Here is a 43,116-nt window from a genome sequence, read left to right on the forward strand (position 1 = left end):
CAGAGAGTTTTTCAGAGCCACTTCGTAACTCTCGGTATCCTACCCTACTTCTCGCTGGGTCACAATGCAACGCTGATGCTCATGCACAAACTCAATCGGATCTTCCACCGTTAAAATATGCCCAGTTCGGTGCGAGTTACGATAACCCGTCATGGCCGCCATGGTGGTCGATTTGCCCGACCCCGTCGCGCCGACCACCAGCACCAGCCCACGCTTTGCAATCGAGAGATCTTGCAACACGCCCGGTAACTTTAATTCTTCAAAAGTGGGGATATGAGTTTCAATACGGCGGATCACCGCACCGGGCAGCTCACGCTGAAAAAAAGCACTGACACGAAAACGGCCAATCTCTCTCACCACTGCAAAATTGGCTTCACGTGTGCGTTGAAATTCACGGCGGCGATCCTCATCCATCATGGCATCTAACAACGCCATCACCTGCGTTTGGGATAACTTTTCGCCATGAGCTCTTAACTCTCCATCGACGCGAAATAACACTGGCGCTCCTACGGTGAGGTACAAGTCGGAAGCTTTTTGAGTCAACATACCCTCAAGACATTGGTTCAGTTCCATGAGCTCTCTCTTAAAATGGTGATGAATTGACTTCCAGTTTTTTCTGCACTTCTTCTTGATCGACAATACCTTGCGCAATCAACTGTTTAGAATTCTGTTCCATGGTTTGCATGCCATGCGCCGCACCCGTTTGGATGATGGAGTACATCTGCGCAACCTTATCCTCGCGGATCAAGTTACGAATCGCAGGAGTGGCAAGCATAATTTCATGACATGCGACGCGGCCCCCACCTAAACGTTTTAGCAACTTTTGCGCAATCACGGCTCGCAATGATTCAGAGAGCATTGAACGAACCATCTCTTTATCACTACCGGGAAACACATCAATGATCCGGTCGATGGTTTTCGCCGCAGAGCTGGTATGTAACGTGCCAAACACTAAATGCCCGGTTTCAGCCGCGGTTAACGCTAAGCTGATGGTTTCTTGATCGCGCAGCTCACCGACCAAGATTACATCCGGATCTTCGCGCAGCGCCGAGCGTAGCGCCGCTTTAAAACTGTGGGTATCTCGGTGTACTTCACGTTGGTTAACCAAACATTTATTGTTGCTATGCACAAACTCAATGGGGTCTTCAATGGTTAAAATGTGTTTGTTGTGATGAGAATTAATGTAATCAACCATTGCTGCCAGTGTGGTCGACTTACCCGACCCTGTTGGCCCAGTCACCAGCACCAATCCTTTCTCATAATTGGCGATTTTATTAAAAATGTCAGGCGCTTGTAGTTCTTCCAAGGTTGGGATCACCGTTGGAATCGTCCGGAAAACCGCAGAGCAGCCACGAGATTGATGGAAAGCATTGACACGAAAACGCCCTACATTAGGCAGCTCAAATGAGAAATCCACTTCCAGTTTCTCTTCAAATTCACTACGCTGAGCATCGTTCATGATCTCAAAAATCAAACGATGCACGTCAGCATGAGTAAAAGCAGGCACTCCGAGCTTTCTTACTTCACCATCTATCCGTACCATAGGTGGAACACCTGCAGATAGATGTAGATCCGAAGCGTTGTGCTTTACACTAAAATCCAGTAGCTCAGCGATATCCATTTAATTTCCTTAGTAAAGTCAGGCTATGAGTAGTATTCAACAAAACATCGAACAGATCACTTCACAAATTGAAAGTGCACAACAAAAGTGTGGACGCGCTCGAGAGAGAGTGCAACTTTTAGCGGTCAGTAAAACCAAACCTGTCGAGGCGATTCTAGAAGCGGCGCACGCTGGGCAACGTTTATTTGGTGAAAACTATGTGCAAGAAGGCGCGGATAAAGTTCAATACTTCAATACCTTGCACCCCGAACTGGATTTAGAATGGCACTTTATCGGCCCAATTCAGTCCAATAAATCGCGTATTGTGGCCGAGAACTTTGCTTGGGTGCATACGGTCGATCGAAGTAAAATTGCCCAGCGTTTAAATGATCAACGCCCGGTGGGCATGCCACCGCTACAAGTCCTGATTCAAGTCAACACAAGCGGCGAAAGCTCGAAATCGGGCATTGATGAACACGAAATAGTTGAGTTGGCAGAGTTGATATCCGCGTTGCCCAACCTCACGTTAAGAGGACTGATGTCTATTCCTGAGAATGTCCCCGATTACGCTGCGCAACTTGCCGCATTTCAAAAACTGGCGAGTTTACAAGCGCAATTGTCTGAACGTTTTTTAGGGTTAGATACGCTCTCAATGGGCATGAGTGGCGACATGCAAGCGGCGATTGAAGCTGGTAGCACTATGGTGAGGATCGGCACCGCTATTTTTGGTGCGCGTGATTACGCTTAGCACTGGCTTAACTATCAACCACACAATAATTAATCAGCGACAAGCAATTAGGGGTCAGCAGATGCAGCAGAGAAACATCACTTTTATCGGTGCAGGCAATATGGCCAAAGCAATTATTGCAGGCTTAGTCGCCAGCGGTTATCCGGCTGATAGAATTACCGCGACCGCACCGTCTGAAACAAGACGTAAGCCGCTGGAAAGTGCTTATGGCATTCACACCACCAGCGATAATCTTGCCGCAGCGCAGCAAGCCGATGTGGTGGTACTAGCGGTCAAACCGCAGTTGATGGCCAGTGTCTGTCAACCTTTGCAAGACATTGATTTTAGAAATAAGTTGGTGATCTCCATTGCAGCAGGTGTTTCTGCGGCGCGCCTTAATGAGATGCTGGCGACCGAACTACAACTAGTACGCGCCATGCCCAATACACCTTCGCTGATCAATCGAGGCATGAGCGGTCTATTTGCCGCTCCAAGCGTATCAGAGCAAGACAAACGCTTTACCGCACAATTGCTACAAGCCGTTGGTGAAGTGTGCTGGGTTGAAAACGAGTCCGCCATTAATGGCATCATCGCCGCCGCAGGCAGTGCGCCTGCCTACTTCTTTTTGTTTATGGAAGCGATGCAAAATGAAGCCATCGCTCAAGGCTTTGATAAAGAAACGGCCCGTTTGTTAGTACAACAAGCGGCGTTAGGCGCAGCCGAAATGGTGGTGGCAAACCCTGAGATTGAACTCTCGACATTGCGTGAACAAGTGACCTCCAAAGGCGGCACCACCGCCGAGGCGATTCGCACCTTTAACGAGCATCAACTTGCCAATATCGTTGCACAAGCGATGCAAGCGGCCATAACTCGTGCACAAGAAATGGAAAAACTGTTTTAATCCTAGTGGCGTTTCACTAAGCTATAGCGCAAACGACACTCTACTCATATTAAGGGCTAGCTATGAATTCAATGAGTTTTTTGATCTCCACCCTGTTTGATCTGTACATCATGGTCGTAATTTTACGCATCTGGTTACAAGCAGCGCGTGCCGATTTCTATAACCCATTCTCCCAGTTTATCGTCAAAGCAACGCAACCTGTGGTTGGCCCACTGCGCCGAGCGATTCCATCCATTGGTAGCCTAGATTTGGCTACGGTTCTCTTTGCGTACGTGCTGTGCGTATTGAAATTTATTGCCTTAATGCTGGTGGCATCAGGTGGTGCAGTTAGTTTTAGCGTCTACTTTTTATTCTTAGGCTTACTCTCGTTAGTCAAAGCCGCTGGCGGTTTGCTGTTCTGGGTGCTGTTGATCCGCGCTATTCTTAGTTGGGTTAGCCAAGGCCGCAGCCCGATTGAATACGTATTTCATCAATTAACCGAGCCGATGCTTGCGCCGATCCGCCGTATTCTACCGGCGATGGGTGGTTTTGATTTAAGTGTATTGGTGCTGTTTATTGTGCTGCAGTTTGCTAACTTCCTAATGGGCGATTTTATTGGCCCAGTATGGTATCAGTTGTAATGTCATCTGCTGTTTGGCAAGAGGGAGAGGATCTAATCCTCAAACTCTACATCCAACCCAAAGCAAGCCGCGATAGTATCGTCGGCTTGCATGGTGAGGAGCTCAAAATTGCCATCACAGCCCCGCCTGTTGATGGCAAAGCCAACGCGCATTTAACCAAATTCTTGGCCAAACAATTTAAAGTCGCCAAAGGTTTAATCGAGATAGAAAAAGGGGAATTGGGACGTCATAAACAAGTCCGAATTCATTCACCTCAAGTGATACCAGAGCCGATTGAAGCCATCTTGTGATGGCTTTTTATTTAGCCCACTCTGTTTTGTAAGGAGCACCACATGCGTAAATGGATGATAGCGTTTGTTATAGCCTTTATTTCGCTACCCACACTCGCCGAGCAGTTTCAAACCATCAAGAATGTTGAAGTTCACTACTCAGCTTTCAACTCAACATTTTTAACGCCACAAGTGGCGCGCAGTTATCAGTTAAAACGTAATGGTTACTCAGCTATTTTAAACATCAGCGTATTAGATAACTCGGCCTTAGGTAAACCAGCTATGGAAGCGACACTCAAAGGCAATGCAAAAAACCTAATCGGTCAGGTACGTGAACTTGAATTTAAACAATTCAAAGAGGGCAACGCGATTTATTACCTCGCTGAATTCCCCATTACCAATGAAGAGAATTTGAGTTTTGACATTGAGGTTGATGCGGGCTTAAAAGGCACCGGTAAGCTTAAATTCACCCAAAAATTCTACGTCGAAGAATAGAGAAACAGTGCAATGAAAAAAATAGTATTAGCCACAGGAAACCAAGGCAAAGTGCGCGAAATGGCTGATCTGCTGGTTGATTTCGGTTTTGATGTGGTGGCGCAAACAGAATTAAACGTCCCAGAAGCCGAAGAGACTGGCACCACCTTTATTGAAAATGCGATCATCAAAGCACGACATGCTGCCAAAATCACTGGCTTACCTGCGATTGCCGATGACTCCGGCTTAGAAGTGGATTATCTGCAAGGTGCTCCGGGAATTTACTCGGCGCGCTACGCTGGTGAAAATGCCAGTGACCAACAAAACCTAGAAAAATTATTAGCGGCAATGGAAGGCGTACCAGACGAACAACGCACCGCTCGTTTTCATTGCGTGCTGGTTTTCATGCGTCACGAAAATGACCCAACACCATTGGTCTGCCATGGTACGTGGCAAGGTCGCATCTTGCACCAAGCTCACGGCAGTAACGGTTTTGGTTATGATCCGATCTTCTTTGTCCCTGAAGATAACTGCGCTTCAGCAGAACTGCTACCTGCACGTAAAAAGCAGCTTTCACATCGTGGCAAAGCGCTAAAAATGCTATTTAAAACCTTAAGCGAGCAAAATTCATAATGTTGCAACCACCCGCGCTGAGTTTGTACGTGCACATCCCGTGGTGTGTACAAAAATGCCCCTATTGTGATTTTAACTCTCACGCGCTAAAGCACGATATTCCTGAACGTGAATACATTGATGCGCTATTGGAGGATCTCGATACCGATATCGCCAAATACCGCCTTGCAGACCATCCTCGCCCATTGCATTCCATTTTTATTGGCGGTGGTACACCGAGTCTTTTTTCTGCTGAAGGTATTGCTCGCCTGCTGCAAGGCATTGAAGCGCGTATTACGTTTAAGCCTGGGATTGAAATCACCATGGAGGCCAACCCGGGCACGGTAGAAGCTGACCGTTTTGTTGGATATCGACAAGCAGGGGTGACGCGCATCTCGATTGGTGTACAAAGTTTTGAGCCACAAAAACTGGCACGTTTAGGGCGAATTCATGGTCAGCAAGAAGCGGTTAATGCCGCTCAATTAGCTCATCAAATCGGCTTAAACAGCTTCAACTTAGATTTGATGCATGGCTTACCCGATCAAAACTGTGAACAAGCGCTGGCCGATTTAGACAAAGCGATTGCACTAAACCCACCTCATCTTTCTTGGTATCAACTGACCATTGAACCTAATACGGTTTTCTACTTTAAACCGCCTACTTTGCCAGATGATGACGCACTGTGGGATATTTTCGAGTTGGGTCACCAAAAATTGGCCGCCGCTGGGTACGTGCAGTATGAAATTTCTGGCTATAGCAAACCCGGCTATCAATGCCAACACAACTTAAATTACTGGCGCTTTGGTGATTATCTGGGGATTGGTTGTGGCGCGCATGGCAAGCTCAGCTTTAACGATGGGCGTATTGTACGCACCACTAAGGTGAAGCATCCGCGTGGCTATCTCAATTTACTCAAACCTTACTTGGATGACGAATTTGAAGTCGCCGCTGCGGATCGCCCTTTTGAATTCTTCATGAACCGCTTTCGCTTGATGGAACCTTGTCCGAAACAAGACTTTGTTGAAACAACTGGATTAAGTTTAAGCGTTATTCAACCAACGATAGATTGGGCACTAGCCGAACACTATTTAACGCAAACCGAAAGTCACTGGCAAATCACAGAAAAAGGAAAACTGTTTCTTAATGACTTGCTCGAAGCCTTTATGGCTGACGACTAAAAAGATAAACCCAACAGAGATTGGCTAACCTAATCGGTAGCCAATCTTTTGCCAAAAACACGGGCTGTCAGAAAATATTGAACTTAAAAGATAGAGCGACCAATACGCTCAGCCAAGAGTTCTAACATCTTAGTGCCCGCTAAAGAATTACCTGACGCATCAAGCTCTGGCGACCAAACCGCAATCGTCATCTCCCCAGGAACAACAGCAATAATACCGCCACCTACGCCCGATTTACCCGGCATGCCAACACGATAAGCGAACTCTCCTGCGCCATCATACAAACCGCAAGTCGCCAATAACGCATTGATCTGCTTACTTTGTGTCGGCGTTACTATCGCTTCCTTGGTATGCACGGACACCCCTTTATTCGCCAGATAACTGAAGGTTTTCGCTAATTGAACACAGCTCATTTTAAGTGAACAAGCGTGAAAATAGTTGTGCAGCACCGGGATAACGTCATTATCGAAATTACCAAACGATCGCATCAAATAGGCGATGGCAGCATTGCGATCGCTGTGCATCATTTCTGAAGCCGCTACCACTTTGTCGTATACGATGCCCTCTTCACCCGACAACTGACGTACAAACTCCAGTAAGCGCTGCCGAGGGGCTGATAAACGGCTATGCAGCATATCCGCCACCACAATAGCTCCAGCATTGATAAAAGGGTTACGCGGAATGCCCTGCTCCATTTCAAGCTGGATCATCGAATTAAACGCTTGGCCTGAAGGCTCTTTTCCGACACGAAGCCATAGCTCTTCTGGTTTATAAAGCATCATAGCAAGCGTTAAGCTCAAAGCTTTAGAGATGGATTGAATTGAGAATCCTTCCGTGGCATCTCCAGCCGAAATCACTTCACCTTGATTGGTGTAAACCGCGATCGCCAGCTTGTTATTCGGTACTTTGGCTAAAGCAGGAATGTAATCGGCGACTTTTCCTTTGCCGATCAGTGGGCGAACCTCACACAAAATATCAGCAAGTAGATTGGGTGTTAGCTTCATGGGTGACTTTACCTCGGGTGAGAAATGTTTTTCTCTATTTTTATAATGATTTTCGTAGGGCGCTAAGGCCGAAAAAGCCAACATTACAACAATGTTGGCTTTTCTTTAATCGCTAATTTTGTTGCAGCAATAAAAGTGAGTCGTTACGCGGTGCGTTTATATTTTATATCCCACACACCATGACCTAAACGGTGACCACGCGCTTCAAATTTAGTCAAAGGACGTTCTTCTGGACGAGGAATATAGTCACCTTCTGCGGCAATATTGGCAAAGCCCGGCGCTTGATTCATCACTTCAATCATATGCTCAGCGTAGTTTTCCCAATCGGTCGCCATATGAAAGATGCCCTCTTCCATTTTTAGTTTTTGACGTACCATTTCCGCAAATTCTAACTGCACAATACGGCGCTTGTGGTGACGTTTTTTGTGCCAAGGATCAGGGAAGAACAGTTGCAGTGTATGCAGGCTACCATCAGGGATCATGTGTTCAAACACTTCCACTGCATCATGGCACATCACGCGTAAATTAGTCACGCCAGCATCACGAGCGGCTGACAAACAGGCGCCAACACCTGGGCTATGCACTTCAATACCAAAGAAGTTTTTTTGCGGTACATTTTTAGCCATTTCAACTAATGAAGCGCCCATACCAAAACCGATTTCTAAAACCACCGGGTTATCGTTACCAAAAACCGCCGCCCAATCGAGCAATTGTGGCTGGAAATCAATACCCATTGTTGGCCAACATTCATTCATTGCCGCTTCTTGGCCTTTGGTTAATCGACCCTCACGACGAACGAAACTACGGATTCGACGCAGTATTTTGCCTTCTTCGGTATATTCGTTGGTGGTTACTTCACTCATTGATCTTGCCTGCACATTGATTAATCAAAGCGGGGATTATCCAAAGAATTATTCTCGGTGCAAGTGTTATCGAAATAAACTTGTTGGATAAATCCACACAATTTGTCCGTTTTACAACGTCACATTTATGTGGTGCAATTTTGCTCCACTAAAACTATAAACCAAAGAGCCTGTCGTGACACCTTTCGCTAACGCCATTTTAAAATGGTATGACGCCTATGGGCGCAAACATTTGCCGTGGCAACAAAACAAAACGGCCTACAGCGTTTGGCTGTCGGAAATTATGCTCCAACAAACTCAAGTCGCCACGGTGATCCCTTATTTCGAACGCTTCATGCAACGCTTTCCAACCGTGATTGATTTGGCCAATGCAGAACAAGACGAGGTACTGCACCTATGGACCGGCCTTGGTTATTACGCACGTGCGCGCAATCTACACAAAGCAGCCAAAATAGTGGCCAGCGAATATGGCGGTGAGTTTCCCCTTGATATCGAACAGATGAATGCTCTACCGGGTATTGGCCGCTCAACCGCTGCGGCGGTGCTTTCTTCGGTTTATAAGCAGCCGCACGCCATTTTAGATGGTAACGTAAAGCGTACTTTAGCCCGCTGCTTTGCTGTCGAAGGCTGGCCGGGGCAAAAAAAGGTTGAAACTCAGTTGTGGCAACATGCCGAACAAAATACGCCAGCGCAAGATGTTGATAAATATAACCAAGCCATGATGGATATGGGGGCGATGGTCTGCACACGCAGCAAACCGAAATGCACGCTCTGCCCAGTTGAATCTTTTTGCATCGCCAATAAACAAAATAACCCACTCGATTATCCGGGCAAAAAACCAAAAACAGACAAACCAACCAAACAAACCTGGTTTGTGATGCTGCACCATAACCATCAAGTATGGTTAGAACAGCGCCCTCAAAGTGGAATTTGGGGTGGATTATTTTGCTTCCCTGAAAACTCCAATAGTGCCATCGAAGATCAACTTGATCACAGAGCCATCAAAGAGAGCGCTATCCGCTCTATTCGCCCACTCATCGCTTTTCGCCACACGTTTAGCCATTATCATTTAGAGATCACACCGATCTTGGTGGAGTTATCTCAACAACCGAACATCATCATGGAAGCAAGCAAAGGTCTTTGGTATAACTTAGCCCAACCGGAACAAATCGGCTTAGCCGCTCCTGTAAAACAGTTGCTAGAAAGCCTTCCATTTGAAATTAACCCTTAAAACACCGAAGAGGAAGTGACCATGAGCCGCACTGTATTTTGTGCTCGACTAAATAAAGAAGCCGACGGTTTGGATTTTCAACTGTACCCAGGTGAATTGGGTAAACGTATTTTTGACAACATCTCAAAAGAGGCTTGGGCACAATGGCAGCATAAGCAAACCATGCTGATCAACGAGAAAAAACTCAATATGATGGACCCTGAACATCGTAAATTGCTGGAAACCGAAATGACCAACTTCCTATTTGAAGGAAAAGAGGTCCATATCGAAGGCTACACGCCACCAAGCAAATAAGAGATACCTTATTTATTTCTAGGATAATCAATGACATCATGGTAAACGCTCTGATGTCATTTTTGTATTGGGAAGATAATGAGAAAGCTGACTTACTTTTTTATTGCAATGCTACTGGCCGGTTGTAGCCGAGAATTAGTTGAACGCATATACAGCGTCGACTACGAGCCGACTAACCGTTTTGCCAAAAACTTAGCGCAATTACCCGGGCAATTTGTCAAAGATACTGCCGCCTTAGATACACTGATCAGCAGTTTTTCTGGCAACATTGAGAAACGTTGGGGCAGTAAAGAGATCAAAGTCGCCGGTAAAAGCAACTATGTAAAATACATCGATAATTACCTGAGTCGTTCCGAAGTCAATTTCTCCACGGGAACCATTATTATCGAAACAGTTTCCCCAACTGACCCCAAAAAACATCTGCGCAATGCCATTATTACCACTTTGCTCACGCCTGATGATCCCGCACACGTTGACCTTTTCTCTTCACAAAATATCGAATTGAATGGTCAGCCATTTTTGTACAACCAAGTGCTTGATCAAGATAAACAACCGATCCAGTGGGGTTGGCGCGCGAATCGATTTGCTGATTATCTTATTGAAAATAAATTAAAAGTTAAGAACGTTGATTTCAAAAAAGCCTACTATGTGGAAATTCCTATGGTAGCGGATCATGCCTCTAAACGAGGTTATAAATACGCCGACATCGTGCACCGAGCCTCGAAAAAATATAACATTCCCGAAGATCTGATCTACGCGATCATAAAAACTGAAAGTAGCTTTAACCCCTACGCCGTCAGTTGGGCCAATGCGTATGGCTTGATGCAAGTGGTTCCTAAAACCGCAGGTCGAGATGTTTTTAAACTGGTCAAAAATAAATCTGGTGAGCCCAGTCCTGAATATCTGTTTGATCCCGAAAAAAATATTGATACGGGAACGGCCTATTTTTATATTCTAAAAAACCGCTACCTCAAAGAGGTCAGCCATCCAACGTCACTCGAATACAGTATGATTTCGGCCTACAACGGCGGTACAGGGGGAGTACTGAATACCTTTAGCAAAGATAGGAAACGAGCGATGAGGGACTTAAATTCACTGCAACCCAATCAAGTCTATTGGGCGCTGACCCAAAAACACCCTAATGCTGAATCGAGAAGGTACTTAGAAAAAGTAACAAAATTCAAAAAGGAATTTAACGCAGGTGGATAAAAAAGCGCAGCTTTGTCTAAATTCGCAGCAAACAAACCGTTTTTTCAAAAAATTTCCAAAAAGCAGTTGACGATTGAAGGGAAAATCCGTTTAATAGCGCTCCGTTGCCCGGATAGCTCAGTCGGTAGAGCAGAGGATTGAAAATCCTCGTGTCGGTGGTTCGATTCCGCCTCCGGGCACCACAAATTAAATTGTTGGTGCTTTTGTTAAAGTAGCAGCAAGCAATAAATAAAGTGCGCCGACTTAGCTCAGTAGGTAGAGCAACTGACTTGTAATCAGTAGGTCACCAGTTCGATTCCGGTAGTCGGCACCATTTATTGCCTCGATAGCTCAGTCGGTAGAGCAGAGGATTGAAAATCCTCGTGTCGGTGGTTCGATTCCGCCTCGAGGCACCATTATTTGGTGCGAAGTCTTAGACTTACACAGATAATTCCCCCTTAGTTCAGTCGGTAGAACGGCGGACTGTTAATCCGTATGTCGCAAGTTCAAGTCTTGCAGGGGGAGCCACTTTTAAAGCCAAGTCTAACGACTTGGCTTTTTTATTACCTGTCATATTTATCCAATCCCCTCTACCTCTACAGCGATTACCTCTACAACGATTAAATTATGGGTCAGTCCATTTTCCGTCAAAAACTAAAACCAGTCTGGTGAGTTTGCTCCTTTAGTGTAACCAAGCGGATAAACGTGTGTTTTTCAACGCGCTTTTATTCGCTATTTGCTCCATTCAAAGCTCCTATTTTCTTTTCAACGCCTCTTTCCCTATCTAATCTGACACTAATTTTTAACGAAAATGGGCAAAAACGAGTCACTAAGTATAGAAAAACAACAAACGACATTTTTTTTGCATTTTACTGTTGACGTTAAATGCGAAAAACCTTTTAATACACCCCGTCGCCCGGATAGCTCAGTCGGTAGAGCAGAGGATTGAAAATCCTCGTGTCGGTGGTTCGATTCCGCCTCCGGGCACCACAGTTTCTAAATTGTTGGTGCCTAGCACAGACAATAAAATTAAAGATAAAAATGTGCCGACTTAGCTCAGTAGGTAGAGCAACTGACTTGTAATCAGTAGGTCACCAGTTCGACTCCGGTAGTCGGCACCATTCTTTAAAACCTGTTCCCCCTTAGTTCAGTCGGTAGAACGGCGGACTGTTAATCCGTATGTCGCAAGTTCAAGTCTTGCAGGGGGAGCCACTTTTCATCAATGAGCACTGCTTATTGATTCGGCGCCGACTTAGCTCAGTAGGTAGAGCAACTGACTTGTAATCAGTAGGTCACCAGTTCGACTCCGGTAGTCGGCACCATTTATCTGCATAAGATAAGCAAACATTCTGTTCCCCCTTAGTTCAGTCGGTAGAACGGCGGACTGTTAATCCGTATGTCGCAAGTTCAAGTCTTGCAGGGGGAGCCACTTTCTAAAGCCAAGTTTTCAAACTTGGCTTTTTTGTGTCTTGCGTATGCTCATAATAAAAAGAGCCAGTTTGCACCAGCTCAATCGATTGGAACGTTCGCGGTAATTCACGATAGCCGGTTACTTAAAACCCTTCTCTTTCTTAATCAAATCGTACGCATTTTGGATCTCTTGCGATTTTTCTTTCGCAACGTTCATCATCTCTGGTGGTAAGCCTTTGGCCATCAATTTATCTGGGTGATGCTCATTCATCAATTTGCGATAGGCACGTTTAATATCTTTAGCATCCGCATCTTTACTCACGCCTAACACATCGTAAGCATCAGTGAGGCGTTCAGCTTGCGCGGCTTGTTGCCACTGCCCAGATTGCTGGTAGCCTTGTTGTTGGCCACCAAAATTTCCGCCTTGTTGAAAACGAAAGGCCGCTTCTTGCATACGCAAGCGTCTTTCCAGTTGATCGGATGAGAAACCCAAACTACGAGCGATTTTGTGCAGTACATTGCGCTCGCTAGGGTGAACATCCCCATCGGCAAACGCGGCTGATATTTGCAATTCGAGGAAAAATTGCAACAAGTCAAAGCGTCCACCCGTCGAAAGGCGCACACGCTCCAACACTTCCTCTAAAGGAAAACCACTCTCTTTCCCCTCACGAAACGCATCTTGAGCCGCTTTACGTTGCTCACCATGTAAGTTCATACGCTCCATCATGATGGTAGCTAGCTGGATCTCTTCTTTGGTGACTTGCCCTTTCGCTTTAGCAACATGGCCCATGACCGCGAAAGCGGCTTTAAAAAATTCGTCTTGTCGCTCAGTTTGGCTTGGCCCTGAACCAAATGAGCTAGTTTTAAACCCCGCTTGATTCAAACGACGAGCTTTATCAAATTGATGCCCGAGAAACAAACCAAAAAAGGCGCCAAACGGTCCTCCAAATAAGAAGCCAAAAAAAGCGCCAAGAATTTTGCCAAAAATATGCATTATGTGCTCTCAATCTATGAATTTTTCAGGAGTAAAGCGGTCTGATAGTGCCGGGAGCTTCAATTTCCTTTATGATAAGAAACGTTTTATTTTACATTCGGCCATCCATCTTCCGAATCAATCAAGTTCAAACAGGATAGTACAACTCGATGTCATGTTTTTCCCGCACCTTGTTAGCCGCTTCAATTAGCGCAGCTCTTTTTGTGCCACAGACTCAAGCAGAAGCTATGTTAGACAATAGTGTGCAGGAAATGCCCGCTATAGATCAATGTTTGATCAACGAACCTGAAGCAGAAAACTCAAGTCAGCAACCGATTAATGTCGAGGCTGATACGCTAGAAGCCGTGAACGGTGAACGCGCAAACTACTCAGGCAATGTGGTCGTTGTTCAAGGTAAAAAACGCATTCTAGCGGATACCGTTACCCTGCATCAGAAAGATAATATTGTGGTTGCGCAAGGTAATGTCAACTTCAGTGACGGTGAAGTAAGGACCATTTCTGACAAAGCCACCAACAATCTTAATACGGATTTAATGACATTAGAGAACACAAAATATCAATTTTTGTGTGAACCCGGCCGCGGTGAAGCTGTGTATATTTCCAAAACGGGTAAGGCCGTTTATGAGATAGAAGATGGTTCGATTACCTCTTGCCCTGAAGGCAATAATGCATGGCGATTGAAAGCATCCAGCATTGATATTGACCAAAATGAAGAGCAAGCCACTTTTTATAATCCGCGCTTCGAGATTCAAAATATTCCGATTTTTTATCTGCCATTTCTTACGGTGCCGATTGGCGACACACGTAAAACGGGATTTTTATACCCTACCGTTTCTTACGGTTCTAGCGATGGTTTTGAAGCCCAAGTGCCTATTTATTGGAACTTAGCGCCAAACTATGACCTAGAAACGACCTTTAAATATATGCAAGAACGCGGTACGCAATTAAACAGTGAATTCCGTTATCTGAATGATTTTGGTACAGGTAACATTAAATCTGAATATTTACCTGATGATCAAAAATATCCGGAAAAGGGCAGCCGCTGGGGCTTCCAATACCAACACAGTGGTATTTTCAACCAAGCTTGGAAGTTTGAAATTGACTACTCTCAAGTCAGTGACATTAGCTACTTTAGTGATTTAGACTCAGGTATCGGTAACCGAGAAGATGGTCAGCTTATCCAAGAAGGTAAAGCCACCTACCGGACCCACAATTGGGATTCATCGATACTGGTTCGCGACTTTCAGCTGCTTACAGAAGACAAAACTAGCACCAACCAACCCTATCGCTTGATGCCACAGATTGCGTTTAATTACTATGCGCCCGAATTATTACCGTATTTGAACTTTGATGTGGTGAGCCATCTATCGCGTTTTGAAACCGATGCAAGAGGAAAACCTGCAGCCACCCGAGCGCACATTGAACCGGGCTTTACTATTCCTCTCAGTAACACCTGGGGCACTTGGACAACCGAAGCGCGAGTGCTTGGTACTTATTACCAACAAGATCTCAGCGGTGTTGACCTCAATTCGGATAACTATAAAGACCTAAAAGAGAGCGTTTCACGCATCATTCCGGAATTTAGAACTCATGCGGGATTAGTACTGGAAAGAGATACGGTTCTGTTTGATGATTATACGCAGACACTTGAGCCGCAGATTCAGTACCTGTACGTACCGAGAGAAGATCAGCGCAATATCGGGCTGTACGATACAACGCTACTGCAAACCGATTATTATGGTTTATTCCGCAGCCGTAAATACAGTGGTGTCGATTATATTGCCCCAGCAAATCAGATCAGCTACGGTGCCTCTTCACGGTTTTTCGACGACCAGTATAAAGAACGTTTAAATATCTCTTTTGGCCAGATTTTTTACCTCAAAAAAGATCTCAAGAATTCCTCCCCTAATGAGGGAGATAATTCAGCCAACACTTCCAACTATTCGGCTTGGGCCGTCGAAATGGACTTCAACTATGATGATTTACTCTTCTACCATGGCGGGGTTCAGTACGACATTGACAGCAGTACGATGCAGCTCGCCAACAGCACTCTAGAGTATCGGGTTGGCTCTAGCTATATTCAAACTAACTATCGCTATGTAACTAAAGACTATATAGAAAACACCGTTGACTTTAATACCAGTGGAATAACAAAAGACGGGATATCTCAAGTAGGTTTGCTGGCTCGCTACAAGATCTCTAAAAAATGGAATGCCCGCGGACAGTACTTCTACGATTTAACCACAGAAAAGGACTTAGAGTGGCTAGCTAACCTAAGCTACACCTCAGATTGTTGGTATATTGGTTTTACTTATAGTAATCAACTGCGGAAATGGGATGGTGATTTTGTTACTGACCCTAATGCTACGCCACTCTACGAAAATAACTTTAGTTTGAACTTTGGTATTGTCGGTTTTGGCACCACGATTGGTGCAGGTTCCGGAATGACGGGCGTAGACAGCGCTGGAAATTCATTAAGTTATGGTCGTCCATTTTTCCTAAACAACTAATTTATTCGGTCTTTGCTTAAGCGTAAAGGCCCTTGCTCATTTTGATAGGACTACAAATGAAATTGTGGAAACACACACTGATTGGATTGATGGCAACATTAAGCCTAAACACCGCATACGCTGCTCCTGTTGAGCTCGATCGCGTCGCCGTCATCGTCAATAGTGGCGTTATTTTACAGAGTGACATTGATGGTGCATTAAAAACCTTGACCATTAATGCAAAGAAAAATGGTCAAACGCTACCCGAAGACACAGTGCTGCGTGAGCAAGTGGTTGAAAAATTGATTATTGATACCATTCAGCAACAAGAAGCACAACGCATTGGCGTTCGCATTGACGATAACCGACTCAGTGACGCGATCGCCGACATCGCGAAAAACAATAATCAAACCCTGGAACAGCTTAACGCTTCTGTTACTGCTGAAGGGCTGACTTATGCCGAATTTCGCGAACAAGTACGTAAAGAAATTGCAGCAAGTGAAGCGCGCAATGCTTTAGTTCGTCGCCGGATCAATATATTACCGGACGAAGTGGACAACTTAGCCAATATTCTTGCGCAAGAAACCAATGCAACGGTGCAATATAAAATCAGCCACATCCAACTGCGTGTTGACGACACTCAAGATAAGGCCGCAGTAGAACAGCAAGCCAAAACCTTAGTCGAAAAACTCAACCAAGGAGCAGATTTCAGCACCATGGCTTATACCTATTCAAAAGGTCCGAAAGCGCTGCAAGGTGGTGATTGGGGCTGGATGCGCAAAGAAGAAATGCCGACAATTTTTGCCGACCAAATCAAAATGCAAAACAAAGGCTCTATTATTGGGCCATTTCGCAGTGGCGTCGGTTTCCACATTCTTAAAATTGATGACGTCAAAGGATTAGAAACCGTCGCGGTCACGGAAGTTAATGCACGCCATATTTTAATCAAACCCACGGTCATTTTAAGCGATGACGGCGTACAAAAAGAGCTACATGACTTCATTCGTCGCATTAAGGCAGGTGAAGCGACCTTTGGTGAATTGGCGCAGCAATACAGCCAAGATCCCGGCTCTGCGGCGCAAAATGGCGAATTGGGTTATCAAACACCGGATCTGTACGTGCCGGAGTTTCAACATCAAATCGAAACATTATCGGTTGGACAAATCAGCGAACCCTTTAAAACCGTTCATGGTTGGCATATTGTCGAAGTGCTTGATCGCCGTGAAGTCGACCGCACCGACTCTGCACTGAAAAACAAAGCTTATCGCATTCTTTTTAATCGAAAATTCAATGAAGAAGCCAGCGCATGGCTACAAGAAATGCGTGCCAGTGCCTTTGTCGAAATTATACAGGACAACCAAGATGACAATTAAACGCATCGTGGTTACCGCTGGCGAGCCCGCGGGTATTGGCCCAGATTTGGTGCTGGCCTTATCAAAAGAAGATTGGGCACATCAACTGGTGGTATGCGCGGACAAAAGCTTGCTTGCAGAGCGCGCTAAAGAGCTCAATATTGACGTTATATTGGAAGACTACTTAGTCACCTCCGCACCAAAACCACAGCAAGCGGGACGGTTAGTAGTGGATCATATTCCCCTCGGCGCACCGGTGATAACGGGGAAACTGAATGAAGCCAATGGACATTATGTATTAAATACATTAGAAAGAGCCGCTTTAGGCTGTATGAATGATGAATTTGATGCTATTGTCACCGGCCCTGTGCACAAGGGGGTGATCAACCGAGCTGGCGTTGCATTTAGCGGCCATACTGAATTCTTTGCTGAAAAATCTAATACTCCACTGGTGGTTATGATGCTCGCAACAGAAGGGTTGAGAGTCGCGCTAGTGACAACACATATTCCACTGGCTTATGTATCAAAGGCAGTAACGGTCGAGCGGTTAGAAAAAATCATCACTATTTTGCATAAAGATTTGGTGGAAAAATTTGCCATTGCTCAACCCAAAATTTATGTGTGTGGTTTAAACCCACACGCGGGAGAAGATGGCTGTCTGGGCCGTGAAGAGATAGAAACCATCACTCCAACACTAGAAAAAATTCGTCAGCAAGATGGCATTAATTTGATTGGCCCACTACCAGCCGACACCATCTTCAATGACAAATACTTGCAAGATGCCGATGCTGTTTTAGGCATGTATCACGACCAAGTCCTGCCCGTATTAAAGTACAAAGGTTTTGGTCGTTCAGTAAATATTACTCTTGGTCTACCCTTTATAAGAACATCGGTCGATCATGGTACCGCACTCGAATTGGCAGGGAAAGGGCTTGCGGATACAGGGAGCTTTAGAACAGCACTCGCCTACGCGATTGACTTGGTAGAAAAGAAACCTAATTAATTTCGAGAAAACTATGAGAAATGATGTCCACTTAGGGCACAAAGCGCGTAAACGTTTTGGTCAAAACTTCCTAAACGATCCATACATTATTGATGGCATCGTCTCTGCGATTAACCCTCGTCCGGGACAAAATTTGGTTGAGATCGGCCCCGGTCTTGGAGCGATAACTGAGCCAGTCGGCCGCGAAGTGGATAAATTCACTGTTATTGAGCTAGACCGTGACTTAGCTGAGCGCCTGCGCAACCACCCAGAATTATCGAGTAAATTGACGATTCACGAAGGCGATGCGATGCGCTTTGACTTTACGCAGTTGGTGAAGCCGAATAATAAACTGCGCATTTTCGGCAACTTGCCATACAACATTTCAACGCCATTAATGTTCCACTTATTTGAATTCCATAAAGATATTCAAGATATGCACTTCATGCTGCAAAAAGAAGTGGTCAACCGTTTAGCTGCTGGTCCCGGCAGTAAAGCTTACGGGCGCTTAACGGTTATGACGCAGTATTTCTGCAAAGTGGTTCCTGTGTTAGAAGTTCCGCCAACTGCTTTTGTGCCGCCACCGAAAGTTGATTCAGCCGTGGTGCGTTTGGTGCCTTATGAAGTACTGCCGCATCCAACGACAAACATGAAATGGTTAGAGCGTGTCTGCCGAGATGGTTTTAACCAACGTCGTAAAACCGTACGCAACTGCTACAAAGGTTTGATTGAGGTGGAAACGCTAGAAGAACTTGGGGTCAACCCTGGCATGCGCCCGGAAAACCTAACACTTGAACAGTTTGTTGCTATGGCAAACTGGTTAGACGCTCATCACGCCTAATAACGATTGAGCGATAAACGGCCAATGTCTATCGCTCATCTATAAAAACAAGGAGTTAACATGGATATCTCTGAACCTTGTATCAAAATCCAAGTCCATACCCAGTATCTCCCCGAGCAGTCCAATCCCGATTTACACCGCTATATCTTTGCCTATGTGATCACCATCCGTAACCTCAGCAACCAGCAGGTACAGCTGATGAGCCGCAGTTGGCTAATTACCGATGCGAATGGCAAACAGATGTCTGTGGAAGGTGATGGCGTGGTTGGGGAACAACCGATTATCTTGCCCAATGATGAGTACCGCTATAACAGTGGTACGGCGTTAGAAACGCCAGTCGGTGTTATGCAAGGTCATTACATTATGTTAGATGAAGCGGACGCTGAATTTATTGTTGAAATTGAGCCTTTTCGTCTCGCTATTCCTAATGTTTTAAATTAAAAGAGGTAGCCGTGGCGAACTATATTGTCGGCGACATTCAAGGCTGTTTTGACGAACTACAGTGTTTATTGGCTCAAGTGCAATTCCAACCACAACAAGACACACTGTGGGTAGCTGGCGACTTAGTTGCAAGAGGCCCTAAATCTCTAGAAACGCTACGTTTTATCAAACAATTGGGTAGTTCGGCGCGTATCGTTCTAGGCAATCACGATCTTCACTTACTGGCCGTCTCGCTGGGCATCCACCCATGTAAACCTCGTGATAAAACCTTACCCATATTACAAGCGAACGATGCAACAGAGCTGCTCACTTGGTTGCGCCATCAACCGCTCCTCGCTGAACATGCTGACTTTGTTATGTGCCATGCGGGGATTTCTCCTCTGTGGGATCTTGAAACTGCACGTCAAGCAGCAAAAGAAGTCGAAAGTATTTTGCAAAGTGATCGTTGGCGCTGGCTTATCGAGCAGATGTACAGCAACACACCTGATATGTGGAGCTCGAAGCTAGAAGGGATTGATCGCTATCGCTATACCATCAATGCCTATACTCGGATGCGTTTTTGCTTTGCTGATGGGCGTCTTGATATGGCGTGCAAACTTCCCCCTCAAGAAATAAAAGATGAAGAATTGTTACCGTGGTTTGCCCTACCCAAACGCCTTAAACTCGATAAAACAGTCCTCTTTGGCCACTGGGCTGCGTTAGAAGGTTACCGCAGCAAGGAAGTGATAGGGCTTGATACTGGCTGTGTGTGGGGAGGATGTTTGACCATGCTACGCTGGGAAGATAAACACTACTTCACTCAACCAGCGTTAACCCGTAAAGGCTAACGAATAAAAAGATTTGGATCGTTGCTTAATATCGCTCCGAAATCCCCTATTGCTTATCAAAAACCACAAACTGCATGTTGTGAGCATTTTTGTCATCCGCTTGATACATTTCACGATGAACTTCTTGCCACTCACTCCCCCACTCGGGAAATTGCGTATCTCCCTCAATATTTAAGTCAATAAAGGTGAGGTATAGTTTATTGGCCTGTGGCATACAGGCTTGATAGATAGAGCCGCCACCAATGATCATCACTTCATCCACATGACCCGCAACCTCAATGGCTTCTTCAATCGAAGAGACAATACTTACCCCTTCAATTGCCAATGAAGCATCACGACTGATCACGATATTATGGCGACCAGGTAACGGGCGACCAATAGACTCATAAGTTTTTCGCCCCATGATCACTGGTTTGCCCAATGTACAGCGTTTAAACCATGCAAAATCGGCCGGTAAATGCCATGGCATTTGATTGTCTTTACCAATAATCCGGTTGTCTGCCATCGCGGCAATCATGCTGATGATCATAAATAAGATCCTAAAGTGTCATCACGAAAAATAGCCCATGCCCTTACACTATGGGTTTGCGCCGATAGAATAACAAACCCGGAACCGCAAGGCCAACCGCTAAGCCCGCGATAATAAACATCGCTTTTAAAAAATTATCCATCAGTATCGCCAGCAGCTCTGGCGTAAAACCAAGATGGTTAATTTCAACCATTGCAATCATCGCTTTAAAGGCAAAAACCCCGGGAACCATTGGGATCAAAGCCGCTACCGTAAACACTTTAGGGTGGGCTAAAAATTTACGCGACCAACGCACGCCAATCATTCCAACGATAGTTGCAGCAAAAAAAGTCGCCCACTCAATGGGAATTCCAAATTGCATCATTAAGTAACGTGAGCCATGACCAATCGCACCACCTAACGCACAATATTTTAGGGCTGGTACAGGAACATTAAACACCAAAGCAAAACCAACGGCTGGGATTGCAGCAAAAAACATATCATTGGCTAAACCGAGTAATAAATTCATCCAATCCATCGCTACCACCCCCATACACCCGTCACGCTCATCGCCGCAACGATGCCCAAACTCGTTGCCAACGTAAGCAAACTTGCCATCACAAAACGGGCAATACCCATATTGATATAACCTTTAAGCATATCCGCGACCGCATTAATTAAAGGAAAACCGGGGACTAACATCAGTACAGAAGAAGCCATCACAATGGTTGGTTTATTGCCTAGCTGGTAGATGATAGCTTGCGCTGAAATGATCGAAGTGACAAATGAGGTCACCGTAAAGTTGACGAGCGGATTAAATTGGCGATGCCCAATCTCTTGGCGCACAATCATACCCGCCGCAGAAGCAATGAACGTCATCGTAAACACCGTCCAATTTCCGCCAGCTAAACGAGCAAATGCAGCACAAGAAAGACCAATCATTACCACAACCAACCAACGGTTGTAGCGTTCAGGGCTGATCTGATTGAGTTTTTTCTGCGCAAGGGAATAATCTAAAATCCCTTTTTCCATCATGATGCAGATGCGCTGGACTTGCGTCACTACCCGCATATTGATCCCACGATCAGGACAACGGCGCGCAGTCGTAATGCAATGGCCATCATAAACCGTGGTTAGCACAAGTGAACTCGCCGAGAGCGATACTTCCACTTCACTCATGCCACACGCCGCTCCCATGCGACGCATAATATCGCCCACCAGTGTACTTTCCGCACCATGAGCCAACAACATTTGCCCAGCCTGGGCGATCAATCGAGAAACAAGCCTCTGTTTGGATGTCATGATTCCTTTCCGAACGTCCTAAAAGCCCAATAGTGTGCCCGAAATTGGGTGCTTTAAATATGATTTAGCTATAAAAAAGCCGCAATAATTATTGCGGCTCAATCAATTCAGGAAAATTAATCACGAACATAGATAACGTGGCCGTCATCTTCTTCGTCGTCCCAATCATCCCAGTCATCACCATCTTCAGTGATCACATTTTGGCTGTTCATCTCATCTTTATGGTAATCATCCCACATGAAATCGACTTTCTGAGCTTCACTGAGCTCTTCCTGCTCACGAGGTAACGTTTCCATATAGTCAGCCAACTCACGGCACAAATCCGCCGTACCTTGTTGGTTTACTGCCGAAATTTTGAAGTATCGTCCTTCCCAAGCCAGCGCATCTAAGATCTCTTGGATCTTTTCATCGGCTTCTTCTTCAAGCATCAGATCAACTTTGTTGAACACCAACCAACAAGGTTTTTGTGACACTTTTTCACTGTATTGCTCTAGCTCATCAAAGATGGTCAGCGCATTTTGCGCAGGATCACTTTGATCAATAGGAAGAATGTCGATCATATGCAGCAACACTCGGCAACGTTCTAAGTGCTTTAAGAAGCGAATACCTAAACCAGCACCATCGGCCGCGCCTTCAATCAAGCCCGGAATATCAGCGATCACGAAACTTTTCTCAGGAACCACACTCACGACACCCAAACTTGGGATCAGCGTAGTGAAGGGGTAATCAGCGACTTTTGGCTTCGCTGCTGAAACAGAACGAATAAAGGTTGATTTACCCGCATTCGGCAAGCCAAGCATGCCCACGTCAGCTAACAGTAAAAGCTCAAGGCGCAATTCGCGCACCTCACCTTTTTTACCCATGGTTTTTTGGCGTGGTGCACGGTTAACGGATGACTTAAAGCGAGCATTACCTAAACCATGCCAGCCACCTTTAGCGACCATCACTTTTTTGCCATGCTCTGCAACTTCACCCACAACTTCATTGGTGTGAATGTCAACCGCTCGAGTCCCAACAGGCACCTTCAAAGTAATGTCTTTACCGCGCTTACCTGTACAGTTAGCACCGCCACCATTTTGGCCGCGCTCAGCAGCGTAAAAGCGTTGGAATCGGTAATCAACCAAGGTATTTAAGTTTTCATCGGCTTGGATATAAACGTCGCCACCATCGCCGCCATCGCCGCCATCAGGGCCGCCTTTCGTCACGAATTTTTCACGCCAAAAGCTCACGACACCGTTACCGCCATCACCCGCTTCGACTTTAATTATCGCTTCATCAACGAATTTCATTTGTTACTCCACGCTCTTTGCGTTGCGATATCATTGTCACACAATGATATAAATTCTAGCAGATACACATTCAGGATCGACCGTGATCATCCTTCGTTTTATCCACAATTGGAACACATAAGGAGAAACTCTAGTGATTAGAGTGTCTTCTTTTCTGTTCGGCTGATAAATAAAAAACCCCACCGTAACGGCAGGGCTTTTGAGTTCAGTTAGGTATAAATTTATTCAGCGTCGATGCTAACAAATTTACGGTTTTTAGGACCTTTAACTTCAAATTTCACTTTACCTTCAGTAAGAGCGAAAAGAGTATGGTCTTTACCGATACCAACGTTAGTGCCTGCGTGGAACTTAGTACCACGTTGACGAACGATGATGTTACCTGCAAGAACAGATTCACCACCGAAACGCTTAACACCAAGACGTTTGCTTTCTGAATCGCGGCCGTTACGAGTAGAACCGCCAGCTTTTTTGTGTGCCATTGTTAAACTCTCCTAAATTACTTAAGCGTTGATGCCAGTGATTTTCACTTCAGTGAACCACTGACGGTGGCCTTGTTGTTTACGAGAGTGTTTACGACGACGGAACTTAACGATTTTAACTTTATCGCCACGACCGTGTTGTACTACTTCAGCAGTAATTTTACCGCCTTCAACAAGAGGTGCCCCAACAGTGATTTGCTCACCGTTAGCAACTAGTAGAACTTTATCAAATTCAACAGTTGCACCAGTTTCAACGTCTAATTTCTCTAAACGAAGAGTTTGACCTTCGCTTACACGGTGTTGTTTACCACCAGATTGGAAAACAGCGTACATATTTTACTCCGCTCTTTCCGCACAGCCGTATGCTTTTTATTTGAGCAATTTGGGTGTGCGCTAAACTAATCATCAATAGGGCGCAGATTCTACGCGAATGAGTACCCCAAGACAAGCCATATTTTGAAAAAATTGGCGAAAAGCTAATCGCCAATGAAAAGTGGCGCAATCATGCCTTTAAGCCTTGTATTAATCAACGTTTTTTAGTGTATTATTCGAGAATTATAGAAGAACACAACACCTTATAGGTTCTAACTTCAGCCGGATTAACCATGGATTTTAAAGCTATCCAAACGCTTACTGCCGATGACATGGCAAAAGTGAATGAAACGATTCAAGCTCAGCTCAACTCTGATGTATCTTTAATCAATCAATTAGGATTCTACATCGTCAGCGGAGGTGGGAAACGCCTGCGTCCTTTGCTGGCTATTTTGTCGGCTCGAGCCCTTGATTATCAAGGTGAAGCACACACGACAGCCGCTGCATTTATTGAATTCCTCCACACGGCAACCTTGTTGCATGACGACGTTGTCGATGAATCGGATATGCGCCGTGGCAAAGCAACAGCGAACGCGGCATTTGGCAATGCAGCGAGCGTGTTAGTGGGGGATTTCATCTACACGCGTTCCTTCCAAATGATGACTACACTAGGATCGTTAAGGATCCTTGAGCTGATGAGCGATGCGGTGAACGTTATCGCTGAAGGCGAAGTGCAACAATTGATGAACTGTAATGATCCAAACACTACCGAGGAAAATTACCTACAGGTGATCTACTCGAAAACGGCGCGTTTGTTTGAAGCCGCGACCCAGATTGGTGCGATATTAAGTAACGCTTCTCCTGAAATTGAAACAGCACTACAGAATTATGGTAAGTACCTTGGCACAGCTTTCCAGCTCATTGATGACGTGATGGATTACACCTCTGATGGCAGTGAAATGGGCAAAAATGTGGGCGATGATTTAGCGGAAGGCAAACCAACACTTCCTCTATTGTACGCAATGCAGCATGGTACACCCGAACAAAAAGAGATGATCCGTGAGGCCATCGAAAAAGCCAATGGCATGGAACAGCTTGATGCAATTCTAGCGGCAATGAAACAGACAGGCTCGCTTGAATACACAACCAACAAAGCACTCGAAGAAGCCGATAAAGCAATCAATGAGCTGTCTATTCTGCCAGAAAGTGAATATAAACAAGCACTGATAGCTCTAGCTCATATGGCTGTGAATAGAACAAAGTAGAACAGCAGCTAGCTTGGACGAAGAATCGATCTTTGCCTAAAAATGCACCGCTACAAAAAGAGCCTCAATTGAGGCTCTTTTTGATTCTAAGCGTTATTTAAAACCCGCCTTGCCAAATCATGCCAAATGCAAAAACAGCCACGATCGTTAAAGCACAAGCTCCTAACTTTTCTTTGCCTTGAAAAGGATGAATGCCCTGCTCTCGTTTGGCTTTCATGTAGAAATAGAGCCCAGGTAAGTAGAGTAGCGCGGAGAGCATCAAATAGTGCAAACCAGAGGCATACAAAAGCCAAATCCCATAAATGGTGGCACAAGAACCTATCACCAGAAGTTTGCCTTTATTCTTCTGTTCAATCGCGATCTTTAACGTAAAGGCGCCGATCAAAAAATAGGGAACAAGGATCATTTCTGAAGCGAAGATCAGCAGCGTATCGTAGGTACTGCCTGCGTACATCACCAGAATCAGTGAGACCTGAATGCAAATATTGGTTAGAGTTAACGCTTTTACTGGGCTCCCCGCTTCGTTTTGCTGGGCGTAGATGGCAGGAAACATCTTATCTCTAGCACATAAAAATGGCGCTTCGGAGGCCAGGACCGTCCAGCTAAGAAAAGCACCGCACACCGAAATAATTAAGCCAACACCGATAATGTACTCACCCCAAGGACCAAGAATAGTCGTCAGCACTTTGGCCATTGAAGGGTTCTGATATTGCGCCAATTCAACCGGTTTAATCACGCCCATCGACAATAAGGTGACCAATACATAAATGGTCAACGCCGTAAGCAAACCGAGAATAGTCGCTTTACCGATATCGGCACGGTGGCGAGCGCGGCTTGACACAACAACCGCTCCCTCTATTCCGATGAACACCCATACCGTGATCAACATAGTGCTTTTTATTTGATCCAGCAGATCATGGCCAACACCGAAGTGTAAGCCTGTAAAATCCAATGTGAATTTGTCCCAAGAAAAAGCAAAGGCGGCACAAATAATAAACAACACTAGAGGGATCATTTTAGCAAAGGTGGTAATCAGATTAATGAATGCGGCCGTTTGTACTCCTTTTTTGACCAGCGCATGCACCAACCAAAGTAATACCGATGCACTCACAATAGAAAGCCACGTATTGCCCGCCCCAAACATCACGTTATCTGGTGTATCAAACAACATGCCTAAGGTACTAAAAACAATCACCAGATAAGAGACATTGGCCACCATGGCGCTAAACCAGTAACCCCATGCGGAACAGAAACCCGCAAAATCACCAAATCCTTCTCGAGCAAAACCAAATACGCCACTATTGATATGAGGTTTATGGATGGCGAGTTGTTGAAAAGAGAGCGCAAGAAAGATCATACCAACGCCAGTGATCCCCCAGCCGATCATTACCGCCAAAGGGCTGGCGACTGAGGCCATGTTTTGTGGCAGGCTAAAAACGCCAGCACCAATCATTGAACCAATGACCAGTGCTGTCAGTGAGCCCAAACCAAGCTTATTATCCATGGTAACTATCCAGTGAGTATCGACACATTAGAAGAAGGCGCTATTTTAAAGAACATCTTTGCAAGACATCAATCCCTGTGTGATCGCGGTCACTGAGATAGTGAGTCAATAGTCAAATTCATTGCTAGGGATCAAAAAGTTTGTAAGTTCACGACGAAAATAATGCACTACTCAGTAAAAAAAACCGCATATTACACAGTTCAAAGCATCATCATACAAAAATATTGGTAAAAACCATAAAAAATGCCGCTTGGATAAGCAAGCGGCATTCTTGTATAAGACAGCATTATTCTTTATTTGGCGAAATCAACACCTAGCTGAATATCACCTTTCAGTGTTGCTAGCATTCCGTCTAACGCGGCTTGTTCATAGGCACTCAATACACCATAGCTCAACACTTCTTCAACGCCCTCTTTGCCGAGTTTAATCGGTTGGGCGAAGAATGAGGCATGCTCACTGCCACCGTCAACGTAAGCACATTCAACAACACCTTGTTCACCTTGCAGGGCTTTGACTAACGATAAACCAAAACGGCAAGCCGCTTGACCCATTGACAGTGTTGCACTGCCGCCACCCGCCTTCGCTTCCACCACTTCGGTGCCTGCGTTTTGAATACGCTTAGTTAGGGCTTCCACTTCTTCGGCCGTGAACTCCACCCCTTCAATTTGCGAAAGCAAAGGAAGGATAGTGACGCCTGAGTGGCCGCCAATCACAGGCACAATAATCTCGCTAGGGTTTTTATCTTTTAGCGCCGCGACAAACGTTTCTGAGCGGATCACATCCAACGTTGTCACACCAAATAGCTTACGCTTGTCGTAAACGCCTGCTTTTTTCAATACTTCCGCTGCAATAGGTACTGTTGTATTGACAGGGTTGGTGATAATGCCCACACAGGCTTTTGGACAGACAACCGCAATCTTTTCAGCCAATGCTTTCACAATGCCAGCGTTAACATTAAACAGATCCGCGCGATCCATACCCGGCTTACGAGCGACACCAGCAGAAACAAGGACTACATCCGCACCCTCAAGCGCAGGTGTTGGATCTTCGCCAGCATAGCCTTTGATCGATACGGGAGTAGGAATGTGGCTTAGATCGGCAGCAACGCCCGGAGTCACCGGTGCGATGTCATACAGCGCCAGATCGGAACCAGCAGGAAGATGGTTTTTAAGTAGAAGTGCTAGGGCTTGACCGATGCCACCAGCGGCACCAATAACAGCTACTTTCATCGTAGTTCTCCTTGAGAATAAATCTCTTATAAATGTTTTTGTGTAGGGTATTTTTAAGCTAGAAAACTATAGCAATCACAATATGATTACAATCAATTAACGCTAGCTTTGCGACCTCGCGCAATTCGCTAAAATCGTGCTACAGCACCGATGGCAATTATGACCTTGTTTATCTTTACCGACAAAGAGTTAAGTTGCCATTCGACCAAAGTTTTACATAAAAGTTTACAGTGACCTTTTAGACACTTTTGGACGATAATTTGGCGATGACTGCATAGCTATGCGAGAATATGCAGCAATAAATGGCTAATCGAAGACGATAACTATGCGCAACAATAATGATAAGCAAGATAATCTGGTTCGTGCTTTTAAAAATCTATTAAAAGAAGAACGTTTTGGATCTCAAGGTGACATTGTCGATGCCCTGCGTAATGAAGGGTTTGATAATATCAACCAATCCAAAGTATCTCGCATGCTGACTAAATTTGGCGCGGTACGCACTCGCAACGCAAAAATGGAGATGGTCTACTGCCTTCCTGCTGAACTCGGTGTACCAACCGTATCAAGTTCACTACGTGAATTAGTACTAGATATAGATCACAATGCCGCGCTGGTAGTGATTCATACCGGACCAGGAGCGGCGCAGCTTATTGCTCGGTTACTTGATTCTCTGGGCAAATCAGAAGGTATCTTGGGTGTGGTGGCCGGTGACGATACCATTTTTATCACACCGACACTGAACGTAACGACAAAGCAGCTGTTTGATTCAGTCTGTGATCTGTTTGATTACGCAGGGTAATTTGTCACTAAACGCATTTCATCTTACTCTCTAGTAGAATCACACTGAGTCAAGTCGGCGTGATTCTCTTCACATCTTCAGCAATAAGTTGTCACAGCAGAAAGAGGAATAACTCCTTGATAGGCAAGCTATTGCCATATTTTGGCTCTGACAATGACGCTTATTGATAGCCAATTTCGCTACATTTTTTAACATTCCTGTAATTATGTGTCGATTTTTTGGTATTATTTAGCCACTTTTTCAACATACGGATTGAAAAAGATGCCGTTTCTAGATGAGGAAACTCCCCCGATACCCAAACAACTTGAAGTTGCGGGTAGGCGGCAAGTGAGTCAGTCGTCATAAGCATGGATAATTCTGTGATTGGGGTGAACGAACGTAGCCAACACCACAGCAACTTCAGGTGGGAAGGGTGTAACAACAATTATCTATGGGGTTAATAATGAATAAGGAAGGAAAATTCATGGCATTGAATAAATTGATTAAAGTTGGAATTATTGCAGCAGCGGTCATGGGTACAGGTACGTTAAGCGCACAAGAGTTCATTACGATTGGTACAGGATCCGTCACTGGTGTTTACTACCCGACAGGTGGTGCTATTTGTAAGCTGGTTAATAAAGGGCGTAAAGATCACAACATTCGCTGCTCAGTAGAATCAACAGGCGGATCGATCTACAACGTGAACACGATTCGTGCAGGTGAACTCGATTTCGGTATTGTTCAATCTGACTGGCAGTACCATGGTTATAACGGTACCAGTGAATTTGCCGAGCAAGGCCCGAATAAAAAACTGCGCGCAGTATTTTCCCTTCATACCGAACCTTTTAATATCATTGCCCGCGCGGATTCTGGCATTGAAAACGTGGCTGACTTGAAAGGTAAACGTGTCAACATTGGTAACCCAGGTTCTGGTGACAGGGCTACCATGGCAGTGGTGATGGATGCATTTGGTTGGACCAATGACAGCTTCAAACTGGCTTCTGAGCTCAAAGGCTCTGAGCGCTCTCAAGCATTGTGCGACAATAAAATAGATGCCTTTATTTATATGGTTGGCCATCCAAATGGTTCAATCAAAGAAGCAACGACCTCATGCGATGCAAAACTCGTCTCTGCTACTGGCCCTGAAATTGAAAAAATTGTTGCCAATAACCCTTACTACGCTTACAGCACGATTCCTGCTGGCATGTACCGTGGAACAGATAAAGATGTAACCAGTTTTGGTGTGGCTGCAACCTTGGTATCAAGCACTGATGTGTCTGATGAAGTCGCATACAATTTGGTCAAAGCGGTATTTGAAGATTTTGATACCTTTAAACGTCTTCACCCTGCCTTTGCTAACTTGAAAAAAGAAGACATGGTGAAAGCGGGGATCTCCATTCCTCTTCACCCTGGCGCAGAAAAATACTACAAAGAAATCGGTCTGCTAAAATAATTTCGCATCGCGAAAACCAACAATAGCGATACCGAATCAAAGGAGGCTGAACGTCTCCTTTGATTGCCCTTTCAGTCACGAGCGATATGCCCTTTATCCCTTGGCGTTATGGTCAGCGATGATGGCCTGTCCTCTTACGTTCACAACGACTCTCTGGGCACATTTGGGTTTTAAATGATTTAACAACCCACCTTTTGTTCTGTTCCGCAATAGCCCACTTCTCATTAGCAGTGAATTGACCCTGTGACCAACCGAGACGTAGGCAGCCAATAATAAGGATAACGTACATGACGAAGACACTTACTCCGTCAACCGATGTGCAGGAAATGGTAGCGCAATCTGATACCGGCGCAAGAAACCCTCACGGCTTGCCGGGGCGCATTTTGTGGTTTGTCCCACTATGTTGGTCACTATTCCAACTTTGGTATGCTTCACCGCTGCCCTTTATTTTTAACTTTGCCATCTTAAACGATACGCAAGCACGAGCCATTCACCTCACATTCGCTGTCTTTCTCGCCTTTACTGCCTACCCTGCGTTAAAGAACTCACCACGCGATCGCATTCCATTGATTGATTGGATTTTGGCATTGGCAGGCAGTTTCTCTGCTGCTTACATCTATTTATTTTACAATGAGTTGGCTGGTCGCTCTGGTGCGCCAACCTTGATTGATATAGCGGTCTCCGTCACAGGAATGGTGCTATTACTTGAAGCAACACGTCGAGCGTTAGGACCACCGCTAATGTTGGTCGCAGCACTCTTTTTGCTCTACACCTTTGGTGGCCCCTACATGCCGGATGTGATCGCTCATAAAGGAGCGAGCCTAAACAAAGCGATGTCTCATTTATGGCTGACCACTGAAGGGGTTTTTGGGGTGGCTCTTGGGGTTTCCACCTCTTTTGTGTTCTTGTTTGTTCTATTTGGCGCAATGCTTGAACGAGCTGGCGCAGGTTCCTATTTTATCAAAGTGGCCTTTTCACTGTTGGGCCACATGCGAGGCGGTCCCGCGAAAGCAGCGGTTGTAGCCTCAGGCTTATCGGGGCTAGTGTCTGGCTCATCGATTGCAAACGTAGTTACCACCGGTACTTTTACCATTCCCTTGATGAAACGTGTCGGCTTTCCCGGAACAAAGGCGGGCGCTGTTGAAGTAGCCGCTTCCACCAATGGCCAATTAACCCCGCCTATCATGGGTGCTGCCGCATTTTTAATGGTGGAATATGTCGGTATTTCCTATGTTGAAGTGATCCGTGCGGCGCTACTGCCAGCGCTTATCTCTTATATTGCCTTAATTTATATTGTCCATTTGGAAGCCTGCAAAGCAGGAATGAAAGGCCTACCTCGCCGTCATACACCGACATGGGTGCAAAGCTTACTTTCATTTACGGGTACTATTTTAGGGCTTTGCGTTCTCAGCGCTGTTGTTTACTACGGCATTGGTTGGACCAAAGAGGTGTTTGGTGACGCCGCTACTCCAATTGTTACGGTCGCGCTTTTACTGACTTATGTCGCTCTGATTAAAATTTCGTCTCGCTACGCCTCAGAAAGTGCAATGGATATGGATATCCAAGAAGTACCCGACCCTGGGCCGACGGTAAAATCAGGACTTCATTACCTGCTACCTATTGTGGTGCTAGTATGGTGTTTGACGGTCGAGCGCTTCTCGCCTGGATTATCCGCCTTTTGGGCCACGATATTTATGGTCTTCATTTTGATCACTCAGCGGCCAATCATGTCGTTACTCAATAAGAGCAACGATTTGAACACGCAAGTGAAGGCTGGGTTTGTTGATCTTGCCGAAAGCTTGGTTTCGGGCGCGCGGAATATGATTGGCATTGGTGTGGCAACCGCTGCCGCAGGAACCGTCGTTGGTGTCGTCACCTTGACTGGCATTGGCTTAGTGATGACCGATTTTGTTGAGTTTATATCCGGTGGCAGCGTCATACTGATGCTGATTTTTACCGCCGTGATCAGCCTCATTCTTGGTATGGGCTTACCGACCACTGCCAACTACATCGTCGTATCAACCTTAATGGCTCCCGTCATTGTGACACTGGGAGCCGCTCATGGTCTTATCATCCCATTGATTGCCGTACACTTATTTGTGTTCTATTTCGGCATTTTGGCAGATGACACCCCACCAGTTGGCTTGGCGGCATTTGCCGCAGCCGCTATCGCTAAATCAGACCCTATTCGTACAGGTATTCAAGGGTTTGCTTACGATATTCGTACCGCCATTTTGCCCTTTATGTTCGTATTCAACACTCAACTACTGCTAATGGGAATTGATACATGGTGGCACTTAGCGTTAACCATTTTCTCGGCCATTACCGCAATGCTGCTGTTTTCTGCTGCGACTCAAGGTTGGTGGCTCACTCGCAATAAGTGGTGGGAAACCGTCTTGCTGTTGGTGCTGACGTTCTCGTTCTTCCGACCCGGTTTTTGGTGGGACATGATTTATCCTGCGAGCGAACTGCACCCAGGCACAGAGATAGCGCAAATTGTAGAAAACCTCGATGTAGGTCAATCGATAGAGCTTATCGTCGCTGGTGAAACCATTGAAGGTGATTACTTATCAAAAACAGTACTACTCCCTTTTGATGATCAAGCGTCAACGGCAGAACAGCGTATTCAATCAATGGGGCTAACCCTGAAAGAAACCAGTAATCGTATGCTGGTGGATATGATTGAGTTTGGCAGTCCAGCTGAAGCTGCAGGCATAGATTTTGATTGGGAAATCCGCTCAGTTGTGTTGGAAAGCCAACGGCCAATGAAAGAGTGGGTTTTCTTACCTGCATTATTATTAGTGCTGACGCTAGCTTGGAATCAAAAACGCCGTATGAGAACACAAGAAATACGCGCTTAATCAATATGCCTAGCACGAGCTAGGCATATACTTTACGGAAACAAGGTGCTCTAAAGCACCCTATCGTAGATGAGATAATCCATAATGTATAAACACATCCTTGTTCCAGTGGACCTTAATGAAAAAGGCTTTTCTGACAAAGCCGTTGAACTTGCTGTTTGGCACGCGACACATTCCAATGCTGAAATTCATCTTTTAAATGTATTACCTGGTATCCACATGTCGATGGTCGCCACATACTTCCCGAAAGATGCCGCGGCGAAAATGAAAGAAGACGTCAAGCAACAGCTAAAACAGTTTGCTGATCAACATATCGCTGACGAAATAATCTACAAACTGCATGTAGCGGAAGGTAAAGCCTACACCACCATTTTAGATTACGCAGAAAAGCTCGGAGCTGATTTGATTATCATGCCAAGCCATAAACGATCGAAGATCGATAAAGTGATGCTGGGATCGGTGGCCAGTAAAGTAGTGCAAAACTCGCCAATCAATGTACTGGTTGTCAAGCCGCAAGGATAGAAACCCTGCATCGTCATAAAAAAGCGCATGAGGCGCTTTTTTTATGCCAACGATAAGCGCCTCAGTTAGGAATTGGCTATCAAACTAATAGGCTCAATCATCTTTACTTGTTGAGAATAATTATCAATAATGTTTACATCAACCCGATAACCGTTTAGGTGAACATTATGAAAAAAACGCTTAGCTTTGCCGCGATCCATTTCAGTATTGCGTTTACCGTCGTTTATCTACTTACGGGCGACATTATTCTTGGTAGTCTGATTGCCATGCTTGAGCCGATGGTCAATACCGTTGCTTTTTACTTTCACGAAAAAGTATGGGCGCACTACGCCCCACTGCGCCGCTACTCACAATCGGCCAAAATTAAAACAGGTAGCTTTGCTGTAGTGCACTTCAGTGTTGCATTTAGCGTGGCATATATCATGACAGGAAGTTTTGTCATTGGTGGTGTTTTAGCCATGATCGAACCGAGCATTAATACGTGTGCTTACTACTTCTACGAGAGGTTCTGGCAAAAGAGGCATCCGCAAGAATGGTCACCAATGAAATGCTCTCATTAACTGTACGTTGATCAGATAGGAAAATGGGTAACACAGAGATCTTCGCTTAACGCGATATGGAAGGATTGCTGCTGGCCATCAAGTTGCACCGATAAGGTATACAAATCATTCGGGTTAAGCTGTGTAAGATCTGCGTACTTCGGCGCTTCCACTTGAAATAAAGCACTGGCGTGCTGATGACGCACATCAATAGGTAACTGATAGCTCATACCATTAAATTTCACCACCGCGGAAACTAATCCTGGTGCGTAGGTTTGATAATGTAAGTGAACCAAAAACTCACAGCCACCACCATAGTGCCAGATTTGCTCAGTAGTAACATGCTCTAAACGAACATGACGAATGCATTGCAGATAAGGCTCTTGCCAAATACCCATTCGCTCATCGTATTTCTTCACCGAGTGGTGTCCCAATGGGCATAATTGCGGTAAATCTTGATCCTCCAGCAACCACTCTTCTTCTTGCTCAACAAACAAAATTTCGAATCGATTGCGGCCGAGTTGCAGCAAAGGCCGAATGTCTTTTTTATACACCGCTTGACTGCCATCACAATCAAATAGTGCCACACCGTTTAAACGTATTTCCGCATAAAAATCGATCCCCTCAAGCACAAGATCAATTGCAGCAAAACCAAGCATCACTTCATCCACCTCAACATCATGCATCAAATGCCACTCTTGCTCGGCAATTTGTGCTTCTGTCATATCGTAAGGTAATACTTGGCTAAGAGGCGCAGGAAAACAAAGATCATCTTGCGGGATCGATAAATCAGTCAACGGTGAAAGCTGCCAAAAGCCAGCAAGAGAAATTCGCATAATAAACTTGAGCTAGATCAATGTTGAGCGATTATATACAAAATAAATAAAGATGTGCTGACAAAAATAATGATTCGTCACTAAAGTACGCTGTTAGCTTTGCATAGCTAAAAAAATACCAGCCAAAGGGCTGGTATCTCACATTAAGGTAAATAACGCCTAATCACTCTTGGTCGTCTTCATCTTCTTCATCGTCGTATAGCGCATCTTCACCCTCGTAGTAAGTGCCCCAGCCGTCGTAAATAATGTCATATTTTTCAGCAAGTTGAATAAGCTTCTCTGCCTGTTCATCGATCGCTTCGGCCTTCAGTACCGATTGCATAGTCGCGTCACAGCACAATAGTTTATTGCCGTCTTCATCTTCTGTTTCTTCTGCTTCAAGCACTTCAAAGCCCATTTTAAAGGCTTCAACAACCGCTTTTTCTAGCGTGTCAAAATCTTCAGCAAATAGGTGGTGCTCTATCTCATATAACGCATCTGGATCACTGCCATCTTCGAGCAGGGCTTGAATGATGTCGCGAGTATCTTCTTTTTGAATTTCGATTAACTCTTCAACGGATACGTAGTCATCTTGCTGAGGTTGAGACATAAGGTGCTCCAGATTTGGCTAAATGTAGACTATACTCCATCAACCTGGCGTTGCAGATAGGCGGCAAGTGAGTTCATTCCCATGAACATAGATAAACTATGTGACTGGGGTGAGCAAACGTAGCCAGCACCGCTACAACTTCACGTCGGAAGGGTATAAATGAATTTCGACGAAATATGGCATGGTTCGCCTAAAATTGCCACCAACAACGTACCGCGATCTTTATCTTTCTAAAGGATCACTGCTCAATCAAGTACAGATTAAATAAAAAACACTTTAATTTAACAATTTATTTTCATTTTGCTAATTCAGTAGATTATCTGCCTGATGATTTGCTCTTTCACCGCATTAAACTGCCTGTTTATCAAACATTCATGCATAGCGAAAAAGGTCTCTTTGGCTAAACATGCCCGCATTATGCACTTTTTATGTAAATAACCGCATAGAAAATCACTTATTCTTCATGCTTAATTCACCCTCCTCTGAGCCAAAAACGCATAACAAAGCACTTTGTCGTTATTAGGCTTATTTGGCTAGTTTTGGAGTTATTTTTTAATAAGCACACACTTTTAAGCATACAAAACTATAAGTTCACAAAATAACAGCTAATATCACCACTAAGTAGACTTGCATCGATCGCTTAAGCTTGTCATAAAGAACATGAGAAATAAGAGTAGGGATACAAAATGAATAAGCTGTACGTTGGATCTGAAGTTGGGCAACTGCGCCGAGTATTACTCAATCGGCCAGAGCGTGCCTTAACTCATCTCACACCGTCGAACTGTCATGAACTGTTATTTGATGATGTGCTTGCCGTAGAAGATGCAGGAAAAGAGCATGATGCTTTTGCCAACACATTGAAGGACCAAGATGTTGAAGTGCTGTTGTTGCATGATCTCTTAGTCGAAACATTAGCCGTTGCCGATGCCAAAGCGTGGTTGCTCGATACGCAAATTTCTGATTTTCGCTATGGTCCCACTTTGGCGCGCGATCTGCGCTGCTATTTAGCTGACATGGATAATGAACACCTCGCCACTCTGCTACTCGGTGGTCTTGCTTATTCCGAACTACCCATCCACTCCTCTTCGATGCTACCTAAAATGCATCGTCCGTTAGATTTTGTGATTGAACCGTTGCCTAATCATCTCTTTACCCGCGATACCTCTTGCTGGGTGTATGGCGGCGTATCGCTTAATCCGATGATGAAACCAGCACGCCAACGTGAAACCAACCATTTACGTGCCATTTATCGTTGGCATCCTGTATTTGCAGGAGAGAATTTTATCAAGTATTTTGGTGATGAAGATCTGCACTACGATAATGCCAATATTGAAGGGGGCGACGTACTGGTGATCGGTAAAGGTGCGGTGTTGATTGGTATTTCCGAACGCACAACTGTGCAAGGGGTAGAAAATTTTGCTGCGAGTTTATTTAAACATGGGCAGGCCAAAGAGGTGATTGCCGTTAACCTGCCTAAACACCGCTCTTGTATGCATTTAGATACGGTGATGACACATATGGATGTCGACACCTTTTCTGTTTACCCCGAAATTATGCGTCATGATTTAGAAACATGGCGTTTAACGCCAAAAGGCAATGGCGGGATGAACGTCGATTCAATGCCAAGTTATGTTAATGCGATTGAACGCGCGTTAGGTTTGGACAAACTCAAAATCATCACCACCGGTGGTGATAGCTATGAGGCTGAACGTGAGCAATGGAATGACGCCAACAACGTGTTAACGGTTAAACCCGGAGTTGTGATTGGCTACGAGCGCAATGTCTACACTAACGAGAAATACGATAAGGCAGGCATCAAAGTATTAACCATCCCCGGCAATGAACTCGGCCGAGGCCGAGGCGGCGCGCGCTGCATGAGCTGCCCGATCGAGCGAGATGATATTTAACCTTCTCAATTCAACGCAGTGAATAAAAGAGATAAAAAAGCGGCGCATCAAAACGCCGCTTTTTATTTGCTTACGCTGCGCGATACAAACCACGTCAGCTCTGAGCGAGTAACAACGTTATTCGGTGCCACCAACAGTGAGCGAATCTAGCTTAAGCGTAGGTTGCCCTACTCCAACAGGCACACTTTGCCCTGCTTTACCGCACACTCCAACGCCGCGATCAAGGCTCAAATCGTTACCCACCATCGAGACTTGTTGCATTGCCTCAATGCCCGAACCGATCAAGGTTGCACCTTTGATTGGATAAGTAATTTTGCCGTTTTCAATCATATAGGCTTCAGAGGCAGAGAACACAAACTTACCCGAGGTGATATCCACTTGGCCACCGCCAAAGTTGGGCGCATAAACGCCTTTCTTCACTGTTGAAATGATCTCTTCTGGCGTATGTTCACCCGGCAACATGTAAGTGTTGGTCATGCGCGGCATCGGTAAATGTGCGTACGATTCACGACGCCCATTACCCGTAGGGTTCACCCCCATCAAACGTGCGTTGAGTTTGTCTTGTATGTAGCCTTTCAACACGCCATTTTCAATTAAGGTGTTGTATTGACCATTGACACCTTCATCGTCGACATTGAGCGAGCCACGCAGATCTTTCAGTGTGCCATCGTCAACAATCGTACAAAGCGTTGAGGTTACTTTCTGGCCAATTTTACCGGAGAAGACAGAAGATCCTTTGCGGTTGAAATCACCTTCTAAGCCATGCCCTACCGCTTCGTGAAGCAAGACACCCGGCCAACCAGAACCGAGCACAACAGGCATCGCACCAGCGGGAGCTGCGACAGCTTCAAGGTTGACTAAGGCCTGTCGGATAGCTTCATCGGCAAACTGAAACGCAACTTTACGGCCATCTTGTTCGGTGAGGAAAAAGTCATAACCAAAACGACCACCACCGCCAGAGCTGCCTCGCTCGCGGCGATCACCTTTTTGTGCTAACACGCTGATCGACAAACGGACCAACGGGCGGATATCGCCTGCGTAAGTCCCATCGGTTGCAGCAACTAACATCTGTTCATGCACACCACTTAAGCTCACCGAGACTTCTTGGATCAACGGCTCTTTGGTACGAATGTAAGCATCCAGCTCTTGCAGTAATTCTGTTTTTTGCTTTTTTTCCCAACTGGCTAGTGGGTTATCCGCCGCATAATAGGCTTGATTATCGCTACGTTTAAAGGCTTGAACACAACCACTTTTGCCTTGCTGCGCAATGCCTCGTGCGGCTATTGCACTCTGTTTCAAACCTTCTAATTGGATTTGATCTGAATAAGCAAAACCCGTTCTTTCACCTGTGATGGCACGCACACCAACACCGCAATCGATATTAAATGAGCCGTCTTTAATAATGCTGTCTTCGAGCACTAAAGATTCATGCCAGCTCGACTGAAAATAGATATCGGCATAATCAATTTGACGAGTGGCAATTGTCGCTAGTGTATCCGCAATATCTTGCTCGGTTAATCCTGCAGGTTTTAATAGTGCATCTTCAATGCGGTTAATACTCATAGTTTGCTCTTATTATCTATAAACTGATTCGTGAATCGGGTGTGTGCAGCAATGGGCATTTTTTGTCGAACTTGCTCAACGTAAGCCAAGTCAATATCGGCGACTAAATTCCCCACTTGCTGGTTTAAGCTTGCAATAACCTCACCCCAAGGGCTGATGACCATCGAATGACCCCATGTCTCGCGCCCACATGGATGAAGCCCAGTTTGCCCAACCGCAACAACCCAACACTGATTCTCTATCGCTCGGGCTCTTAACAAGACTTCCCAATGTGCCTTTCCGGTCACCGCCGTAAAGGCCGCAGGAACCACTAATATCTGGGCACCCTGCATTCTTAATTGGGAATAGAGGTGCGGAAAGCGCACATCATAGCAGATGGAAAGGCCAATTTGACCAAATGGCGTCGACGCAACACTCAGCTTTGTGCCGCAGGTAAAAGTTTCCGATTCTCGATAGCGCTGGTGGCCGTCAGCAACATCTACATCAAACATGTGTAATTTGTCATAGTACGCGACAAGATCGCCATTGGCATCAAACAGCAAGGAGGTAGTCGTTACCCCAACCTCACGACGGATAGGCATACTGCCCACCAACAGCCACACCCGATGAAAGCGAGCCATAGCAGCCAATTGGCTCTGCAAGGGCCCTTGCCCCAATGGCTCGGCATGTTGGTGATACTGTTGTCGCGTACCAAACACCAGTGCATTTTCCGGCGTGACAATCCACTTCGCACCTTGCGCCACAAGTAGTGACACTTGCTGTTCGATATAGGCCAAATTCTGCGCAGGTTCAGAGCTTGACGTCATTTGAATAAGTCCAACGCGATCCATGCCTACTTCCCTATTTTTCAGTCAATTTTCTCAACTTTTCTGGCAATTTAAACTCGCCCCTACTACGTGAAAGCTCTTTAACAACCGGTGAATTAATTGGTCCTTTAACCTCATAATTGACTTGGGTAAAGACCTCAACCACAGGTGCAATCACGGTCGTAATAGCTAGGACATACAGTGCTGTTTGCGGCGTCACCGCAAAAGCCGTCAAGACGGGAATTCCTGATGTGATGTCTGGTACAAAATTCACCTCAGCATCGACGGTGCGGCTATTGAGATCCGCTAAGCCTTTAATGGTCATTTCACCAGCTACGGCATCCATTTTGATGTTGTTGGTAACAAAAATCCCTTGCGAAATTTCACCACTGCCCGTAATTGAGTTAAAGGCCATTCCTTTATCAAACACGTCACTAAAATCGAGCTGCATTTTACGGATAATGGAATCTAAACTGAATAATCCGAGTAAACGAGCGGCACCGCTGACATCAGAAACTACCCCTTTCCCCATAGTAGTCTCTATCTTGCCTTCTAAGCTGTCGATCTTCATTGACCAAGGCGCGCCATCCCATTCGGTTTGACTCGACATTTCAAATGGCGCTCTTTGGATACCAGAGCTAATGCCAAAGCGCTCCATCAAATCGCTATTATTGTCACCTTTCATGGTGAGATTCAGTTGGGTATGGCTACGCTCATCACCTTGTGCATCTTTATTCAACGTCCAAGCACCACTGATATTGACTTGGTTTGAACCACTACTGATATCAATCTTCTTCCATTGCAAAGTATCACCTTGCCGTTGGAAGTCCATATTCATCTTGCCCACCTTGTAACCCTGCAACCAAAAATCATCAATGGCCAAAGTTAAGTTTGGCACCAATCGATGAAACTGTCGGTCAAAATCAGTAATAAGCGGCTCAGACTGGCGATCTTGATCAACCAACAATGATTTTTTGGAGCTGTCCTCCAACTCAGGAATGTAAACGTGCAAGCGTTCAAGCGAGACGGACAAATCATAAGGTTCAATATAACTCGCTTGGCCTTTTGCTTCTTGGCTCTCGAGCTGTGCGTACCAACCGAGATTTTTACGTCTGGCATTAAAATCAACATCGTGCCATTCAATTCCCGCTAGTAGAAGTGCTTTGACGTTGATGTCCACTCTCTCTGGTGGTGGGATCTCAGGAGTATTCATCTCCGCTAGAGCTGATTTTTTCTTCGGTTGAGGCTCATTGGCCAAACTCAACCATTCATCCAAATTAAAGGTATCGCTGCGGATCTGCGCATGGTGGCCAACCACTGGGCTGATTTTGAAATTGCCGCTCCCTACTATGAGATTGGTGGCTGTCAGGCGTGGTTTTTTCGATGTGATATCGATTTCAGCTTGGTATTTCGCTTGTGGTAATTGTAGGCGAGCGGTGATCGACTCTTGGTTACCCGATGCTTGCAAGTGAGCTTTGCCTGCCACGTTGAAGGCTTTTTTTAGCGGGTAAGGGTAATCACTTTCTACCATTTTTAAATCGGCTAAGGTGTCGATTTGATAAGTGAAACCGACATCATTGAGCTGAATATCAACGCCCATTTGCCAAGGAGCATGCCCTTTTAAACGGTTTAGCCAGCGCTCACCGACAAAAGGCGTCAGGGGTTTAATATCCCAGTCTCCCACCACATCAATATTCACCGCGTAACCTTGGCTGGCATTTTCACCTTTAAAATCAATCGCGATCGGTTGAGTCAGCAGATCCGCCGACAAACCGGCTGCCGTCACAACGTCATTATCAAATTCAATTTTGCCAGAGACGCCCTCAAGCACCATTGGCGGTGCATCAATTTCCACGTGGTTATTATTTAAATTCGCCCAACCCCATGCTCGGGGTTCCTGTTCACTATCAAAAGGGATACGAAGCTGAAATTCAGATTGCACTTCGCCACTGACTTGGATCGCCGTTAACGCCGCTCCCACCGAATCCACTAAAGGCGTTGAGGTCATATAGTCGCGTACGGCATTGCCTTGGGCTGTTGCACTGGCTTCGATTTCGATGTGTCCACCTTCGGCTAGCTCAGGTATTCGCCCTGTGATCCGCTGGGCAGTGACATCCATTAAGGTCGCAGAGTGTGAATCAAGGTACATCGCATCGTTTTCAAACAGCAGATCGAGTTGCAAATTGGTGATCGGCGGCCACGCCGTATCAAAACTAAATTTCGCCTCTTTTAAACCAACCCAAGCTTGGAATACGCCATTGTTTTGTTGGTAGGGAAAATCGCCAAGTTCACCATACCAAAGCAGTTTAGCAGTGTTGGCTTTACCGCCTTGAATCGCAGTAGAGAGATAGTCTGTTAACTTGCGCCCCAATGCTAAGGTGGGCAAATAACGCCAAGTTTCACCTGCATTGTATAAGTCCGCTTCCGCATAAAATGAAAGTAAAGGGCTGCGTTTTTCAGGAAAATCGAGACGAAATGATCCAAGCACTTGTAAGTCAGGCGTCGCCGCAGTCACTTTACTGGCCCACAATGACCAGCCATCGTCTTGCTTTTGCCACACAACATCGGCTTCACCTTGACGAATATTCAATGGTGCTTGGAAAACATCACCATAAGGTAACACGTCATCAATCAGCGTTACTTTGGCGCGGGCACTCTCCATGCTACCTGCAATGGAGGCTTTGAGATGGTGTACTTGTGGCAATAACTGCCATTGCGCCATGGCGCCATCACTGAGTTCGGCCGAATAACGAAGCGATTGCAGGCTATCTCCTTTGCTGAGCCGAATATCTTCTAGGGTGCCCCCAAAATCCAATTGCTGCAAAAGCTCGTTCGTTTTGCTGGAATCGGGCATCATTTTCACAAAGGGAAGCAAAGTTTTTATGTCTAACTGCGACAAGTTCAAACGCCATTGCGTCGGTTGCCATTCAAACGCGACATCAAGTTTAGGCCACACTTCGTCATCCGTGCGCAACTGAAGTGAGTAAGCGTTAACTTGCCATCCTTGTTCAATAGGTAACAGTTTGATGATTCCCGACTCTAACAACAGTTCATGCTGACGCGCTTCACCCCAAACC

The 43,116-nt window shown here is 45.4% G+C and carries 40 protein-coding genes, 9 tRNA genes and 1 pseudogene; 32 read left to right on the forward strand and 18 right to left on the reverse strand.

Annotated features, from left to right (window positions below; all coding sequences use genetic code 11):
• Positions 1 to 42: 42 nt before the first annotated feature.
• Positions 43 to 573: pseudogene (locus tag AACQ21_RS03720) on the reverse strand (ATPase, T2SS/T4P/T4SS family); the annotation flags it as partial.
• Between the two features lie 10 nt (positions 574 to 583).
• Complete coding sequence (locus AACQ21_RS03725) at positions 584 to 1,621, reverse strand: type IV pilus twitching motility protein PilT (RefSeq protein WP_013857819.1); 1,038 nt, start codon at positions 1,619 to 1,621, stop codon at positions 584 to 586.
• A 25-nt stretch (positions 1,622 to 1,646) separates the two neighbouring features.
• Between AACQ21_RS03725 and AACQ21_RS03730 the strand changes: the two genes are divergently transcribed.
• From AACQ21_RS03730 to hemW, 7 genes are all read left to right on the forward strand, one after another.
• Positions 1,647 to 2,348, forward strand: coding sequence for a YggS family pyridoxal phosphate-dependent enzyme (locus AACQ21_RS03730; RefSeq protein WP_105976324.1), 702 nt, complete (start codon positions 1,647 to 1,649; stop codon positions 2,346 to 2,348).
• A 61-nt stretch (positions 2,349 to 2,409) separates the two neighbouring features.
• Positions 2,410 to 3,228, forward strand: a complete 819-nt coding sequence (proC, locus tag AACQ21_RS03735; RefSeq protein ID WP_105976325.1) for a pyrroline-5-carboxylate reductase — start codon at positions 2,410 to 2,412, stop codon at positions 3,226 to 3,228.
• A 62-nt stretch (positions 3,229 to 3,290) separates the two neighbouring features.
• Positions 3,291 to 3,848, forward strand: a complete 558-nt coding sequence (locus AACQ21_RS03740) for a YggT family protein (RefSeq protein WP_010320643.1) — start codon at positions 3,291 to 3,293, stop codon at positions 3,846 to 3,848.
• The gene (gene yggU / locus AACQ21_RS03745) at positions 3,848 to 4,138 is read left to right on the forward strand and encodes a DUF167 family protein YggU (protein ID WP_026028959.1); all 291 of its coding nucleotides are present in this window, start codon (positions 3,848 to 3,850) and stop codon (positions 4,136 to 4,138) included. The genes AACQ21_RS03740 and yggU overlap by 1 nt, the downstream gene beginning before the upstream one ends.
• A gap of 42 nt (positions 4,139 to 4,180) precedes the next feature.
• Positions 4,181 to 4,612: a DUF4426 domain-containing protein gene (locus AACQ21_RS03750; RefSeq protein WP_013857823.1), complete on the forward strand. Its 432-nt coding sequence runs from the start codon at positions 4,181 to 4,183 to the stop codon at positions 4,610 to 4,612.
• Positions 4,613 to 4,624: 12 nt separating this feature from the next.
• Complete coding sequence (locus tag AACQ21_RS03755) at positions 4,625 to 5,224, forward strand: XTP/dITP diphosphatase (RefSeq protein ID WP_017042394.1); 600 nt, start codon at positions 4,625 to 4,627, stop codon at positions 5,222 to 5,224.
• Positions 5,224 to 6,381, forward strand: a complete 1,158-nt coding sequence (gene hemW, locus AACQ21_RS03760; RefSeq protein ID WP_105976326.1) for a radical SAM family heme chaperone HemW — start codon at positions 5,224 to 5,226, stop codon at positions 6,379 to 6,381. Before AACQ21_RS03755 ends, hemW begins: the two co-directional genes overlap by 1 nt.
• A gap of 83 nt (positions 6,382 to 6,464) precedes the next feature.
• Here hemW and glsB read toward each other — a convergent pair whose 3' ends face one another.
• Both glsB and trmB read right to left on the reverse strand, forming a co-directional pair.
• Positions 6,465 to 7,385, reverse strand: a complete 921-nt coding sequence (glsB, locus tag AACQ21_RS03765) for a glutaminase B (protein WP_026028230.1) — start codon at positions 7,383 to 7,385, stop codon at positions 6,465 to 6,467.
• Between the two features lie 143 nt (positions 7,386 to 7,528).
• On the reverse strand, positions 7,529 to 8,248 hold the full coding sequence (trmB, locus tag AACQ21_RS03770; RefSeq protein WP_105976327.1) for a tRNA (guanosine(46)-N7)-methyltransferase TrmB: 720 nt from the start codon (positions 8,246 to 8,248) through the stop codon (positions 7,529 to 7,531).
• 175 nt (positions 8,249 to 8,423) lie between these two features.
• Here trmB and mutY point away from each other — a divergent pair, with 175 nt between their 5' ends.
• The 12 genes from mutY (at position 8,424) to AACQ21_RS03830 (ending at position 12,390) form a co-directional block, all read left to right on the forward strand.
• The gene (gene mutY / locus AACQ21_RS03775) at positions 8,424 to 9,479 is read left to right on the forward strand and encodes an A/G-specific adenine glycosylase (RefSeq protein WP_105976328.1); all 1,056 of its coding nucleotides are present in this window, start codon (positions 8,424 to 8,426) and stop codon (positions 9,477 to 9,479) included.
• A gap of 21 nt (positions 9,480 to 9,500) precedes the next feature.
• Complete coding sequence (locus AACQ21_RS03780; RefSeq protein ID WP_010320634.1) at positions 9,501 to 9,773, forward strand: oxidative damage protection protein; 273 nt, start codon at positions 9,501 to 9,503, stop codon at positions 9,771 to 9,773.
• A 78-nt stretch (positions 9,774 to 9,851) separates the two neighbouring features.
• Entirely contained in the window at positions 9,852 to 10,982 is a 1,131-nt protein-coding gene (gene mltC / locus AACQ21_RS03785) for a membrane-bound lytic murein transglycosylase MltC (protein ID WP_105976329.1), read from the forward strand.
• A gap of 106 nt (positions 10,983 to 11,088) precedes the next feature.
• Positions 11,089 to 11,164 (forward strand) — tRNA-Phe (locus AACQ21_RS03790).
• A gap of 55 nt (positions 11,165 to 11,219) precedes the next feature.
• Positions 11,220 to 11,295: transfer RNA gene (locus AACQ21_RS03795), tRNA-Thr, on the forward strand.
• Positions 11,296 to 11,301: 6 nt separating this feature from the next.
• Positions 11,302 to 11,377: transfer RNA gene (locus AACQ21_RS03800), tRNA-Phe, on the forward strand.
• A 36-nt stretch (positions 11,378 to 11,413) separates the two neighbouring features.
• Positions 11,414 to 11,489: transfer RNA gene (locus AACQ21_RS03805), tRNA-Asn, on the forward strand.
• 386 nt (positions 11,490 to 11,875) lie between these two features.
• Positions 11,876 to 11,951: transfer RNA gene (locus AACQ21_RS03810), tRNA-Phe, on the forward strand.
• 55 nt (positions 11,952 to 12,006) lie between these two features.
• Positions 12,007 to 12,082 (forward strand) — tRNA-Thr (locus AACQ21_RS03815).
• A gap of 15 nt (positions 12,083 to 12,097) precedes the next feature.
• Positions 12,098 to 12,173, forward strand: a tRNA-Asn gene (locus tag AACQ21_RS03820).
• A 34-nt stretch (positions 12,174 to 12,207) separates the two neighbouring features.
• Positions 12,208 to 12,283: transfer RNA gene (locus AACQ21_RS03825), tRNA-Thr, on the forward strand.
• 31 nt (positions 12,284 to 12,314) lie between these two features.
• Positions 12,315 to 12,390, forward strand: a tRNA-Asn gene (locus AACQ21_RS03830).
• A gap of 120 nt (positions 12,391 to 12,510) precedes the next feature.
• On the opposite strand, the gene djlA is transcribed toward AACQ21_RS03830, so the two are convergent.
• Positions 12,511 to 13,365, reverse strand: a complete 855-nt coding sequence (gene djlA / locus AACQ21_RS03835) for a co-chaperone DjlA (protein ID WP_105976330.1) — start codon at positions 13,363 to 13,365, stop codon at positions 12,511 to 12,513.
• A gap of 149 nt (positions 13,366 to 13,514) precedes the next feature.
• Between djlA and lptD the strand changes: the two genes are divergently transcribed.
• The 6 genes from lptD to apaH are packed head-to-tail and all read left to right on the forward strand — an operon-like array spanning position 13,515 to position 20,297.
• Entirely contained in the window at positions 13,515 to 15,875 is a 2,361-nt protein-coding gene (gene lptD / locus AACQ21_RS03840; protein ID WP_105976331.1) for an LPS assembly protein LptD, read from the forward strand.
• A 56-nt stretch (positions 15,876 to 15,931) separates the two neighbouring features.
• Positions 15,932 to 17,227: a peptidylprolyl isomerase SurA gene (surA, locus tag AACQ21_RS03845; RefSeq protein WP_064624316.1), complete on the forward strand. Its 1,296-nt coding sequence runs from the start codon at positions 15,932 to 15,934 to the stop codon at positions 17,225 to 17,227.
• Positions 17,217 to 18,209: a 4-hydroxythreonine-4-phosphate dehydrogenase PdxA gene (gene pdxA, locus AACQ21_RS03850; RefSeq protein ID WP_017043800.1), complete on the forward strand. Its 993-nt coding sequence runs from the start codon at positions 17,217 to 17,219 to the stop codon at positions 18,207 to 18,209. The genes surA and pdxA overlap by 11 nt, the downstream gene beginning before the upstream one ends.
• 13 nt (positions 18,210 to 18,222) lie before the next feature.
• Positions 18,223 to 19,029, forward strand: a complete 807-nt coding sequence (rsmA, locus tag AACQ21_RS03855) for a 16S rRNA (adenine(1518)-N(6)/adenine(1519)-N(6))-dimethyltransferase RsmA (protein ID WP_013857835.1) — start codon at positions 18,223 to 18,225, stop codon at positions 19,027 to 19,029.
• Positions 19,030 to 19,089: 60 nt separating this feature from the next.
• Positions 19,090 to 19,470: a Co2+/Mg2+ efflux protein ApaG gene (gene apaG, locus AACQ21_RS03860; RefSeq protein ID WP_105976332.1), complete on the forward strand. Its 381-nt coding sequence runs from the start codon at positions 19,090 to 19,092 to the stop codon at positions 19,468 to 19,470.
• 11 nt (positions 19,471 to 19,481) lie between these two features.
• Positions 19,482 to 20,297, forward strand: a complete 816-nt coding sequence (gene apaH / locus AACQ21_RS03865; protein WP_105976333.1) for a bis(5'-nucleosyl)-tetraphosphatase (symmetrical) ApaH — start codon at positions 19,482 to 19,484, stop codon at positions 20,295 to 20,297.
• A gap of 46 nt (positions 20,298 to 20,343) precedes the next feature.
• Here apaH and folA read toward each other — a convergent pair whose 3' ends face one another.
• From folA to rplU, 6 genes are all read right to left on the reverse strand, one after another.
• Positions 20,344 to 20,826, reverse strand: a complete 483-nt coding sequence (gene folA, locus AACQ21_RS03870; RefSeq protein ID WP_017045398.1) for a type 3 dihydrofolate reductase — start codon at positions 20,824 to 20,826, stop codon at positions 20,344 to 20,346.
• Between the two features lie 43 nt (positions 20,827 to 20,869).
• Positions 20,870 to 21,358 carry a threonine/serine exporter family protein gene (locus AACQ21_RS03875; protein WP_013857839.1) on the reverse strand — a complete coding sequence of 163 codons (489 nt, stop codon included), beginning with the start codon at positions 21,356 to 21,358 and terminating at the stop codon, positions 20,870 to 20,872.
• A complete protein-coding gene (locus AACQ21_RS03880) occupies positions 21,346 to 22,107 on the reverse strand; it encodes a threonine/serine exporter family protein (protein WP_105976334.1) in 762 nt (253 codons plus the stop codon). Before AACQ21_RS03880 ends, AACQ21_RS03875 begins: the two co-directional genes overlap by 13 nt.
• 116 nt (positions 22,108 to 22,223) lie before the next feature.
• Positions 22,224 to 23,396 (reverse strand): Obg family GTPase CgtA, encoded by a 1,173-nt coding sequence (cgtA, locus tag AACQ21_RS03885; RefSeq protein WP_010320622.1) that lies wholly within the window; start codon positions 23,394 to 23,396, stop codon positions 22,224 to 22,226.
• Between the two features lie 221 nt (positions 23,397 to 23,617).
• Positions 23,618 to 23,875: a 50S ribosomal protein L27 gene (rpmA, locus tag AACQ21_RS03890; RefSeq protein ID WP_010320621.1), complete on the reverse strand. Its 258-nt coding sequence runs from the start codon at positions 23,873 to 23,875 to the stop codon at positions 23,618 to 23,620.
• A gap of 21 nt (positions 23,876 to 23,896) precedes the next feature.
• Positions 23,897 to 24,208: a 50S ribosomal protein L21 gene (gene rplU / locus AACQ21_RS03895; RefSeq protein WP_010320620.1), complete on the reverse strand. Its 312-nt coding sequence runs from the start codon at positions 24,206 to 24,208 to the stop codon at positions 23,897 to 23,899.
• Between the two features lie 272 nt (positions 24,209 to 24,480).
• Between rplU and ispB the strand changes: the two genes are divergently transcribed.
• Complete coding sequence (gene ispB / locus AACQ21_RS03900; protein WP_105976335.1) at positions 24,481 to 25,452, forward strand: octaprenyl diphosphate synthase; 972 nt, start codon at positions 24,481 to 24,483, stop codon at positions 25,450 to 25,452.
• A 97-nt stretch (positions 25,453 to 25,549) separates the two neighbouring features.
• On the opposite strand, the gene AACQ21_RS03905 is transcribed toward ispB, so the two are convergent.
• Together AACQ21_RS03905 and mdh are read right to left on the reverse strand one after the other, a co-directional pair.
• On the reverse strand, positions 25,550 to 26,956 hold the full coding sequence (locus AACQ21_RS03905) for a basic amino acid/polyamine antiporter (protein ID WP_105976336.1): 1,407 nt from the start codon (positions 26,954 to 26,956) through the stop codon (positions 25,550 to 25,552).
• Between the two features lie 293 nt (positions 26,957 to 27,249).
• A complete protein-coding gene (gene mdh / locus AACQ21_RS03910) occupies positions 27,250 to 28,185 on the reverse strand; it encodes a malate dehydrogenase (protein ID WP_105976337.1) in 936 nt (311 codons plus the stop codon).
• A gap of 325 nt (positions 28,186 to 28,510) precedes the next feature.
• Between mdh and argR the strand changes: the two genes are divergently transcribed.
• The 5 genes from argR (at position 28,511) to AACQ21_RS03935 (ending at position 34,359) form a co-directional block, all read left to right on the forward strand.
• Positions 28,511 to 28,984, forward strand: a complete 474-nt coding sequence (gene argR / locus AACQ21_RS03915) for a transcriptional regulator ArgR (RefSeq protein ID WP_013857844.1) — start codon at positions 28,511 to 28,513, stop codon at positions 28,982 to 28,984.
• Between the two features lie 463 nt (positions 28,985 to 29,447).
• The gene (locus AACQ21_RS03920) at positions 29,448 to 30,416 is read left to right on the forward strand and encodes a TAXI family TRAP transporter solute-binding subunit (RefSeq protein ID WP_026027829.1); all 969 of its coding nucleotides are present in this window, start codon (positions 29,448 to 29,450) and stop codon (positions 30,414 to 30,416) included.
• Between the two features lie 287 nt (positions 30,417 to 30,703).
• Complete coding sequence (locus AACQ21_RS03925) at positions 30,704 to 33,277, forward strand: TRAP transporter permease (RefSeq protein ID WP_094128151.1); 2,574 nt, start codon at positions 30,704 to 30,706, stop codon at positions 33,275 to 33,277.
• A gap of 84 nt (positions 33,278 to 33,361) precedes the next feature.
• A complete protein-coding gene (locus AACQ21_RS03930) occupies positions 33,362 to 33,799 on the forward strand; it encodes a universal stress protein (protein WP_013857847.1) in 438 nt (145 codons plus the stop codon).
• A gap of 167 nt (positions 33,800 to 33,966) precedes the next feature.
• Positions 33,967 to 34,359, forward strand: a complete 393-nt coding sequence (locus AACQ21_RS03935; protein ID WP_026027830.1) for a DUF2061 domain-containing protein — start codon at positions 33,967 to 33,969, stop codon at positions 34,357 to 34,359.
• An 11-nt stretch (positions 34,360 to 34,370) separates the two neighbouring features.
• Here AACQ21_RS03935 and AACQ21_RS03940 read toward each other — a convergent pair whose 3' ends face one another.
• Together AACQ21_RS03940 and rraB are read right to left on the reverse strand one after the other, a co-directional pair.
• Positions 34,371 to 35,174 (reverse strand): glycosyl hydrolase 2 galactose-binding domain-containing protein, encoded by an 804-nt coding sequence (locus AACQ21_RS03940; protein WP_105976338.1) that lies wholly within the window; start codon positions 35,172 to 35,174, stop codon positions 34,371 to 34,373.
• Between the two features lie 163 nt (positions 35,175 to 35,337).
• Positions 35,338 to 35,763, reverse strand: a complete 426-nt coding sequence (rraB, locus tag AACQ21_RS03945) for a ribonuclease E inhibitor RraB (protein WP_017046663.1) — start codon at positions 35,761 to 35,763, stop codon at positions 35,338 to 35,340.
• 686 nt (positions 35,764 to 36,449) lie between these two features.
• Here rraB and arcA point away from each other — a divergent pair.
• Entirely contained in the window at positions 36,450 to 37,670 is a 1,221-nt protein-coding gene (arcA, locus tag AACQ21_RS03950; RefSeq protein WP_105976339.1) for an arginine deiminase, read from the forward strand.
• Between the two features lie 117 nt (positions 37,671 to 37,787).
• Here arcA and tldD read toward each other — a convergent pair whose 3' ends face one another.
• The 3 genes from tldD to AACQ21_RS03965 form a co-directional block, all read right to left on the reverse strand.
• Positions 37,788 to 39,233, reverse strand: a complete 1,446-nt coding sequence (gene tldD / locus AACQ21_RS03955; RefSeq protein WP_105976340.1) for a metalloprotease TldD — start codon at positions 39,231 to 39,233, stop codon at positions 37,788 to 37,790.
• Positions 39,230 to 40,063, reverse strand: a complete 834-nt coding sequence (locus tag AACQ21_RS03960) for a carbon-nitrogen hydrolase family protein (RefSeq protein ID WP_105976341.1) — start codon at positions 40,061 to 40,063, stop codon at positions 39,230 to 39,232. Before AACQ21_RS03960 ends, tldD begins: the two co-directional genes overlap by 4 nt.
• Before the next feature lie 10 nt (positions 40,064 to 40,073).
• Positions 40,074 to 43,116: YhdP family protein (locus AACQ21_RS03965; protein ID WP_105976342.1), on the reverse strand; the 3,043-nt coding region annotated here is incomplete at its 5' end.

Source organism: Vibrio sp. V01_P9A10T6 (genome assembly GCF_963877065.1).
In the GTDB taxonomy this organism is placed as follows: Bacteria; Pseudomonadota; Gammaproteobacteria; order Enterobacterales; family Vibrionaceae; genus Vibrio; species Vibrio anguillarum.

What these genes read in the sequence shown, in the direction of transcription:
- AACQ21_RS03960 (WP_105976341.1), bottom strand. Translation starts at nt 40,063, where the DNA reads ATGGATCGCGTTGGACTTATTCAAATGACGTCAAGCTCTGAACCTGCG.
- tldD (WP_105976340.1), bottom strand. Translation starts at nt 39,233, where the DNA reads ATGAGTATTAACCGCATTGAAGATGCACTATTAAAACCTGCAGGATTA.
- AACQ21_RS03750 (WP_013857823.1), top strand. Translation starts at nt 4,181, where the DNA reads ATGCGTAAATGGATGATAGCGTTTGTTATAGCCTTTATTTCGCTACCC.
- apaG (WP_105976332.1), top strand. Translation starts at nt 19,090, where the DNA reads ATGGATATCTCTGAACCTTGTATCAAAATCCAAGTCCATACCCAGTAT.
- argR (WP_013857844.1), top strand. Translation starts at nt 28,511, where the DNA reads ATGCGCAACAATAATGATAAGCAAGATAATCTGGTTCGTGCTTTTAAA.
- AACQ21_RS03875 (WP_013857839.1), bottom strand. Translation starts at nt 21,358, where the DNA reads ATGGGGGTGGTAGCGATGGATTGGATGAATTTATTACTCGGTTTAGCC.
- AACQ21_RS03930 (WP_013857847.1), top strand. Translation starts at nt 33,362, where the DNA reads ATGTATAAACACATCCTTGTTCCAGTGGACCTTAATGAAAAAGGCTTT.
- AACQ21_RS03925 (WP_094128151.1), top strand. Translation starts at nt 30,704, where the DNA reads ATGACGAAGACACTTACTCCGTCAACCGATGTGCAGGAAATGGTAGCG.
- mltC (WP_105976329.1), top strand. Translation starts at nt 9,852, where the DNA reads ATGAGAAAGCTGACTTACTTTTTTATTGCAATGCTACTGGCCGGTTGT.
- arcA (WP_105976339.1), top strand. Translation starts at nt 36,450, where the DNA reads ATGAATAAGCTGTACGTTGGATCTGAAGTTGGGCAACTGCGCCGAGTA.
- glsB (WP_026028230.1), bottom strand. Translation starts at nt 7,385, where the DNA reads ATGAAGCTAACACCCAATCTACTTGCTGATATTTTGTGTGAGGTTCGC.
- AACQ21_RS03880 (WP_105976334.1), bottom strand. Translation starts at nt 22,107, where the DNA reads ATGACATCCAAACAGAGGCTTGTTTCTCGATTGATCGCCCAGGCTGGG.
- cgtA (WP_010320622.1), bottom strand. Translation starts at nt 23,396, where the DNA reads ATGAAATTCGTTGATGAAGCGATAATTAAAGTCGAAGCGGGTGATGGC.
- mdh (WP_105976337.1), bottom strand. Translation starts at nt 28,185, where the DNA reads ATGAAAGTAGCTGTTATTGGTGCCGCTGGTGGCATCGGTCAAGCCCTA.
- hemW (WP_105976326.1), top strand. Translation starts at nt 5,224, where the DNA reads ATGTTGCAACCACCCGCGCTGAGTTTGTACGTGCACATCCCGTGGTGT.
- folA (WP_017045398.1), bottom strand. Translation starts at nt 20,826, where the DNA reads ATGATCATCAGCATGATTGCCGCGATGGCAGACAACCGGATTATTGGT.
- lptD (WP_105976331.1), top strand. Translation starts at nt 13,515, where the DNA reads ATGTCATGTTTTTCCCGCACCTTGTTAGCCGCTTCAATTAGCGCAGCT.
- rraB (WP_017046663.1), bottom strand. Translation starts at nt 35,763, where the DNA reads ATGTCTCAACCTCAGCAAGATGACTACGTATCCGTTGAAGAGTTAATC.
- AACQ21_RS03780 (WP_010320634.1), top strand. Translation starts at nt 9,501, where the DNA reads ATGAGCCGCACTGTATTTTGTGCTCGACTAAATAAAGAAGCCGACGGT.
- rplU (WP_010320620.1), bottom strand. Translation starts at nt 24,208, where the DNA reads ATGTACGCTGTTTTCCAATCTGGTGGTAAACAACACCGTGTAAGCGAA.
- AACQ21_RS03725 (WP_013857819.1), bottom strand. Translation starts at nt 1,621, where the DNA reads ATGGATATCGCTGAGCTACTGGATTTTAGTGTAAAGCACAACGCTTCG.
- trmB (WP_105976327.1), bottom strand. Translation starts at nt 8,248, where the DNA reads ATGAGTGAAGTAACCACCAACGAATATACCGAAGAAGGCAAAATACTG.
- rsmA (WP_013857835.1), top strand. Translation starts at nt 18,223, where the DNA reads ATGAGAAATGATGTCCACTTAGGGCACAAAGCGCGTAAACGTTTTGGT.
- pdxA (WP_017043800.1), top strand. Translation starts at nt 17,217, where the DNA reads ATGACAATTAAACGCATCGTGGTTACCGCTGGCGAGCCCGCGGGTATT.
- djlA (WP_105976330.1), bottom strand. Translation starts at nt 13,365, where the DNA reads ATGCATATTTTTGGCAAAATTCTTGGCGCTTTTTTTGGCTTCTTATTT.
- AACQ21_RS03935 (WP_026027830.1), top strand. Translation starts at nt 33,967, where the DNA reads ATGAAAAAAACGCTTAGCTTTGCCGCGATCCATTTCAGTATTGCGTTT.
- proC (WP_105976325.1), top strand. Translation starts at nt 2,410, where the DNA reads ATGCAGCAGAGAAACATCACTTTTATCGGTGCAGGCAATATGGCCAAA.
- AACQ21_RS03755 (WP_017042394.1), top strand. Translation starts at nt 4,625, where the DNA reads ATGAAAAAAATAGTATTAGCCACAGGAAACCAAGGCAAAGTGCGCGAA.
- AACQ21_RS03940 (WP_105976338.1), bottom strand. Translation starts at nt 35,174, where the DNA reads ATGCGAATTTCTCTTGCTGGCTTTTGGCAGCTTTCACCGTTGACTGAT.
- rpmA (WP_010320621.1), bottom strand. Translation starts at nt 23,875, where the DNA reads ATGGCACACAAAAAAGCTGGCGGTTCTACTCGTAACGGCCGCGATTCA.
- yggU (WP_026028959.1), top strand. Translation starts at nt 3,848, where the DNA reads ATGTCATCTGCTGTTTGGCAAGAGGGAGAGGATCTAATCCTCAAACTC.
- AACQ21_RS03730 (WP_105976324.1), top strand. Translation starts at nt 1,647, where the DNA reads ATGAGTAGTATTCAACAAAACATCGAACAGATCACTTCACAAATTGAA.
- ispB (WP_105976335.1), top strand. Translation starts at nt 24,481, where the DNA reads ATGGATTTTAAAGCTATCCAAACGCTTACTGCCGATGACATGGCAAAA.
- AACQ21_RS03920 (WP_026027829.1), top strand. Translation starts at nt 29,448, where the DNA reads ATGGCATTGAATAAATTGATTAAAGTTGGAATTATTGCAGCAGCGGTC.
- AACQ21_RS03905 (WP_105976336.1), bottom strand. Translation starts at nt 26,956, where the DNA reads ATGGATAATAAGCTTGGTTTGGGCTCACTGACAGCACTGGTCATTGGT.
- AACQ21_RS03740 (WP_010320643.1), top strand. Translation starts at nt 3,291, where the DNA reads ATGAATTCAATGAGTTTTTTGATCTCCACCCTGTTTGATCTGTACATC.
- surA (WP_064624316.1), top strand. Translation starts at nt 15,932, where the DNA reads ATGAAATTGTGGAAACACACACTGATTGGATTGATGGCAACATTAAGC.